The organism is Bifidobacterium sp. WCA-178-WT-4B, assembly GCF_009696495.1.
Lineage (GTDB): Bacteria > Actinomycetota > Actinomycetes > Actinomycetales > Bifidobacteriaceae > Bifidobacterium > Bifidobacterium infantis.
This window is the reverse complement of the sequence record NZ_VULV01000006.1, coordinates 1-57,671: the sequence shown is the minus strand read 5'-3', so window position 1 is coordinate 57,671 and position 57,671 is coordinate 1. Positions and strand designations below refer to the sequence as shown.

Below are 57,671 nucleotides of genomic sequence, written 5' to 3'. Positions count from 1 at the left end.
TTAAACGTGTTCTCGTCGGCATGCTCCGTCAGCGGGTATTCAGGGTCCTGCACGCGCGAAGTAGGCAAGGCAATACCTGCGTTCGCCAACCAATCGAACGCCGTCTGCATATGAGCGAACCTGATATTCTTGCCCAACTTGGAGAACTTGAATCGTTTGTTTTCCGCATTGAGCTGACTTGGAATCGCCTCGTAAATGCTCTTGATATGACGACGTTCCACCAAATCGGAGACATATTTGGTGATGTCGTATTCATAGGTATCGAATATGGCTTGCTGAGTATTGCGGACCTTGACAATATCGGCAAAATCCACGAATGACTGCACTGCGTCGGGCATGCCACCAATCAGCAGATACTTGTACCACAGGTCGGTGAGCCGTTCATGTAGATAATCGGGAACCTCCCGTCGATCCACATAACATTCACGCAGCGTATCGAGAGCGGACTGAGGCAGCCGGCATGCAGCGCAGAACTCATAGAAATTGAGCGGATACATACGCATCGTCTGCAGGAATCCCACCGGGATCGAGCGCACATTGAACACGTCAATGCCCAGCAGGGAGCCAGAAACAATGACATCCAATCCTTTGGTGCCAGACAGGAATTTGGTCCACGTGAGCATGTCCTCACACGCTTGTATCTCGTCAAGAAACAGCAGAGTCTTGCCCGGCGTAATTTCCGTGCCGGAAAGTACCGATAACCGCAGTATCAGGTCTTCGGTGTCCTTGGCCTTGCTTACCGTTTCGGCCGCCTGAGGCATTTCGATGAAATTCACCTTAGCCACATGCTCATAATGGTCTGCACCGAACTGCTCAATCAGCGTGGTCTTGCCCACCTGCCGGGCACCCGTGACCAGCAAGCCCTGCTTGGTTTTACGGTTCTTCCAATTCAGCAACTGGTCATATGCATGGCGCTTGAGCATATTCCCCTCCTCTTTTGTAGAGAATGACTGAAAACACGCAGGTCATCACACAATCACATACTGATATCATCTTAGCATTCACGTTTTTACATATGCAAAACGCACTTTGAGTCACAAAAAACACAAGAATAGTGAATGGTTCATTCACGTTTTACGTATTGTGCGACGGAATCGGCATCTCCCGCAACACGTGAGATATGCAAAAGTGCCGCACGCTGAATGGTGATCAGCGTACGGCACTGCGCGAAACGCGTGAAATCCGCAGAACGCACGAAACTCACGAAACAGATAAAACGTACAAAAACGCAAGCAAGGCGAAGACAACGAACAGACAGAGACAAACAGCCTACAGGTCAGAACGTCAGCGAACGCACGTAGGAACCAACTTGCGGGCGGACGGGAACCAGCGAGCCGTCAGGATTGTAGTCAAGCGGCGCGAATACCACTTCGCGATGACAGCCATCGCCTCCAGCCCAGCGACCGGCCGGATTGTAGGCGAACCGGTGATACGCGATAATCCATTCGTCGGTGCCGGGAATATTCACGATGTTATGGTGACCGGTGGCATACAGCTTGCGCGCCGGGTCTTGTTCGATCAGCACGCGCGGTTCACTCCAGGGCCCATGCAGCGATTCGGCCATCGCGTACTTGACGCAGTATTCCGGCTCTCGGGCGTCGTTCTCCGACCAGCTGGCGTAGTAGATGCCGTTGCGCTTGTGAATCCAGATGGCTTCACGGAAATCGCCCGGCACCCAGCTGAAAGCGCGCGATTCGTCGAACGACAGACAGTCCTCATTGAGCGGCGCGGCCCAAGCTATGCCGTTGCCCCACAGGAAGTACCGGGTGCCATCATCCTCCACGTATACGCCGGGGTCAATGGTGCGGCAATCGAACGTACCTTCGCGCACGATTGGTTCGGGCTCAGGCACGAACGGCCCGCACGGGGATTCACCCACAGCGGCGCCGATCTGGGAACCGGCCACGAAGTAGAACACGTATTTGCCGTCCGCGCGCTGTACCACGGAAGGCGCCCAAGCACCATCCGAGCCATCCCACCACGGCACATCGCGCAAGTCGAGCGCCGGATATCGCTCCCATGTGGCCAAGTCGTCGGACACATACACACTGAACGCGGTGGTGTCCCAATTATCCACACCGTCATCGGTGCAGTACAGGAAATATCGGCCATCGAAAATGGCAAGATTCGGGTCGGCGCAATACCTGCGCAGCGGATTAGTGGTCAGTACCGCGTTATTCACGCGATGAGGAAGGCCGTCACGAGGCACGGCTCTCGGTTTTGGCGATGTTTGTAACACAGTGCCAACAGTACCCATGGGAAATTCTTATCTGGTGAAGAACATGGCTCCCCACACGCCGCGGAAGGGGATGATATGAGCGTAGTGGGGAGCCGGAATTAATACCGTGATCAGCCAGCCGACTAGTCGATCAGCCGATCAGCCCTTGACCGAACCGGCGACGAGGCCGGAGACGATCCACTTCTGGCAGAAGATGAAGAACACGAACACGGGCAGCAGGGCGAGCACGGTGATGGTCATGAAGCTCGGCCAATCGGTCGAGAACTGGCCCACCGCGTTGTACACCTGCAGCACGATTGTGCGCAGTTCCGAGCTGGAGAGGAACACATTCGCGTTCATGAAGTCGTTCCACGTGCCCATCGTCTGGAACACGACCACGGTCGTCAGGATCGGGCGGATCAGCGGCATCACGATCGACCAGAAGATGCGCAGCGGGCCGGCGCCGTCGATGCGTGCCGCCTCGATCAGCTCGAACGGCAGGCTGCGCATGTACCCGACGATCAGGAAGTAGCAGAACACCGCTCCGCCCAGGTAGATAATCACCAGTCCGGCCAAGGTGTTGACCAGGTGCGCGTTCGCCTCCATGCGGTACAGGGGGATCAGCGTCGTCTGCGCCGGCACGACGAACGCGACCATCAGGATCGCGCCGACCGCGGCGGTGAACGTGGACTTGCGCAGGATCATGCCGTATGCGGCCAGGGCGCCGACGAGCACCTGGATCACGACCGCGAAGAACGTGACGATCAACGTGTTCAGCAGGGAGCGGAACACCGGGACCGTCTCGAACGCGTTGATGTAGTTCTTGATCGTCCATTCCTTCGGCAGGCCGAGCGGGTTGGCGGACATGTCCGGAATCGTCTTGAACGTGTTGATCAGGATGTACCACAGTGGAACCGCGCATACCAGCGCGATCAGGATCATCACCACGCTGGTGACCGCCGAACCGATCCTCTTGCGCGTCGTGAAGTTCATGCCCTTCGGCGCGGCCGTGACGGAAGAAGCCTTGTTGCCCATGATTTACTCGAACCTCCTCGAGATCAGGTTGGAAATGCCCATCTGAAGGAACACCACGACGCCCGTGGCGATGAAGAACAGGACCGCCAGCGCGGAACCGATGCCGTACTGCGACTGGCCGATGCCCTGCTGGATGATCGACTGCGTGACCGTGTACGTCGAATAGCCCGGGCCGCCCTTGGTCATCGTGAACGGCAGGTCGTACACCTTCAGGCCGCCCGACATGAGCAGGAACGTCGAGGTCACGATGCCCGGCATCAGCTGCGGCAGGGTGATATGCGCGAACTGCTGCCACTTGTTCGCACCGTCCACGGTCGCCTGCTCGTACAGGTCCGCGGGGATCGCCTGCAGGAACGCCAAGTAAAGGGTCGCATGCCAGCCGATCTGCGCCCAGATCGCGATGAAGATCACGCAGAACTTCGCCAGAGAGTTGTTCGACAGCCACGGCACCGGTCCCAAACCGAACGCCGCGAGCACGCTGTTGACCACGCCGGTCTTCATCGGGGAGAAGATGTACTTCCACACCATGCCCATGATGGCCAGCGACGGCACCGAGAAGAAGAAGAACACAGAGCGCACGAAATCACGGCCGACGAACTTGCGGTTGAGGATGACCGCCAGCGGAATGGCGATCACGGTCACCCCGACCATCACCACGATCGCGTACAGGATCGTGAAGCCCAGGCCCTGCAGGGTGGACGGATCCGTAAACACCTTCTTGTAATTGTCCAGACCGACCCAGTTCATGTCCATGCTGTAACCGTTGAAGTCGGTGAACGAGAAGTACGCGGTCTGTGCCAACGGCACCAGGAACAGAACCACGAACACCGCCAGGATCGGCAGCAGGAACCAGAACGACGTCACGTCCTCATGCAGGCCACGCGCACGACGACGCCGACGATACAGGTCTTCGTCCAACGGCGGCAGGTTGCCGACCGCCGAGCCTTGCATTGTTGCGCTCATATGCCATCCTCCTTTGACATTGGCTTATGACCGAAATCCGATTGCGGGCATGCGAAGGGCGACCAGCCGCAGCCGACAGGCCGCCCCATTACCATGCGCACGGTTCATGACGAACCGGAGACTGTAGTTATCTATGTGTGATTATGTGCGATCCGTTGCGGGTCACTGCGCGGCCGCGACCTTGGCGTCGATGTTCTTGGCATACTGGTCGGGCGTGATCTGCCCCTGCACCAGCTGCTGGTTCTGCGCCTTGAGTTCGCTCTTGAGAATGTCCGGCTTCGAATAGAAGTTGGTGTGCAGGTAGTACTTGCCGGTCTTGATGTCCTGATCGTAGACCTTCTGGTACTGCGTCATCACCGTAGCGTCGAACCCGTCGACAGTGACAGCGTCGCCGGCGTCGTTATGCTTCTGCAGCGCCCACTTGCTTGACAGGAAGGCGAGGAACTTCTCGGCGGCCTTGAGCTTGTCGCCGTCGAGCTTCGCGTAGATCGCCCACGCCGGGGAGGCGGAGCCCTGCGCGTACTGCGTGTAGTCGTCGCCGAGCTTGGGCATCGGGGCGAAGTCCCAGTTCATGCCGGCCTGTTCGAAGGTGGCAAAGTCCCACGCGCCGTCGACGATCATCGCGACCTGTCCGTTGGTGAACTGCGTCTTCATGTCGTCGCCGCTGATGCCGACCGTGTCACGGGTCACGCCACCCTCATCGTACAGGCGGATGTATTCCTTGACGGCCTCGAGCTCGTCGGTGCCCGGCGTCTGGTTGTCCTGCGTGGACAGCGTGGTCGGATCGACGCCCTTCTTCTCGAGGATGGATCCCTGGAAGGCGTCGATGAAGCGGCTCGGCTCGTCGGCGTTCGGCTCGAGGAACGGCTCGATGCCGGCGTTCTTGAGCTTCTTGCACAGCTTGAGGAAGTCGTCCCAGTTCGCCGGCGGCTCGTCGTAGCCGACCTGCTTGAGCAGATCTTTATTGTAGGCGATGCCGGAGACCCACGAGATGATCGACATGCCGTAGGTCTTGCCGTCGCGGCCGACGAAGTCCTTGTTGGCCTGGGAGATGTTCTTCATGAACGACTCGTCGGTCAGGTCCTTGGCGTAGCCGTTGTCGATGAGGTCGTCGCGATTCTCGGAGGTGATGATGAACACGTCCGGGGCCTGGTTGCCGACGAGGCGGGTCTGCAGCGTGGAGATGTACTCGCTGGTCGGCGGCGCGTAGCTGAAATCGATCTTGATGTCCGGGTTTTCCTTCTCGAACTCGTCGATGTACGGCTTGGACGTCTGCTCGTTGTCCCAGCTCAGGTAGCTGAGCCGGATCTTGCCGGCGTCGGCGTCCGAGCCGCAGGCGGCCAGCGGGACCAGCATCGCTCCCGCGCAGGCCAGAGCGAGCATTCGTTTGCCCCAGATCTTCATTGACATTGCAACTCTCCTTTGTGTCGGTGGCATACGCCATGTTGTATGCCGAAAAACCACATTGTCTTCCGTGCAAGAGCCCGGTTTTAAACCGATTTAATCTTGTAGTTGTATTTATAGCACTCCGTTCAAACGGTGTCAACTCGTTGCAAAACCTTTTAAACACAAGGGCTGTGGAACGCGCGGAATCGCACCAGATAACGAAAAATAATTAAACAAAAAACGCCGCGAGTTGTCCCACCGATCGGCGATCCACCGCGAACAACCACCGGACGACCGGTCAGCGCGTGCGGTTGGACGACTCGCGCACCAGCACCTCATAACCCACCGTGACATGCTTGGGCATGGCCGGCGCGCCGTAACACCCCTCCTCGATGCGCTCGCACAGGATGTCGACGGCCTCGCGGGCAAGCTTGTCGATGTCCACCGCGATCGTGCTCAGCGTCGGCGCGCTGTACGATCCCTCGCGCACGCCGTCGAAGCCGATCACCGCCACGTCGTCCGGCACGCCGATGCCATGCTCGCGCAACGCGCGCAACGCGCCGAAAGCGATCGCGTCGGTCATGCAGAACAGCCCGTCGAACGGGAAGCCCCCCTCCTCGATGCGCCGCGAAACCGCGCGGTACGCGTCGTCGGTGTCCCAGTCGAACAGCTGGATCGTGTCGGCCTTGGTCAGCGTGCGCTCATGCCGCTCGAACGCGCGATGGCAGCCGGTCAGACGTCGGTCGCCCACGTGCATCGACCGGCGCGCCTGGTCGGCCGGCATGAAGTCCGTACCGACCAGCCCGACGCGCTCGCACCCTATCTCGAACAGGTGCGTCACCGCGGCCTCGGCGCCGTTCTCGCACGGCGTGAACACCGAGTCGAACGGCCCTTGGTACGACTGGTCCTCGAGCAGCACCACCGGCTTGCCCCTGCTTAGCTCAATGATCTCGGCGTCGCTCAGGCCGCCCGCGCTCAGGATCACGCCGTCGCAGAACTTGTTGGCGACCTTCTCGAGGATGCTTTTCTCATGGCCGACCTTGCCGGTCGAGATCTGCTGCGCCACGGCCTGGATGCCGCGGTCGAACGCCGCATTCGACACGCCGGCGAGCAGCTGCGCGTAGAACGGCCGGTCAAGCTGGAAAACGGCGGCCTCGATCACGCCGGTTCGCCCCGAACGCAGGCTCTTGGCAGTGATGTTGACCGAATAGTTCATCCGATTGGCCACGTCGATGATGTGCCGTGCCGTTTCTTGTTTAATTCTGGGATCGCCGCGCAGGGCGAACGACACGGACGCAGGAGAGACACCCGCCGCCTTCGCGACATCACGCATCGTCACCGCCATGGCGTCCTCCTTAGGTATTTATGGGCTTTTCGGCATCTCACCGAGCAGCTGCCGACACCTTCAATCATCCATTTGACGAAGACAACCTCGACGTACATAATGGTCACCAGGAATTAAATCGGTTTAACACTGAAGGGGCAACGTCACCACACACGGGGACCGCCGCTCCCGACGGCGCGACGCCGAACCACCCCAACGCGAGTCCGCCGCACGCCGGCCACAACGCCGAGACCGGCCGCAGGCCGCATCATCGTCATCGCAAAGGAGTACGCATCATGACCGACACCATGGCACACACCCAACCCGCATCACCCGCATCACCCGCATCGCCTACACCGACCATCACCGCACCGGGCGGCCGCTTCGTCTTCGGCGGCGACTGGAACCCCGAGCAGTGGGACGAATCCACCTGGGCGGACGACATCGCCAAACTCGAACGCGCCGGCATCAACGAGGCCACCATCAACGTGTTCTCCTGGGCGCTGATCCAGCCGGACGAGAGCCGCTACGACTTCGCCATGCTCGACCGCATCGTCGACCTGCTGGTCGCGCACGACTTCGGCTTCGTCCTGGCCACGTCCACCGGCGCGCTACCCGCATGGATCGCGCAACGCTACCCCGACGCCACGCGCACCGACTACGAAGGCCGTCGCCACCGCTTCGGCGTGCGGCACAACGCCTGCCCGAATTCGCCGAACTTCCTGCGCCTGGCCGGCGCGCTGGCCGGCAAGCTCGCCGAACGCTACGGCGCCAACGACCATCTGATCGCCTGGCACATCTCCAACGAGCTCGGCGGCCGCTGCTACTGCGACAACTGCGCCGCCGCCTTCCGCGTCTGGCTCGAACGCAAGTACGGTTCGATCGAGGCGTTGAACCGCGCGTGGAACGCGAACTTCTGGAGCCATACCTACGCCGATTTCGCCCAGATCCTACCGCCGAACGCGATCAGCGACGGACTGGACGGCGAGCGCGCCACTCTGTCCGCCTGCAGCATCGACTACAAGCGGTTCCAGTCCGACTCGCTGCTGGGCACCTACGTCACCGAGCGCGACGCGATCCGCGCGTTCGACGCGATGCATCCGATCACCACGAACCTCATGGACACCTACGAGGGTGCCGATTATTTCCGTTGGGGGCGCGAGATGGACGTGATCAGCTGGGACGATTATCCGTTCCCGCACACCACGCCTTCCGACAATGCGTTCAAGCACGATCTGATGCGCGGCGTGGGCGACGGCAGGCCGTTCATGCTCATGGAGTCGACGCCGAACCAGACGAACTGGCAGGAGTGCAACGTACTGCGCGCGCCCGGGCGGATGCGTGCGGAAAGCTATCAGGCGGTCGCGCATGGCGCGGATACCGTGCAGTATTTCCAGCTCAAGCAGTCGCGCGGCGGGTTCGAGAAGTACCATGGCGCGGTGATCTCGCACGGCGGGCGCGAGGACGAGCGCGTGTACGGCGAGGTGCGTGCGCTCGGCGGCGAGCTGGCGGCGCACGGCGCGCGGTTCGTGGGCGGTCTGACCGAGGCGCCGGTCGCGCTGATGTTCGACTGGGATTCGTATTGGTCGACCGAGAACATCTCGTTGCTGCCGAAGGGCTTCGACTATCCGGATCAGGTGCGGCGCTGGTATGCGCCGTTCCACCACCGCAACATCGCGGTGGATGTGGTGCCGGAAGACATTGACGCCGGGCGGCTGGCGGGCTATCGCGTGCTGGTCGCGCCGGCGCTCATGATGGCCAAGCCGGGCGTTCGTGAGCTGGTCGAGGGGTTCGTGCGCGCCGGCGGCACGTTCCTGGCGACGGTGATGGCAGGCATGCACGACGAGCATGACAACGTGATCCTCGGCGGATACCCGGGCGCGTTCCGTGAGGTGTGCGGAATGCGCATGGAGGAGATGGACATGATCCCGGACGGCCGCGACGTGCGTGTCGTGTTCGGTTCGGGCGAGGGCGAGGACGCGGACACGGACGGGTCCCGGGTCTCGCTGGTTGCCGGGCTGATCAAGCTCGACGGCGGGGCGCGCCCGCTGGCGGCCTACGCCGGCGACGTGTTCTACCGGGGTACGCCGGCGGTGACGGTGAACGATTTCGGCGCGGGCACGGCGTATTTCGCCGGTGCGGTGCTGGACGAGGCCGGCATGGACGCCGTGGTCGGCGACGTGGTGCGCCGGGCCGGCGTTACCGGCATTGTCTCGCCGGAGCCGGTGGAGGTGGTTACGCGGCGGTACCCGTCACGCGGGGAGTCGTTGACGTTCGTGATCAACCATGCGGATACGGCCACGGCGTGGCAGGATACGCCGTTCGCCGGATGCGAGTCGGTGCTTGACGGCACGGTACTGGGCAGGGATCTGGTGCTGGAGCCGTACGGCGTGACGGTGGTGCGCACCGCGGCATGACGGATTCGACCGCCGGCCGGTCGCGGATCATATCCCAAGTCAGCAACCGGCCGAACCATATCTCGCGGCTTCAGTCATCCTTCATCATCAGTATTCGGTAGCGGCCCTAAATCAGCTCCGCCATCCGGCTCATAATCACTCGCCAACCACGGGCGGAAGTAGCTCCCGACTATCCACAGTGGGACATTGGTCAGCCAATCCTGCTCCTTGTAATTCCGCATCGACGTACGGTAACCGCAAATCCCGTATTTGTCGCACAGCCACTTCAAGCTACGCTTATGACGCTCGGTACCAGCTTTGGCCTCCAACGGAGTGATTGCGCCATTACCTGCAAAGACAAAATCAACTGCTCCCGTACTGTTCGCATTCGACCAGTACATCGGTGTGATGCCGGCGGCCACTAATTGCTGGCAAACATACTGTTCCGTTAACGCACCACGGAATTCGGTCAGCCCGTCATCACCAAGGACCACGCTTGCGGGAGTCAGATCCAGGGCCGCTGCCAGCAGCCCAACATCATGGAGATACAGTTTGAACGCGGAATCATCACGGTATGACGGCAATGGTGCCGCAGGTTTTTCGACGCGATACACCCGCAACGCAAGACCAGAATCGACAATCTGCTGAATCGCGGATTCATATTGCGCCGCCCGAGCGCCACGAGCGATGTGGCCAAAAATAAATTTATGATTCTCACGCGCCAGATGGGACGGAATCGAGGAAAACACCAAACGCATTTTCTCACTATCCACACCGGTTCTGGGATGTTTGGAAAAGTCCATGTCGTAATTGGATAACAATTCTTTCTGCACGGCACGCGCATGCCGATAGCCATCTTCTACAAATGTCTCAACGACTTCGGGCATGCCGCCAACAAAACAGTACTGACGAACCCTTCGCTCTAAACGTTCCGCAAATCCCCCAAGTGTCTCAATACGCTGGTTCCGGATGCGTTCGGCTATCACTCCATCACCGACCGCTTCCAAGAACTCCACAAACGTCATCGGATACATATCGATGGAGGTGACACTGCCAACCGGGAATGACAGGTCTTCGTGCTGAGCCATGCCCAGATAGGAGCCCGCTACAGCGACATGGAGATCCGGCATTTCCTCATGGAGCGCTTTCAACAGAGTCAGTAAATCAGGGATTTCCTGTATCTCGTCGATGCACAGCAGCGTCTTGCCGGGCCGAACGCGAACCCCATTAAACGCCTCCATGGAATCAAGCAACATGTGCACCGAATCCACACCTGTCAACGCAGCCTTTGCACCGCCATCGAACAAGTTGACATAAGAAAATGACTCGAACTTGTCCCGACCCAGCACCTTAAGCACATGAGTCTTGCCTACCTGTCTCGCGCCGCACAGCACTATCGGCTTGTGCTCCGTCGCTTCAGCCCATGCCGACAACCTGGTATATATATCTCGCCTGAACTCCGCCATGCCGCCCTCCCTATCGCATGGGACCGTACATCACAAATCACTGTCCTGTCGCTCCATCATACCGCAATACACACTTTTCCTAGGGTTGCAATTCGCGTATTCTACATTTTTCCTAGGGTTGCGATTGTCCAAAATTACATTTTTCCTAGGGTTAATAATGCAGAATACTGCACTTTTCCCAGGGTTAGTACCCTGACCTTCCCTAATCACACGGTGTTGTAAAGGCGTCGCGGTATTGGCCGGAAGTGAGTCCGGTGTGGCGCTTAAAGACGAGCATAATAGAATATCTCAAGCATCGATGAATACGAGGAGAGGATCACAATGGCTGATTCCATCGGAACAGTCAACAACCAATCTTCAACACAGCCCAACGGTCACAATTCACATAGCAACACCACCGAGTCGCTATGGCGCGGCACGGATTATGGCAAATGGTTCGTAGCGGATTCATGCACGTCGCTGTCATCAAGTATCCAAGGTTTCGCAATGCCACTCATCGCGCAGACCGTCACGGGCTCACCGGCACAGGCGACGCTGCTGGATTCAATCATGACCATGATATCGTCGGTATTGCGGCTGCCAGGTGGCGTGGTACAAGATAAGTACGACCGCAAAAAACTTATGATTGCGTTCGGCCTGATTGGTTTCGCACTGTTCGGCATATGCGCGGCCCTAGGATGGGCGGGATTACTCATATACCCGGTGCTGATGGTACTTGCGATATGCCTCGGCATACGCTCAGGCCTCCTAGGAACCACGAGCAACACGATGCTACGAGGCATCGTTCCCGATCAATTGCTGCCCAAGGCGTCAAGCCTCAATGATGGCCGCGATGCCGCCCTCGAACTCGCCGGCGCACCAGTAGGTGGCGTATTGATCGGCGGCGGTCTATGGCTGCCATTCGCAGTCAGCGCGCTGCTGAATCTATTGGAAACCGCGGCGGCGATGCGGATCACAAAATACTGGCATCGTGGCGGGCGGACCAATGCGGAGGGCCGCGCCCTTGCCGACGATGAGGCCGATGAGAATGGCGATGCGGCCAACATCACTCAGGCCGCTGACGAGCAGGCAACGACCACGACACCATCCGCGTCACAGTATTGGCGTGAGATGTTTTCCGGATTCCGCTGGCTTCTTAGCGAGCGATTCGAACGTCGTCTGATTTTGTCGAGCGCGCTGGCGTTCGCGTGCTTCAACTCGTTCCTGCTGATTACGGTGCTCTCGATCGGCTCCGACCCATCACATGTGGTGTCAGCCAGTTTCATGAACGTTTCTGTGTCTGTGGGCGTCATCGTTGGCTCGCTCATCTCTTCCGTGCTGGTTCAGCATGTGCGCGGCGGCATAGTCGCCGTATCGTTCTACGTGCTGATGAGCATCGGCGCGCTCGGCGCAGCGCTGGCTCCGTGGATTCTTGCGCGTATGGCGTTTCTGGCAATTTCGCTGCTGGCCCTACCGGCCGGCAATGCGGTAATCAACGGATTCCAATCATTGCTCATCAACAAGGAGCATATGGGCCGCGTATTCGCCGGCATGGGCATGATTGAGACGATTGCTGCCCCGGTGATCACATTTCTGTCCGGCATCGCCATGCAACACTGGGGTTACTCAGTCACGTCCGTGGCTTTGGGCTTGTGCATCGTGGCGGCCGCGATCCCTGCCGTGACAATGAGGGAACTGGTCACACTGCCTAAGCCGGATGGCTGGGAGGACCATATCCGCAAATCCGGGCTCACCAAGTTCTGACAACAAGTAAGGGCGACTATCTCCCGGATTTGTGACGCTCGGCAACCGTCAGCGTCACAAATCCGGGAAGAGGAAGGTGGATACGGTTTCAGCCGCGCGGGCAGCAAGGTGGACAAATCGTTGCCGGGGTGGAATCGCGGCAAGTATGCAAAAGCCTCCCGTTCGCGCGCGACGCATAAGCGCGCAAACGGGAGGCTTCCCAACCGCAGCATCATATGCAGAAATAAGGAGAGTAAGGCATATGCTGCCGCGGTCACACCCCGCCGGGAACCTGCCGCAGGCCGCGTCCGGCATCGAAAGCCCTGCAGTCGATGCGTGCGGCCGGCCGTTCCCGGCGCGGTGGCCATGTCAGACGTCAGTCAGACGTCATCACTTCTGCCAGCCGATGTCCTGCGGCAGGTTGCCGGCGAAGCCGGACGGGCCGTAGTTGGCCAGGCCCTTCTTCGCACCGAGGTACGAAGCCGGGTTGGAGACCGGGATGGTGCCGTACAGCTTGAGGGCTTCCTTCTCGGCGGCGTTGACGGCCTTGGTCTGCTCGTCGTAGTCGGAGAGGCCACCGGCCACCTTGACGAGCTTGTCGATCTTTTCGTTGCCCACGTAGGTGAAGTTGGACGGACCGTCGGAGGTGTACAGCTGCGGGGCGGACACCACGAAGGTCATGGCGCTCGGAGCCTGCCAAGCCATCGGCAGCACCTGGTAGTTGCCGGAAGACACGGTGTCGGAGAACTTGGACTCGGCCACGTTCACGACCTTGACCTTGATGCCGGCCTTCTTCATCATCGCCTGGTAGGCGTTGGCGAGGGCCTGCTGGGTGGCGTCGTCACCGAAGAAGGTGAAGGAGATCTCAAGGGTCTTGCCGCCCTTGGCGTAGTAGCCGTCCTTGCCCATCTTGTAGCCGTCGGCCTCAAGGGTCTTCTTGGCGTTGTCCACGTTGTACTTGGCTTCGGCGGGCAGGTTGTTCTCGTAACCCTTCTGGAACGGCAGCAGCAGCTCGGAGCCCGGCTGCTCGGCCTTCCAGTTCAGGCCTTGGAACTGCACGTTGTTGTAGGTGTTCACGTCGAAGGCCTGGGTGATGGCCTTGCGCACCTGCAGGTCGTCGAGCGGCTTGGACTTGCCGTTGTACTGGAGCACGCGGGTCTTGGTGCTGTAGCCGATGCGCAGCTGGGCGTCCTTGACGGAGCGGATGGCCTTGATGTCGTCCTTGGTGGAGGCGCTCACGGCGTCGATCTCGCCGTTCTGGAAGGCGTTGAGGGAGGCGGTGTCGGCCATCTGCTTGTAGACGATCTTGTCCAGCTTCGGCTTGTTGCCCCACCACTTCTCGTTCGGCACGAAGGTGACCTGGGAGTCGGAGAAGGAGTCGACCTTGTACGGACCGGCGGCCCACTCGTTGTGCGGGTTCTTCACCCAGCCCTGGGTGAAGGTCTTCGCGTCGGCGGCCTTCGGGTTCACCAGAGTGCCGAAGACTTCCTGCCACGGGTAGTACGGGGTCTTGTAGGTCACCTTGACCTGCTTCGGGCTGTCGCCCTGCTCAACGCTGGCGATACGGTCGAAGCCGTCGGTGCTCGGCGGGTTGTAGTCCGGGTTGGAGCCGTTTTGGGCTTCCCACGTGGCCTTGAAGGCGGTCCAGTCGATGTCGGAGCCGTCGTTCCACTTGGCCTTCGGGTTGATGTCGTACTGCACGACCATCGGGTCCTTGCTCACGAGCTTCATGTCGGTCAGGAAGTCCGGGTTCACCTTAATCGGGGAGCCATTGACCTGGTCGGTCATGAGCAGGCTGGGCTGGTACCAGCTCCACAGCTCGGACATGTAGCCGGTGTTGCCGTCGGAAGACAGGTAGTTCCAGTTCGGGCCGATTTCGACGATGGACAGGGTCAGCGTGCCGCCGTCCTTGACGTTGTCACGGCTCTGGTGGTTGTCGTAACGCTCGGTGACCTTCGGCATGGGCAGGTCGCCGGTGTACGACGAATCGATGCCGGCCGGCGGTTCGGTGGCGCTCGAGGCGTTGCTGGAACCGTTGCCATTGCCCGCGCCGCAGCCGGCAAGCAGCATGGCAAGCGCCGCAGTGGCCGCGGCGAGCGCGGTCAGCTTACGTGTCTTGTTCATTGTTATTTCCTCCTCTATATGGTTCCGACCGTCATGCGAAATGGCATGCAACCTGATGGCCGCTCGGTCGGGAAGTGTCATACGGCCGCAGCGCCGGGCGTTCGCCGCGGCAGCGGGCCTGTTGTTCGGCGCTCAGCTTGGGCATGAGCGGGCAGCGGCCCATGAACGGGCAGCCTTCGAACGTCTCGGTGGGGCTGGGCACCTCGCCCTGCAGCACGATGCGCTGACGGGTGCGTTCCGCCTTCGGGTCCGGCACCGGCACGGCGCTGATGAGCGCCTGGGTGTACGGGTGCAACGGGTGCTCGAACACGTCTTCGGTGTCGCCGGATTCCACGATGCGGCCCAGGTACATCACCGCCACGCGGCTGGAGATATGGCGCACCACCGACAGGTTATGGGCCACGAACAGGTAGGCCACGCCCAGCTTGTTCTGCAGGTCCTCAAGCAGGTTGATCACGCCGGCCTGGATGGACACGTCCAGTGCGGAGACCGGCTCGTCGAGCAGCACGAGCTTCGGGTTGACCGACAGCGCACGCGCGATGGCGATGCGCTGGCGCTGACCGCCGGAGAACTGCGTGGGGAAGCGGTCCACCTGGTCGGGGTTCAGCTCCACCAGACGCATGAGTTCACCGATGCGTTCGCGGATCTGCTCTTTGGAGTAGTGCTGGACCTTCATCGGCTCGGCCAGGATGTCGTAGATCGGCAGGCGCGGGTCGAGCGAACTCATCGGGTCCTGGAAGACATACTGCACGGCCGAACGCAGCTCGCGGCGCTTCTCGCGCGGAATCTTGTGTTCGAGCTTGGTGCCGAACATCTCGATCTCGCCGTCCTGCGGCTGCTTGAACTCCATGATCTCCATGAGCGTGGTGGACTTGCCCGAGCCGGACTCGCCCACGAGCGCCACGGTCTCGCCTTCGCGCACGTCCAGCGTCACGTCGTCCACGGCCTTGACCTCGCCGATCTTGCGACGCAGGAAGCCGCCGGCGGTCAGCGGGAAGGTCTTGCGCATGTGCTTGACGTCGAGCACCATCTTGCGTTCGTCGCGCGGGATGCCGGCGAACTTCGACTTGGCGGCCTCGGCCACCGTGTACACGTCGTGGAAGGTCAGGCCCTTGTCCACGATCTCCTGGGTGCGGTGGCAGGCCACGAACTGGCCCGGGCGGCCCGGCACCGGCTCCATGGCCGGCTCGGTGGTGTGGCATATGTCGGTGGCCAGCGGGCAGCGCGGCGCGAACGGGCAGCCCTTGGGCATGTTGACCAGGTTCATCGGGGAGCCCGGAATCGGCACCAGACGGCTGTTGCGTTCGCGGTCGGAACGCGGCACGGCACCCAGCAGGCCCATGGTGTACGGCATGGCCGGGTGGTCGAAGATGGAGTCGACGTCCGCCTTCTCGACCGGGCGGCCGGCGTACATGACGACGATGTCGTCGGCCACGCCGGCGATCACGCCCAGATCGTGGGTGATGAAGATGACGGCCGCGCCGGTTTCACGCTGGGCCTTGCGCAGCACTTCGAGCACCTGGGCCTGGATCGTCACGTCCAGTGCGGTGGTCGGTTCGTCGGCGATGATCACGTCCGGGTCGTTGGCAATGGCCATGGCGATCATCACGCGCTGGCGCATGCCGCCGGAGAACTCGTGCGGGAAGGACTTCAGGCGGTCCTCCGGGTCCGGGATGCCGACCAGGTTCATGAGCTCGATGGAGCGGTCGTGAATCTGCTGTTCGGTCATCTTCGGATTGTGGGTGACCAGCGCTTCCTTGATCTGGTCGCCGATGGAGAACACCGGGGTCAGAGCGGAGAGCGGGTCCTGGAAGACCATGGCGATGCCCTTGCCACGAATCTCGCTCATCTCAAGATCGGACTTGCTGAGCAATTCCTCGCCGTGGTAGGTGATGGAGCCCTTGACGCTGGCGTTCTTGTCCAGCAGGCCCATGATGGCCATGGAGGTCACGGACTTGCCGGAGCCGGACTCGCCCACGATGCCGAGGGTCTTGCCGGGGTACAGGTCGAAGTTCATGCCGCGCACCGCGCGCACGGTGCCGGCTTCGGAAGCGAAGCTGACGGTGAGGTCGCGTACTGAAATCACCGGTTCGGATGCCATGCCTTGCGCTCCTGTGGTGTCGGGGTTGGTGTTGGTTGTTACGTTGCTTGCGTTGCGTTCGTCACTCATGATGCCCGTCTCCCCTTTCACTCGGCCTTGCCGCCGGAGCGGGAGTACGGGTCGATGGCGTCGCGCAGGCCGTCGCCGATCAGCTGCACGGAGAAGGTCAGGACGATCAGCACCACGGACGGGAAGACCAGCACCCACGGCGAGGTCTGCACCACGGACTGGCCGGCGTTGAGCAGCGTACCGAGCGAGGTGTCGGGCGCCTTGATGCCCAGGCCCAGGAAGCTCAGCGAGGTCTCGCTGTTGACCGCGCCGATCACGCCGAGCACGGTGTTGATGACCAGCACCGAACCCAGGTTCGGCACCAGGTGGCGCACGATGATGGTGAAGGACGGCACGCCCATGAACTTCGCCGCGCGGATGTATTCGCGGTCGCGCAGGCTCAGGGTCAGCGTGCGCAGCGTACGCGCATAGCCAACCCAGCCGAACGCGGTCAGGCCGATGGCCAGCCACAACCAGTCGCTGCCGCCGGCCGCCATGCCGACGATCAGGGCGATGAGCAGGAAGGACGGCACGACGAGCAGCATATCCAGCAGCCACATGCCGACCTTCTCGAACCAGCCTTCGAAGAACGCCACGGCCGTGCCCACCAGGGCGGCGATGATCGTGGTGCCGATGGAGCTGAAGATACCGATGGTCAGCGAGCGGCCGAGGCCACGGATAATCATCGCGTACATATCCGAGCCACCGACCGTGGTGCCCAGCCAGTGCTGGGCGGACGGCGGCGAGGCGAGGGCGGCGAAATCGGGCTCGTCGTAGCTCCACTGGGAGAATTTCGAGCCGAAAATCGCCAAGAGAATCAGCAGGATCAGCACCACCAGACCTACCACGGCCGAGGGGCGGCGCATGAAGCGGCGCACGTACAGCTGCATGCGGCCGGTGCGGTGGAAGTCGTCGTTGCTGGAAGCCTCCTGGGCGTTCTTGGCGTCGGCGGACTGCGGTTCGCTGCCCTGCGGATCGGTGAGTTCCATATCCTGGGCGACGGCGTCGGAGACCATGTTCTCGTTGTCGTTCATCATGTTTGATCGTCCTTTGCGCGGGGCTCAGCTCAGTCGGATGCGCGGGTCAAGCCAGGCGGAGAAGATATCCGCCAGCAGCGCGCCGGTCAGCGTGCACACGCCACCGAACGCGGCCACGGCCACGGCACCGTTGATGTCGTTGTTGGCGATGGTCTGGGTGAAGTACATGCCCAAGCCGTTGATAGCGAACACGTTTTCGGTGATCACCGCGCCGGTGAACACACCGGCGATGGAGAAGGCCACGTCCACGGCGGTCGGAATCAGCGAGGTGCGCAGCGCGTGGCGGCGGATGGCCGCGTTGAGCGTCAGGCCCTTGGCGCGGGCGGTGCGCACGTAGTCGGCGTTCATGGTGTCGAGCAGGTACGTGCGCTGGGTGAGGTGGTAGCCCACCATGCCCGGAATCGTCATCACGATGGTGGGCAGGATCAGGTGCTGCAGGTAGTCAAACACCCAGAGCACCGGGTTGGAACCTTGGTAGGAGTGCAGGCCGGTCACGAAGAACACGCGGTTGCCCACGATATTGTTGAAGTTGATGGCCAGCAGCACCACCATCAGGCCCATGACGGCGGCCGGAACCACCAGGAAGAACGTTGCGGTGGTGTTGAGCACGCGGTCCTGCCACTTGTACTGGCGGATGGCCGTGTACACGCCGATGCTCACGCCGAAGAGGATGGAGAGCACGGTGGCGAGCGTCACCAGCTGCAGCGAAGCGGAGATACGGGAGGCGATGGCCGGCGCCACCGGCGACTGATCCGGGCTCAGGCCCCAGTTCCACTGGGTGAGGATGCCCTTGAGCCAGCGGAAGTAACGGATGACGACCGGCGTCTGATCGTTGATGTTGGCCAGATCGAGCGACCGGTTAATCGACGCGATCGGCGGATGCGGATTGCGCGACATGTAGTTCGAACGCGGATCCATGAATGCGCTGGCCAGGAAATACGTCATCGATACTGCCACGAACAGCATGATCACGTAGTTCACAATGCGTTTGATGATGTACTTGAACACCCAATCACCTCCCAGATAACTGGAAAAGTGATACCCCCCCCCGCTCAAATACCCAAATCAAGTTCATTATGTGGAATCTGGGTATTGACTTCTTTGACCTTTTTCTGTAATGGAAATCGTTAAGAAACCTTACTGGATATTGGGTAAACGCTGGATAAACATCCGTTTGTTAATTTTGTATTTCCCGAGCTTTTGCTGGACATGCTTTATACTTCCGTGTCAGTAGTCCGCCGACTCGGATGGTGACAGTCCCCGCCGCCGGCAGCAGAATATCCATCAGCATCATCAGCATCAGACAGGGGCATCATGACGACAGACGCCAGCGCACGGGCCATCAAACCCGAACTTCTGCGTACGTACACCGAAGACTTCAACAAGGACCGCGCCAACCTGATCGCGGCGGACGCGGCGGTTTCGGCCGGCGTGCTCAAGGCGGCCACCGACTATCGCGGCGTACGTGCGCTGCCGCGCGACTTCTCCATCGAACTCAAGCAGGGTTCGATCACCAATCAGGAGCGTTCCGGCCGTTGCTGGATGTTCGCCTCCCTGAACACGCTGCGTTACGAACTCATGCATCGCTGGAATCTTGAGGATTTCGAGTTCTCCGAGACCTACCTGTTCTTCTGGGACGCGATGGAGAAGTCGAACACTTATCTGGAGAACGTGCTGCGCACGCTCGACGAGGCGACCGATTCGCGTCTGTTCGAAGCCATCAACTGGGGCCCGTCCGACGACGGCGGCTGGTGGCAAATGTTCGCCGCGCTGGTGAACAAGTACGGTCTGGTGCCCAAGAGCGCCTACCCGGAGTCCGAGAACTCCCGTAATTCCGATGATTTCAAGCAGTACCTCAACTCCAAGCTGCGCGAGTTCGCGGCCGAGCTGCGCCGCCGTTCGGTTGCGGGGGCGTCTGAGGACGAGTTGCGCGCGTTGAAGGACGAGTACATGGGCACCGTGTACCGCATCTGCGCCGTGGCGCTCGGCGAGCCGCCGGAGAAGTTCGACTTCTTCGCGCGCACCAAGGATGACGCCGAGGCCGACGCAGACGGCAAGGCCGAATCCTGTAAATGCGAGGGCAAATCCGACGCCAAGGCCTGCAAGTGCGATAAGGACAAGTCCGACAAGCCGAAAACCGGCAAGGACGAGCGCCCGCAGATTCGCGAGATCGGTATCACCCCGCTTGAGTTCTACAAGAAGTACGTGCCGGTGGACGTCAACGATTTCGTGACGCTGGCCAACGCCCCGCTCAAGAACCGCCCGTTCAACCAGCGCTACCGCATCCGCTTCAGCGCGAACGTGGCCGAGGCTGGCGATATGGAATTCGTCAACGTGCCGCTGGACGTGTTCAAGAAGGCCGCGCTTGACCAGCTCACCGCCGGCCACCCGATCTGGTTCGCCTGCGACTGCACGCAGTTCGCCCTGCGCAAGGACGGTTTCTTCGACCAGTCCGTGGTGCGCGTCGACCAGCTGTTCGGCACCGAATTCACCGGCGACAAGGCCCACGGCCTCGAATACGGCGACAGCCCGAGCAACCACGCGATGACCTTCACCGGCGTGAACCTCGGCGAGGACGGCAAGCCGAACCGCTGGAAGGTGGAGAACAGCTGGGGCAAGGACGCCGGCAAGGACGGCTACTACGTCATGTCCGACGCCTGGTTCGACCGCTACGTTACCGAGCTCATCATCCGCAAGGAATACCTCGATGACGCCACCCGCGCCCTGCTCGCCGCCGAACCGGTCGAAATCGACCCCTGGCAGCCCCTCACCCGCCGCTGCCGCTGACGTTCCGCTGGCGGGAGCATATATTCGAATGCCCCTTCTCTCTGTTCAGAGAGAAGGGGCATTACGTTATGCGAGTACGCCCGGCCGCACCTATTCGAGACTATCGCGGCTGAGCTGAGCAAAAGTGCCGTCATCATCGGCCAATTGCCGGTAGGTTCCGGCCTCGCTAATTGTTCCGAACTAGTTATCCACAGAGTTATCCACATCTCCCGCAAGCTAGAGCCACATACCCCGGTTTTCATAGCGAGCACGTGACCGCTGCGCTACGGTGGCGTCATGAACGACATATTGCCCACTCCACCGCCCGGCGTATTCGACGACGAACCGTCCGGCTGGACCCGGCCCCACACACCGGGCGTTGCGTCTGCGCGCACCATCAATCCTGAGCTACGTTCATCACCACGTATGGTGAGTTCCGCGCCAACTGTGATTACAGGCCCTGTGTCGCCAGCAATGAGCGAAACCCTCACCCAACGTAAGCGGGAAATGCTTAAACGATGCACGGACGCCGCGCTACAGCTCAGGCAACCGGTGCTCTTCGGCATGACCACATCGCTGATACTGCAATCCGTGCCGCTTCCCAAGGATTGCGATATCAACCCCGCCGAGCTCCATACCGTCTCCGACTCACACCGCACACGAATACGTGCCATCGTGCCGCCAACGACACCACACATCTGGAAGCCGCTGAGCGATGCGCACAATGTGCGTATCAACAAACATGTGTACGCACTGGATCTGATACACACTTGGGCACAACTCGCCACTCATATATCGCTCGAATCACTGGTCATACTTGGCGACGCAATCCTTACGGCAATCGCCCGCAAGCCGGGTCTGGCGAACGGCCGCACTGCTGACGGCATTTATCAGGACTTCGTGCGGCAAGTCACCGAACTCCCGAAATTCAACGCAAAATCCAAGTGCATGATCACTCTTGCATTCATTACGCCCCGCGTGGACTCTCCAATGGAATCAAAGACCCGCATCGCAACGACGAAATACGGGCTTCCGCCAGCCGTGACAAATTACACGGTGCCCGGCGCGACATTCAGCAACGGTGCGCCGATAACGCTCGATCTCGCTTGGCCCGAATTTCGCGTCGCCATCGAATATGACGGCGATCATCATCGCACCGACAAAAACCAGTGGCGGCGGGACAACGACAAGCGCGAACTGCTGCGACATCATCATTGGATCGTCATCATCGCCACTGCCGCGAACATGGCCGATGAGCCATCCCAAGCCGAACTCGCCTACCGGGTCGGGCGGCAGTTGGCATTGCGAGGTGCCGTATTCGATTTCACTTTGACGGCAACGCCACTCGATGAGATCGCCCGGAGGAGGCGACGAAGAGTATAACGTTTATCGCGAAAGTCGTACAGTATCCATGTTGCGCCGACGCTGCGCGACTCGGTGTCCGTGTCCGATGTCCCGGTAGCGATGTCAATCGATTTATGTGTGGACCGGGCCAGATTTCGCTGTCCCGGTTCTCCATTTCGCCCCTTTTTGAGCAACCAAGACAAAATTTCATTCACCTATCACCCCACCGTGCAATATTCGCCATCGTACATCGGTGGAATTCCGGGGTTTTGGGATTACGGATAATGGGCGTTTACAAGGGGGCTGTCCCGGTTCCCAAAAAGAAGCCGAAATCACGAACCGGGACAGCGAAATCTGTCCCGGTAATCGCGTCAATCGGTTGCCGTCATCACCGGAACATCAACAGCGCATAGATCGAACGCTTCAATGCTCAACAGGCATGCGACCATACCGCGATAGCGATATTCCGACGGAAGTATGGGACTCACCACGCGACCAATATTATTTGCCGAGCTTTGGAGCCTCGTGCTTGGCGTGGCGGATCACGGCATCGGGGAAACCGGCGTGGATGTAGTCGGACAGCATCCGCAATAGCCTCTCGTCAAAGGTGTGCCGCTCATCGCTGCTGGCATCGACCAGGATGAAATCCCATGAGTATTCGGTGTCACCGTCGTTGATGATGAGCCCGCGGCCAGTGATTTTTGCGGCCAGCAACGCGGCGATCTGCATGGAGCCCCGCTTGATAAGGGCCGATTCCGCTTGAGTCAGGTTGCCCGGAAATGTGACGGTATACACCATTAGTTCACCCCTTCTTTGTTATTTTCTAGAACAGCAATGCCTTATTGTAAACAGAAAACACTCTGTTATAATCCCTTTTTCAATATGCGGCCCATGGCATTCCCAGCATTAAAAAAAAAGAAACCCGGCGGAGGGGGCCGCCGGGTGAGAGAGAAGAGAGAAGAAGAGTTCAGTTATGGGGTTCGGAAGAACCTCGCCACCGGCATGAACTTCATTCCGTTGACATCTTCTATGTAACCGCCCCATGCTTGGCGAATTGATGTGCTTGTCTGGGAAAAGTCTTGGCGGAGTGTGACGAATTTGTGACGCCCGCCGACAACCGGCCTCGCATTGTCGGGGCTTGGCCGCACATACGGCAACGGGCCACCTCGCAACACTTCATGTGCGAGGTGGCCCGTCAGCTACGAGCTAGCAATGCCGAATCATTCGGCGGCGAGCTTGGCCTTCTCGGCGGCCAGACGCTCGGCTTCGGCGGCACGGCGAGCAGCCAACGCTTCATCGAAGCGAGCCAGCTCCTCTTCCACGGCCTCGGTCGGAATCTTGGCGAAGATCGGCGCGGGCTTAGGCACCACGGCGCCGACCTCGATTGCCTCGCTCTTCCACGGGTGCACGTTCACACCGAGCTCGTAATCGCCGGTGATAATCGGATACGTGAAGCCGGGCTTGTCGAGATCCTCGACTTCCTTGAGCTCAGGCAGCGGCGAGAAGGTGCCGGTGCCGCCGAGCGCCTCCCACACCTTCTGTGCGGAGTGCGGCAGGAACGGCGCGAGCAGGTGGTTCGCGTCAGACACGGCCTGAGCGGCCACGTGCAGCACGGTGCCGAGACGAGCCTGGTCGTCCTTGATCTTCCACGGTTCGGTGGCGGAGATGTACTTGTTGATATCGCCCACCACGCGCATCGCCTCGGCCAGCGCGTGCTTCTGATGGTGGGTCTCGATGGAGGAGCCGACCACGTCGAACGCGGCGGAAGCCTCTTCCAGAAGGCCACGGTCTTCGTTGGTCATCGAATCCTCGTCCAGCGGCGGAATCTCGCCGAAGTTCTTGTTGATGAGGTTGGCCACGCGGTTCACCAGATTGCCCCACGAGGAGGCGAGCTCCTCGTTGTTGTGGCGCACGAACTCGGCCCAGGTGAAGTCGGAATCCGAGGATTCGGGGCCAGCCACGGAAATGTAGTAGCGCACGGCGTCCACGGGGTAGCGGGCGAGGATGTCCTTGACGTAGATCACGATGCCGCGGGAGGAACTGAACTTCTTGCCTTCCATGGTCATGAACTCGCTGGCCACCACCTGCTCAGGCAGGTTGAGCGGACCCATCGGGCCGGTTTCGCCGCCCTTGGAGCCCTTGCCGTTGTACGCCAGCATTTCGGACGGCCAGATCTGGGAGTGGAAGGTGATGTTGTCCTTTCCCATGAAGTAGTAGGCCGGGCACTTCGGGTCGTTCCACCATTCGCGCCACTTCTCCGGGTCGCCCTGGCGGCGGGCCCATTCGATGGAGGCCGACAGGTAGCCGATCACGGCGTCGAACCACACGTACAGCTTCTTGTTCGGGTTGTCGATCCAGCCCTTCACCGGCACCGGGATGCCCCAGTCGATGTCGCGGGTGATGGCGCGCGGCTTGACTTCCTTGAACAGGCCGAGCGAGAAGTTGATGACGTTGGTGCGCCAGCCCTTGCGGGTTTCCAGCCACGCCTTGTTCGCTTCGGCGAGCGCCGGCAGGTCGAGGAAATAATGCTCGGTCTGTTCAAAACGTGGGGTCTCGCCGTTGATCTTGGAGACGGGGTTGATGAGCTCGTCCGGGTCGAGCTCGTTGCCGCAGGCGTCGCACTGGTCGCCGCGCGCGCCCTCGGCGTGGCAAATCGGGCATTCGCCCTCGATGTAACGGTCGGGCAGGGTGCGGCCGGTGGACGGGCTAATCGCCACCTGCTGGGTGCCCTTGTAGATGTAGCCGTTCTCCAGGCACTGCTTGAACATCTCCTGCACCACGTGCTCGTGGTTACCGGTGGTGGTGCGGGTGAACAGGTCGTAGCTCAAGCCGAGGTCGCACAGATCCTTGGCGATCACGCGGTTGTAACGGTTGGCCAGCTCCTGGGCGGTGAGCCCTTCCTTCTCCGCCTCGACGAGGATCGGGGTGCCATGCTCATCGGTGCCGGACACCATGAGCACGTCATTGCCCTTCATGCGCTCGTAGCGCGCGTAGACGTCGGAGGGCACGCCGAATCCCGCGACGTGGCCGATATGACGGGGGCCGTTTGCATACGGCCAAGCAACATTCACCAAAACATGACTCATAAGGCTTGATTATCCGGCGCGGCGGGGACACGCCCGGATAGCTGCCACGCCGCCATCCTCATCCCACTCACCTATTCGCCCGCAACTCCCCCACATACTTATCCGTACACCTCTTGCGCGCTTATCCACATACGCATTCGCACACGTATCCGTACGCACATCCGCACGCACTTCCGCGCACATCCGCACACACTTCCGCCTGTCGATATCCACCGAGTTATCCACATCATTCGCGCACCTAGTGAAGTTATGCACTTATCCACCGTTTTCGCCTATCCGGTGGCGCGCAAGCCGCATTTCTGCATATTGTTCGGTCATGGATATCACAGCAGGTCCGATGACGGACATCACAACAGTCGCCTCGCCGGCAACCGCGCAGCCCGCGGTGCCGCCGATACTGTTTACCAAGGATCTGCCGGGACCGCTCAGCCTTAACCGTCTGGCCGCCTTCGGCGCGTTACGTAAGCTCGACGATTCCGCCGGCTACTGGATCGAGCATTCGGGCACACTGTATGGTCGCGCAAAAATCGTCGCGGAGGTCGCCCCGTTTGGCACTGTGGTGTGTTCGATGACCGCCGCTTGGGTATGGCTGGGAGGCCCCGACTTTCCGAGCACCATAGACGTGATCTCCACATCGCACTTCCGCTCGGCATCCGTCAGCCGCCGCATCCGCGTATTCAAAAGATTGACGTTGCCGGAGCAAATCATCAAGCTCGGCGGGCTGCCTGTCACCACGCCAGCCCGTACGGCTTGCGACCTGGTGATGAGTCCTGAAGACATCCCCGATCCTTCCACCGTCAACGCACTGGTGTGTCAGCTGATGTCCGCGTACCAGTTTCGGCCAAACGACTGTCTGCAAATCGTCAAGGAGCATCGGCATCACAAGTATGCCGGACGCGCACGCATGTTTTTTGAATCGGTGCAGAAGGAGATTGACGAACCGGCTTTGGAGCAATGCGCATGACGAGGGGATTCATTGCCAGAGGCCATCGCAGAGGCCGCCATGCCGCTCACCGTTTACGGCATTTGCGGCAGGCGCAACGGTTGCCTCGCCACGCGGCGGCGGCACACTCATCCGAATCCGCATCTCGCGCAATCTCGGATATGACCGCGCCGCCTGAACCACCCATCAGACTTACGCCCGCGGTGGCATGTTCGCCCGATACGGATGTTGCCGTGCTCTGGCACATCGCATATCACGTGCCCGAACTGCGTAAATGGCTGGTTGCCAATCCCCAAGCCGACGCGCCTTTGCTGGAATTGGTCTCGCAGCGTGGTGGGCCTGGGGTCCGGCAGGCGTTGGAAATATTGTTCGAGTCGATGGAAGCGTAACGGGGAGATAATCGCCGGCTGCTGCGCTATCCCTTGATTTTCAGCACAGCCGCATACACCTGCTTGCGATTGGCCAACGATCCGTCAGCCAGTGGATGCTCCTGCACCACTTGCGCGATGGCGTCCTTGATACGCAGGCCGTCCTCCAAAGCACGGTCGATGGCCAGCACGGCCATGTCCTCCACGCTCAGCGTGCTGGGCGCGGCCGCTTCGGCCTCCTCGTTGGACGCGCCGCCGATGACCAGCACCATCTCGCCACGGGGCGGATCATCAATCACACTTTGGCGAATCTCGCCAATCGGGCCGCGACGAATCTGCTCATAATCCTTGGTGAGTTCGCGGCACAGGGCCATCGGGCGATTCGGGCCGAACGCGTCCAGCAGATCGTCCATCGAATCGGCAATGCGATGAGGCGTCTCGTAGAACACGATGGTGCGGCGTTCGGGCAACAGCGTGCGCAGATACTGCACGCGCTCGGAATGCTTCCGCGGTAGGAAGCCTTCGTAGCAGAAGCGGTCGGTGGGCAGGCCGGAGAGGGCGAGCGCGTCGAGCACAGCGGAGGGGCCGGGCGCGCAGGTGACGGGCAGGCCGCGTTCGATGGCACGGCGCACGATGGCCAAGCCGGGGTCGTTGATGGTGGGCATGCCGGCATCGGACACGACGAGCACGGTGGCGCCGGTTTCGACCTGGTCGAGCAGGCCGTCGGCCTTGTCGCGCTCGTTGTGGTCGTGATAGGCGATGACGCGACCGTTCACATAGACGCCGAGGCGACGGGCGAGATCGTAGAGGCGGCGCGTGTCTTCGGCGGCCACGATATCGGCCCGTTCCAAGAGGACCACCAGACGGGCTGAAGCGTCGCCGACATTGCCGATCGGGGTGGCGGCGAGCACCACGGTGCCGGCGGGGATGGTCACGGCCGATTCGCGGGATTGGGCGACGGCGGATTCGCCGGCATGAACTTCATCATTGCGTTCAGGCACCTGCGTCACGCTACCGTCAGCGTCATACTGCTCATTCAACTCATCTGCGCTTGTCATATTCCCAGTATTGCCCATGCCACAGAGCAATCCACGACAATCCATGGCGAAATCGAGGTATTCTCCCTTTGCAGGGGCTGATTTCACATGTTCCGGAGGTCTACTTCCGTTTCAAGGGGCTCCTCATCCGGTGAAGCACCAGCACAAACGGCTTTGGCGCAACGCTATTCCGCCATTTTGGCGGCATATCTACTTGACCATCAGCCCCTCGAAACGCAAGTAGACCTCCGGCAAACCCCAAATCAGCCCCTTGAAACGCGAGATGGCACAATACCAACGAAGACAAATGAAAAGACCCTCTGCGGTGGAATGAATGCAGAGGGTCTCGTGGAGCTGACGGTAGTCGAAACCGCGACCTCTTCGATGCGAACGAAGCGCTCTACCAACTGAGCTACAGCCCCTTGGATGTTACTTTGCTCCGCAAAGCAACTCGCAACAATATAGTACGGAGTGCGGTCAAACGCAATTTGACGCCGAAGTGTCGCACACATGTCGGCACGGTAACGTTTCGGTGCGGGCGCCCGGCCCGAGCGCCGACGCGCCGCACGCACTACGATGGTGGCATGACTGGCCCGACACAACGACCGCACGACCGACCGCCGCACGACCGACCGCACGTGCGGCTGACCGACCGTCTGCCGTACATCGCCGCGTTCCCCGATGCGCTGGGCACCGGCCTGCTGCTGCACACCGACGCCCCGCTGGCGGACGGGCTTCACGACCGGCTCGGCGCGTTCATCGACACGTATGAGCGGACGCTGTCCCGATTCAGGGACGATTCGACCGTGAGCCGGATGCGCACGGCCGCGCGCGGCGGCGTCTTCGACTTTCCCGACTGGGCATCGGGCCTGTTCGACCTGTACGACGCCCTGTACTCGGGCACCGACGGGGCCATCGACCCATGCGTGGGCGAGGATCTGATCCGACTCGGCTACGACGCCGTCTATTCGTTCACCGTCGAGCCCGACGCCCGCGGCGGGCGTCTGGGCGCCATCCACGGCCGGCCCACCTGGGGCGGCGACGTGGAGCGACATGGCGCCACACTGGTCACCCGGCGTCCCGTCGCACTGGATTTCGGCGCGTGCGGCAAAGGATATCTGCTGGACCTGCTCGCGGGGATGCTGCGCGGCGACCGGAGGCGAACGCGCCAGTCGGCGCACGATGACCGCCAATACGTCATCGACGCCGGGGGTGATTTGCTAGTGCACACGGACGAACCAATCACCATCGCCCTTGAAGATCCTGCCGATCCGGCCAACGCCGTAGGTGCGGTCGAAATCAGCCAAGGTGCATTCTGCGCGAGCTCCCCCAGCCGCCGCCACTGGTCCGACGCCGCAGGCCACCAGCTCCACCATCTGCTCAACGCCATCGACGGTCTGCCGGTTGACGATGTAGCCGCCACATGGGTGGCCGTCATGCCGCACGCAGCATCTTTGAGCACCGCACTGGCCGACGGACTCGCCACAGCCCTGTTCACTACCTCGGCCGTCCAGTTACGTGCTCACTTCGATTTCGAATGCGCCATCCTCAACGCCAATCGTGCCGCCGCCCAATCCCCCAATTTTCCGGGCGGTTTTTTCACACACTAATGTACGAAATCATCAGTATCACATCCAGTGGAGCATTCCCTCGGGCGGACCGATGGGTTGCTCCCTTCAGTCAGCTACGTTGACAGCTCCCCTCGGAGAGGGGAGCCGAGTATAGCTAATCCGCTAATCCGCTAACGCAGGAAACAATCCGTCAGTCAGCGAGTGCGAACTGGCTGTTGTACAGGTCGGCGTAGAAGCCGCCCGCAGCCAGCAGCTCGTCATGGGTGCCGCGTTCGATCACATCGCCGTGGTTCATGACGAGGATCATGTCGGCGTCACGGATCGTGGAGAGGCGATGGGCGATCACAAAGCTCGTACGGCCCACGGTCAGCGCGTCCATGGCCTTCTGGATCAGCTCTTCAGTACGGGTGTCGACCGAGGACGTGGCCTCGTCGAGAATCAGAATCGGCGCGTCCTGCACCATCGCGCGGGCGATGGTCAGCAGCTGCTTCTGGCCCTGGGACAACGACGACTTGTCATCGAGCACGGTGTCGTAGCCGTCCGGCAGCGAACGGATGAAGTGGTCAAGACCCACGGCCTTGCACGCATCCTCGATCTGCTTGTCGGTCACGCCGGGCTTGGAGTAGGCGATGTTCTCGCGCACGGTTCCGCGGAACACCCACGTATCCTGCAGCACCATGGAGAACTGGTCGTGCACGTTCCAGCGCGGCACGGACTTGGTGTCCACGCCGTCAATCGCAATCGAGCCGCCGGAAATCTCATAGAAGCGCATGAGCAGGTTGACCATGGTGGTCTTGCCGGCACCGGTCGGGCCGACGATGGCGACCTTCTGCCCGGCCTTGACGGAGGCGGAGAAGTCGTGGATGATCGGCTTGCCCGGTTCGTAACCGAACTGTACGTGGCTGAATTCCACGTCGCCCTTCACTTCGTGGCCGCCCGCATGGTCCGTGCCGAGCAGGGCCTGCTTGCCGGATTCGTCCTCCATCTCCGGCTCCTCAAGGAAGCCGAACACGCGTTCGGCGGCCGCCGCGCAACGCTGCAGGTTCTGGAAGGCTTGGGCGAACTGCGCCAACGGCTGGGTGAACAGGCGGACATACATCATGAACGCCACGATCACGCCGAACTCGATCTGGCCGTTGAGTGCGAGCGCCGCGCCCACCACACACACCACCACGTAGCCGAAGTTGCCCACGAAGTTCATGAGCGGCATCATCAGGCCGGAGAGGAACTGTGACTTCCAACCCGACTCGTAGAGGTCCGCGTTGTACCGTTCGAAGCGACGGATGGAATCCGCCTCGCCGTTGTACGCCTTGACGATGAGGTGACCGGCGTACATCTCCTCGACGTGGCCGTTGACGTCGCCCAGAGCCGTCTGCTGCCGGGCGAAGTACTTCTGGGAGGCCTTCATGATGACCATCATGATGATCAGGCCGATGAGGCTGGCACCGATGGCGCACAGGGTCATGATCACGTTGTTGTAGAACATCATCACCAGCGCGCCCACGAACAACGTCGCCGAGGTGATCAGCGAGCCGAGCGACTGGCCCAGCGTCTGGCCGATGGCGTCCACATCGTTGGTGATGCGGGACAGCACGTCGCCGTAGCTGACCTTGTCGAAGTATTTGAGCGGCAACCGGTTGATCTTGACCGAGATCGATTCGCGCAGCCGCTGGGCGGTGCGTTGGGTGACGTTGGCCATCATCCAGCTCTGCACATAGCCGAGCACGGCGTATCCCGCGTACAGGGCCACCAGCGTCCAGGCGATGTGGCCCACCGCGCCGAGATCGACCGAGCGCATCACCGGTCTGCCGTTGACGATGGCGGGCAGACCTTTGACGATCTCGTTGGTCATGTCCTTGAGCTTGTCCGGGCCGACGATCTGGCAGACGGTGCCGATCGCGCCCAGGATGAGTGCGACGATGATGACGGGAAGATAGTTGCGGCAGTAGTTCACGAGTTTGCCCATGACTTTGCCGAAATCATGGGGCTTTTCGACGGCGCGCCTGCCGCCCATTGGTCCTCTTGGCATGGTGTTCAGTCCTTTTCGTTGTGCCTTGCCCCTCCGGTGAGGGGATGTCCGCGTGGGGGAAAAATGCCTTACGCCGTAAGCTCCGACTGGCTGAGCTGGGATTCGGCGATCTGGCGGTATACGTCGCAGTTGTCGAGCAGTTCCTTGTGCGTGCCCTGACCCACGACCTTGCCGTCGTCGAGCACGACGATGCGGTCGGCGTTCATGATGGTGCCGATGCGCTGGGCCACGATGAGCTTGGTGGAATCCTTGGCCTCGCGGGCGAGCGCGTCGCGCACCTCGCGGTCGGTCTTGAAGTCGAGCGCGGAGAACGAGTCGTCGAAAATCAGGATTTCTGGGTGACGGTACACCGCGCGCGCAATCGACAGGCGCTGCTTCTGGCCGCCGGACACGTTCGAGCCGCCCTGTGCGATCGCGGCGGCGTATCCGCCGTCCATGCGCGCCACGAATTCGCTGGCCTGCGCCACGTCGGCGGCGGCCTTGACGCGCTCCATCCGCTCGGCCGGCAGGCCGGCGTCCTGCGTGGCCTTGTCCGCGGCGAGCAGTGCGGTCTCGCGCTTGCGGCCGGAGGCGGTGGAGCTGTCCGTCATCTCGACCTCCGCCGGGTCGCCCGGCTGATCGCCGTAGCTCACGTTGGAGGCCACGGTGCCCTTGAACAGCACGGACTGCTGCGGCACGTAGCCGATCTTGTCGCGCAGGGTCTTCAGGTCGTAGTCGCGCACGTCCACGCCGTCGACCAGCACCTGGCCTTCGCTGACGTCATAGAAGCGCGGCACGAGGTTGATCAGCGACGATTTGCCGGAGCCGGTGGAGCCGATGAACGCCACGGTCTGGCCTTGCGTGGCGGTGAAGCTGATGCCTTCGAGCATCGCTTCGCGTGAGTCCGGGTAGGTGAAGCCGACGTTGCGGAATTCCACAGTGCCGCGCTGGCCGGTCTTGGCCACGTCGGCGGCGGTCTTGGTGCCGTTGCCGACGATCGGCTCGGTGTCGAGCACTTCCATGATGCGCTGCGCCGAAACGTCGGCGCGCGGCCAGAGCACGAACACCATGCTCATGAGCAGGAAGCTCATGATGACCTGCACGGAGTAGTTGGAGAACACGACCATGTTGGAGAACACGGTGAGCTTGTCCTTGAGCCCGGCGGCGTCGATCAGGTAGGCGCCGATCCAGTAGACGGCGAGCATCAGACCATTCAGGACGGTGTTCATCAGCGGCATCATGAACGCCATGACGCGGTTGGTGAACAGCTGGGTTTCGGTGAGGTCCTTGTTGGCCTTGGTGAACTTGGACTCCTGGTAGTCCTCGGCATTGTAGGCGCGCACCACGCGCAGGCCGGTGAGGTTTTCGCGGGCCACGAGGTTGATGTTGTCGGTCAGGGCCTGCATCGCCTTGAACTTCGGCATGACCATGGCCATCATGATGGTGATGGACACCAGCAGGACCGCCACGGCGATGCCGGTGGCGAGCGTCCATTCGAAGCCTTCGCCGGCGATCTTGCATACGGCCCATACGGCCATGATCGGCGACTTGACGATGAGCTGCAGACCCATGGTGATGAACATCTGCACCTGCGTGATGTCGTTGGTGGAGCGGGTGATGAGGCTGGCCGTGGAGAACTTGCTCATCTCGGCCGGTCCGAAGGATTCGACCTTGCGGAATTCGAGCGAGCGCAGACGCTGGGTGAACGAGGCGGCCACGCGCGCGGCTATGTAGCCGGTGATGACGGCGCACGCCACGGAGCCGAGCGAGATGAGCAGCATCTTGCCGCCCGCGATCCAGATGTCCTTCATGTCGCTGCCCGGCGTCTCGACCAAGGTGGTGATGTCTGACATGTAGTCGGGCAGTTTCAGGTCGAAGTAGACCTGCCCGACGATGGTCAGCAGGGCGACGAGCATCTGACCGATCTCCGATTTGGAGAGGTATTTCATGATGCGGAACATTGATTTCCCCTTGTATTGGTGTGGTTGACGTGAATGTGGTGTGGTGTTCGGTTGGTTGGATTAGTGGTGTTGATCGGTTTCCGTTGTCTGAATAGTTTCCACGGTTTGGTTACTTACACTGTGAGATATTACGCATGACTCTGGGCATTCGCTGTGAGCCCCCGGGATTACGCTCTGCGCTCAATCGAGGGGCGAACGGGGCCGCCCGTGCCCGGCGCGGGGCAGACGGAGCCTTGACGGAATACGATGTGACCGGATTCGAGGTTATGAACTGGGAGAGCGCGCGGAAGCGGAATCGAGAGTCGTTGTTTCCTAAGGTTGTGGGATATGCGGAGATTGCCCGCATGGCTGGAGTCAGCCGTCAGAGGGCGTACTGTTTCAGTATCTGCGCCAGTTTGCCGACTGGCTCATATACCGCTTGGGGGCTGTTGTCCGGCTGGCATGAAGGCATGTACGTCTAGACAGCCACGTCACCGGCACAGCCGCTAGGAATGCAAAGGGCCGGTGCCCAAAGGCACCGGCCCGACGCTTAGTCAGGGGATGGGAATGAAACCACCCCACCGGTCTTGGCCATCTTCCCGAAGAAGTCGTTGCGCACCGCCTTGAAAGTGGGAAGAAGTTGCAGTGCTTCAACCGGCACTTCCATGTTAGCCGATACCATCGTTCATGTCGAGAAAGCCTTTTGCAGGGGCTGGAACGACCGCCCGGCAATAACCGGGCGACGTTGCCGCGCCAGTCGCGGCGCGGCTTGGTCAGAAAGGCGCAGATCATGCGCATGAATGATGAGGGGCCGCGCAACGGCCCTATGGTCTGGTTGATGGCGGTGCTTGTCATCGCCCTCGCGGCCAAGGTGGACACCACCGCAGCCGACATCACGGTACTCGCCATAGGCGCGTATGCGATGGCCAGCCATAGGAGCAGCTAACGGCCTCAGCTTGCGACGGGTTTATCCCCGCCGCAAGCATTTTCCTTCGATTCGCCGGAAGCTTCTGCAGGACAGTTGACGACAGTCCCGATAGCGCAGATCACGACAGCAAGGAAAATCCCTGTTTTAATGATTATTCCAAGAATCCCCTTTGCGGTGAACAAAGTTGAGCTGCCGTACATTATGAATTCGGTGAGAGTAAGAAGCATCGCGAACACCAGCGTCGCTACACCCGTGCGAAACCAAGGAGCGTGCAATGTTTTCATGTCTACTTCCCTGGCGTAGTTTCGGATGCCATAGCAGCTGATGGAGCCAAGGCATATCCGCCTAAGCACAATGCCAGCGCAAGTCCTAAAGCGGCCATCTTCTCGGAATGTGTGACGGGAACGTCAGCATTCCCTTTGTTCTCTCGAACCATAATTACCTTCTTGGTAATCCCGGAAACTAGTTTTAGTCTCCTGCCATGAACTATAGGCTTGCGCAGCTTGCGAGACTCGATGTCCGTGCTGATTTTTTCTGTGGGGATAACTTGCTCTTTGACGAAAAAACCAATGCCGACGGATGGAACATTCCTGTTCCTGCGTGGAACACCGCTGACGGCAGAAAAGAATGCCTACAGCATCAATTACCAGGTAACTGGCGGGTTCTGTTTCCTTTCCAGCAGTGTTAGGCGCATGTCGAGAAACTGCTGGAAAGAAACCAGTCCAATCATGACCTGTTCAAACATTTCATCCGGCTTCATATCACCGGACTTGTAACTTCCTATGAGGCTTAGAAGTTCGTCAATGTATGAGTGCGCATAGGGTGAATCTTCGGAGTTCCCGGATTGCATGACCTGCAAAGCCTGACAGAGCGCATCTACATGCTTTTGTGAATATGACATAAGTTGCTTTCTGGAATTGATAGCTCAGTCACTTGCGAACGCCGATCAAAATCGCGACTCCCACTGGAACCGTTACGCAAACCCCTACCGTTCGTCGCCCCGCGCCCGTCCGTCCGACATATGCTCGGCCACGCGCCGGTCCCGCTCGGCGAACGCCTCGCTCACCTGCTCCGCGGTCGGCCTCGGCTGGCCCGGATGGCAGATCGACATGTACGTGGTGAATTCCGAGAGCAGTTCGACGAACGCGCGCGTGCGCCGCTCCCCCATCTGCGAGAAGATCCAGCAAATCGCCGAACGCATCTCATCCATCATCCGGCGGGACTGCTCGCGGCCGGAATCGGTAAGGTTCACGCGGATGATGCGGCGATCCTCGGGGTCGATGTCGCGCGTGACCCAGCCTTTCTTCTCCAACGCCGACAACACCGTGGAGATGCGGCCGGAACTGGTCTGGAGCGCGGCGGCCAGCTGCGATGGCGACTGGGTTCCCTTGATGGACAGCTCCCGGAGCACGAACTGCTCGCCGTGGGCCCCACGGGTGAATTCCCTCTGCATCTTCGAACGATTGCCGCATACGCTGGCATACAGTTCGCTGACCGCCTCCTGTTCGAATCCCATACGGGCACCATCCGTTTCCGTTCATTGTGCGGCGCAGCGCCGCGGACGCCCCCAGAATAGCTCACACCGTAAACAATTCAACACCGCAAGCCAATTATCGGCGCCACGGCGCGGGGCGGTCCGCCGGCGCCCGCCGGCGCCCGTCACCGTCCGCGGCTCAGCGCGGCCTTGAGATCACGGCTGCGGTAATGCTCGCGCAGCATCGAGAACCCGCCGAACCCGATCAGCCACACCAGACCGGCGATGGCCGAACTGCGGGTGTCGTCCGCCAGGAACAGCGTCAGGTAAATGAACACGAAGAACACGATCGCCACCGTGTTGAGCACCTTCCACGCGGGCATGACGAACCCGTCCGCGATGAAATCGGCGGAACGGCGATACCTGCGATGCGCCAGCAGCGTCAGGATGTAGATGAACAGGAACACCGCGGAACTGGCGGACGAGAACAGCACGAACGCCCCCGAGATACCGGGGATGGCGTTGACGATCGGCGACAGCAGTATCAGCGCCGCGGACACCAGGATGGCGCGGGCCGGCACCTTGCGATCGGACACCTTGCCGAGCTTGTTCAGCATCGGGTTCGGCGACACCTCGGACAGCTGGTACAGGTGGCGGCCGGCGGAATACAACAGCGAATTGAGCGACGAGGACGCGGCGGTGATCACCACGAAGAACACCAGGGCGGACGCCCAGTTCAACCCGGCATACTGGAACACCATGATGAACGGGGAGGCGAAGGAGCCGTCCTCGTTCGGCTTGAACGAGGTCCACGGCACGATGCACATGATGGCCACGAGCGCGCCCACGTAGAAGATGAGCACGCGCACGATGATCTCGTTGACGGCTTTGGGCAGCACCTCACGAGGATTCTTGGTCTCGGAGACGGTGACGCCCACGAACTCGAGCAGCTCATAGGCGAAGAACACCATCTGGAAGCTCATGAGGAAGGCCATCCAGCCGTTCGGGGCGAACGAGAAACCGGCGAACAGGTTGTCGAGTCCGGCGTGGCCCGCCGGACTCACATGATCCACGCCATGAATCCGCGCGGCCGGATAATGGTAGCCGATCACGATCATGACCACGGCGGTGACGATCATCGCGCCGATCAGCGTGATCTTGATCATCGAGAACCAGAATTCCACCTCGCCGAACACCTTGACGGCGATCAGGTTGACGGACACCAGCGACACCAGGAAACACAGTTCGATCAGCCACTTCCAATGGGTCAGGTCGATGCCGAACGTGTCGAAGAAGGTGATGAAGTACGTGGAGACGGCCGTGATCTCGGTCATGCCCAACAGCACGAGCGCGGCCCAATACGTCCAGCCGGCGAAATGCCCCCACCCGTTGCCCAGGTAGCGGGTGATGAAATTGATGAAGGTGTGCTGGCTGGGGTCGCGGTACATCATCTCGCCGATGGCGCGCATCAGGAAGAACATGATGACGCCGACCAGGATATACACGAAGACGATCGAGGGGCCGGTCAGCGCCAGCGACTTGCCGGACCCCAGGAACAATCCGGTGCCGATGGTGCCGCCGATGGCGATGAACTGCACGTGGCGGTTGTTCAGACCGCGCTCCATCTCGTTGGTCCGGTCCAGGCTTTCGACAGACTTGAGTCTGCCCGTAGCCTGCTGTGTACCACCATTCACATTCGTATCGGCCATACTGATTTCATTTCTCTTCTCCGCCGCCCGATTGTTACGCACCGGACGCGATACTCGTTCAAAACAAGTTCAGACTGTATCACCGAAATATGTCACGAAAACGCTCAGCTCAAGAATACATGCGATGATGCTGTAAGTATTCCGCCAAAAAGTTCAATTCACCAACACCAAATTGAACTTCTGTCTCTATTCCACGGACTTGAGCGAGCTGACCGGGTCTACACGATCGAGCACTGGGTTGGTGAACAGCTGCACCAGCAGCGCGAACGCCAGCGTCGCCACCACGGCAATCGCATAGCTGTACCAGTGCACTTCCACTTCGAAATACAGCGACGGCATATTCAACGCAGCAGTCAGTAATCCGCCTATCCACCTGCCAAGCGGCAGACCAACCACCACACCCATACCGGTCAATATCATCATCTCGCGGTTCACGTAGTTGTGCACCTCGCGGTCATAGAAGCCCAGCACCTTCAGTGTGGCCATCTCGCGGATGCGTTCGGACACGTTCGTATTGGCCAACGTAAACAGCACCACCAGCGCCAGACCGCCGGCGAGCCCCACAATCAGCGCCACCACGGCACCCATCAGATCGAACTTAAACGTGGCGGCCAGATGCGCACAGCTCACGGCCTTGAGCACCGACGATTCCTCGCCCAACCGATCCGCATATTCGGCCTGTTCGGTCTCGGAACCTTTCAGCTTGACGAGCATCGCGTTCCACGTCAAGGTCGAGGCAGTGCCATCCCCCGAAGCCGAAGACGTCACACCGTCGGCCGCAAACTTCTGGTCGTACAGTCGCTCACTGATGTACACATCAGAGCCAACAAGATTGCGCGTCACGGCCGCGACCTGCACCTTGGCCCGGCTGCTGCCGCCATTGCCCAGCGTGACGGTGTCGCCGGCATGAATATTCAGCGAGTTGGCGGCGGACTGCGACACAATCACGCCACTATCATCCAACGCTACAGTGCCACCACCCGCTTTGCCGAAGATATTGGGCAGTCCGAACCATTCATCATCGCCGGCTTGTTCCAACGTGACCATATCGTTCAAGATATTCAGCGAATCGTTGGGCACGGTCATCAGCTGCACGGTTTCGCTTTCCTGCTCCGCATTGCTCATTTCGCCGCTATCCACGCGCAGATTCAGCGTTTCGGCGGCCTGGCCATCTTCTGCCACCTGCTTGCGCATCGCGGCGGCGTTATCGTCATTGGCCACCACCATCAAGTCATACTGGTAGATCTGCTCATATTGCTTGACGCCAATCGTGTCGACGGTGTCGTTAATCGCAAATCCGCAGATAATCAGCGCTGTGCAACCGGCCACGCCGCCCACGGTCATAATCAAACGTGACTTGAATCGGAAGATATTGCGCGCAGTGACTTTGCCGAGGAAGTTCAGCCGGCTCCATACCGGGCGAATTCGCTCCAACAATATGCGAGCGCCCGTCTTCGGCGCCTTCGGCCGCATCAGCGCGGCGGGCGTGTGCCGTATATCCTCGCGGCAGACGAGCGCGGTGACCACTCCCACACCGACCACGAACAGCACGATGCCGGCCGAGCCGTACAGCCAGTCGTATTCAAGTCGCACACCGGGCAATATATACAGTCCCTCAATCACCACCAGCAGGAATGCCGGGATGCCGAGGAATCCGACCAGCAGACCGATGCCGCCGCCGACCAGGCAGGCGAGCAACGCGAACAGCAGATACCGGCTGGACACGGCGAGTCCGCCATAGCCGAGGCCAAGGTAGGTGCCGATGAGTCCGCGATCTTCCTCGACCATGCGGGTCATGGTGGTCAGGCTCATGAGCACGGCGACCAACAGGAACACAATCGGGAATGCGCGGCCGATGGATTCGATGGAACTGACATCTGATTTGAGCGAGCTGAATCCGTCGATCGAGGCGCGCGTCTGCACATACCAACGTGCGTTGGCCACATCGTCGATGCGCCGTTGCTGCTTGGCGAACTCGCTTTCCGCTTCGCTTCGCTTCGCATCGAGTGCAGACTGCGCATCATCCAGTTTCGCCTTGCCGTCCGCGAGCTGTTGTTCGCCTTCTTTCAGCTGCCGCTCGCCTTCTTCGAGCTGCTGCTTGCCGCTGGCCAGTTGGGCGGCCTGCGCTTCAAGTTGCGCCGACTGGGTTTCGAGGGTTGCGGCATTCGCTTCGAGTTCCGCGGATTTGGTATTGAGCTGTGCCTCTCCTGCAGCCGCTTCCTGTTCCTTGGCGGTCAGTTGCGCGTTCTGCTGGTCCAAGGTGGATTGTGCGGGGGCAATGGTTTCGTTTAATGTGCGCTGCAAATCGGCTTTCTGCTGGGTCAGACTGTCTCGCTGCGTTTGCAGTTCCGTTTGCTTGGCGGCCAGCTGTTGCCGCAGCTCACTGATTGACGGCACTTCAGGCAGGGTAATGCCAAGGCGCGCGAGCAGTTGCTTGATGGCCTGCCATGTGGGTGAGTTGAAGTCGATATTCGGGTCAAGTTGCGCCAGTAGATTGTCGGCCTGTTGAATCATGGACAGCATCTGATCAATTTGCGCCACGCCTTGGTCGATTTGGGTAATGCCCTGTTCGATTTTCGTGCGATTGGCGGTCAGTTCCGTTTGCGCCGCATCGAGCTGTTTGCGAGCCGAGGTGAGCTGCGTTTTGCCTGATTCGAGCTGGGTGCGCGCTTCGGCTATCTGCTGGCGACCTTGCGCGATCTGTTGACGGGCCGATGCAATCTGCGCACGTCCATCGGCGAGCTGCCGTTCGCCATCGGTAATGGTTGTCCTGTTGTTCTCCAATTCGGTACGGCTATCTTGCAATGTCGTTTCGTTGGCTTCCAGCTCGGCCCAGTTGTCGTCGATCTGCTTCTGGGCTTCGTCCAGCTGCTCGTTGGCCTCGTCTTTGGCATCGTCCAGTCTGCGCTGCGCGCTGGAGACGATCTGTTGACGACGGGCTTTCTGGCGTGTGGCCTGTATCTGATGCTCGATACGGTCGGCCACGGTTTTGACGGCTTCATCGTAGGCATCGGAAAACGTGTCAAAATCGGACGCACCAGTGACGGCAACCGATATCGCAGTGTATATATTGCCGGTCACGCCGTCGCTGGGTGCAAAGAACGTATAGTCCTCGGATGAGGTGGACCGGAAGGAGGTCATGCCCGAATAGCCGTCTGGATTGTTGAGGTCGCGCGGGTCGAGTACGACGCCGGTGATGGTGAGTTTCGTGGGGAACTGCGGGGATTGCTCGGCGTCGGCGTCCGTATTGGCGTCGGACTTCGCATCGGATGCCCAGGCATTGGCGGCGACACCTACCGTATCGGCATTCTTGGAATCGTCATTGGAATCATTATTGGCATCGTCAGTCTCCGTGGCCGCTACCGATATGACGGATGAAGAGGTGTCTTGTGGCGTCACAGTAATGGTGCCGCCAATCTTGAGTCCGCTATCGTTCAGGAATTGCTGCGTAACCGCCACTTCGCCGGCCTTGTTCGGCAGTTTGCCCTGCCGTATGTACGGCTGATCAAGCCCTTCGGTACCGATTTCCTGCATGGTCACGGTTTTCTTGGTGCCGTCCACCAACGTGGTCACCGTCTGAGAACGTTCGGGCTGCACGGTTTGCACACCGTCGATTCGGCGCAGTGCCGCTGCATCATCACCGGTCAGGCCGTATGTGGATAGCACCTGCAGGTCATGCAGTCCCTGCTGATCGTAAAAACGACCGGCCGCCAGAAAAGCATCGCGGCATCCGGCGTAGATGCCGGTCAGCACGGCCACGCCAAGCAGCGTAATGACGGCGATCGAGACGAACCTCTTCCAGCTGCGCAGCCAGCAACGCAACGTATCTTTGGCAAATACCGCAGAAACGCCCACTCCTCGACCGCCGCTATCGTCGAGGTTCCGCCGTTTCACAGAATGTTTCACAGGTTGTTTCACGAATCGCCTCGCTTGTTTCACGGGGCGTTTCACAGAGTGTCTTGCAGTGAGCATCGCCAATCACCTACCATTCGATATCGGCGATGGGCTGCGGCGTTGCGTTGACCTCCTCGCTGGTCACCTTGCCGGAGCGGAAGCGAATCACTTTATGAGCCATCGGTGCAAGCGCGGAATTATGCGTGATGATCATCACGGTCATGCCTTGCGTTTGGCAAATATCCTGCAGCAGCTGCAGTACTTCCTTACCGGTCTCGTAATCGAGCGCACCGGTCGGCTCGTCACACAACAGCAGCTTCGGCTTTTTGGCAATCGCGCGGGCGATGGATACACGCTGTTGTTCGCCGCCGGACAGTTGCGCTGGGAAGTTCCCCATGCGCTCCCCCAACCCGACCTTGCACAAGGTTTCCACCGGGTCGAAATGGTCGGGACAAATCTGTGAGGCAAGCTCCACGTTTTCCAGCGCGGTAAGGTTCGGCACAAGATTGTAGAACTGGAAAACGAAGCCGATGTCGTTGCGCCGATAGGTCACCAAATCGCGCTTGCGCAATCCGGTGATATCGCGATCGCCCACAATAACACGGCCGGAAGTCGCGGTATCCATGCCGCCCAGAATGTTCAACGCCGTGGTCTTGCCTGCGCCCGACTGGCCGAGGATGACGCTTAGCTCACCTTGATCGGCGGTGAAACTCGCCTCGTCGAGCGCTCGAATCACACTGCTGCCGGAGGGGTATTCCTTGACCACATGATCGAATTCGATATACGCCATCACGCACCTCCGACAGTTCCCACCACGGCGCGTCACATCGGCGAAGCCGTCTGCGTTCCCTTGTTCCCTTCCAGTAAAACAACACCATGACGGTTGCGCAACCAGCATACGGATCGTGAGTCGCCGGTCTCGCCCAGTGGCGGTGGGCGTTGCCATCACGCCATACGGCGTTTTACAATGGCGGGCATCGCGCATGGCGGGGTCGCCATCCATGCCGATAGTCAGAGGAACCTGGGGAAGGGCATCATGAGCACTAACGATACGTCCGAACAACCGCGCGAAACCGACGATGTGCCGGTGCCGGCCACGCTGCGCAAGTCACTGAAGAACCGTCATATCCAGCTGATTGCACTGGGCGGCGCCATCGGAACCGGCCTGTTCTATGGTTCCAGCGAAGCCATCGCGCTGGCCGGCCCCTCGATTCTGCTCGCCTACTTGGTCGGCGGCTTCGCAATCTTCATGATCGTGCGCGCGCTGAGCGAAATGTCCGTTGAGGATCCGGAGGCGGGCGCGTTCAGCTACTACGCCACTCGCTACTGGTCCAAGCGCGCCGGCTTCATCTCCGGTTGGAACTACTGGTTCAATTACATCCTCGTCTCGATGGTGGAGCTGTCAGTGGTGGGTTCGTTTGTGAACTACTGGTTCCCGGCGATTCCGACATGGGTGTCGGCGGCCGTGTTCTTGGTGATTATCTGCGCCGCCAACCTGCTGGGCGTCTCCAAGTTCGGCGAGTTCGAGTTCTGGTTCGCCATTATCAAGATTGTGGCCGTGATCGCCATGATTATCGGCGGCCTGGCCGTCATCATCTTCGCTCTGCCCACCACATCCGGTATCAAAGCGAGCTTTGCCAACTGGTTCACCTTGGAAGGGGGCTTCTGCCCGAACGGTCTCATGGAGCAGACTAAGGACGGCACCTGGACCGGTCTGTTGATGGCGCTTGTCGTGGTGATGTTCAGCTTCGGCGGCACCGAGCTCATCGGCATCACCGCCGGCGAAACCGAGGACCCTCGTCGTACGATTCCCCGCGCCACCAATGACATTATCTGGCGAATTCTCGTATTCTACATTGGCGCGCTCGGCGTAATCATGGCCGTAATACCGTGGAACACCACCGGCGGAGACGCTGCTCCCAGCCCGTTCGTGCAAATCTTCGATTCCGTGGGCATCCACGCGGCCGCCGGCATCCTCAACTTCGTGTGCCTGACCGCCGTGATGAGCGTCTACAACTCCGGCCTGTACGCCAACTCCCGCATGCTGTATTCGCTGGCCAAGCAAGGCAATGCGCCCGCGTATCTGGGCAAGCTCAACGCTAAGGGCGTGCCGGTGGCCGGCGTGCTGACGTCCGCCGTGATCACCGCCATCGCCGTGGTCGTGGTGTTCGTGTGGCCCGAGTTCGCGTTCAACTATCTGATGTCGATTGCCACCATCGCCGGCATCATCAACTGGACGATGATCATGTTCACCGAAATGAAGTTCCGTAAGGTGGTCGCCGCGGGCGGCGCTCCCGAGGATTCCGAGCTGGCCGGCAAGTCCGGCAAGGAAGCGCTCGACGCGATTCACTTCAAGCTGCCGTTCGCTAAGGTGACCCCGTGGGTGGTGTTGGCGTTCTTGGCACTGGTGGTGGTGCTCATGTGCTTCTCCGCCAGCTACCGCGTCGCCGTCATCGCCGGCGTGATTTGGCTCGCCATTCTCTTTGCGGCCTACCAGCTCACTCAGGCGAAGAAGTAGAGCCTCATTTGCGAATAGCTCTCAGAATACGCCGCTTGACATTTGCATCTATGGTCTCATTTGGGTCAAATTCCTCTAGGTAACGCGGGATACCGCCCAGTATCGCGTAGGCCAGCGCCTTATCCTCGTTGACTGTCCGCTAGCTGCTTAGCGTTGCATACTATCGGGAGAATCCACAGGATCGGCGAGATATGGCTTGAAGACGCGCTCGGTGACGGGGATATGGAGCATCAGCATGGTGCCGTAGCCAAGGATCACCAGCAGGAACAGTCCACCGGGCATGTAGAACCAGCTGGCCACCAGCAGCGCCACGAACACGGCATCCACGATGATCAGGGCCACGGTCATCGCGATGTGGGAGATGCCGAAGATGAAGGCGTTCTTCAAGGTGCCGGCCGCGGTGTTCTCGAAGCGTGCCTGAAGCGCGAACACCCATTCGAAGCCGATAAGCCAGAGGATGGTCAGCGCGAATTTGATGATGAGCAGCGGCGTGATCTGCAGGACGATCCATGACCAGACCAGTGCAATCAGCACCACCAAGAACGGCAGCCACAGCAGCGTGGCTTTGATGAAGTTGGTTTTGAATGACTTGAAGTAGTTGGCGGTTACGCCTTTGCCCTCGCCCTCGATGGAGCGGCGGCAAGCATCATGGCCGGCAGTCAGGGCCGCACCGATGGTGATGAGCGGAATCGAAGTGACCAGCATCAGAATGTTGATCCATACGCCGTCAACAAGATTGCTCCACGCGCGCATGAATTTCGAGTCCGGTGCCAGCCAGTTCATCAACTACTCCTTGTGCTGCTCTTGGCTCCCCGCCAGATTGTCGGGCTCAACCCTTGACCGCGCCCGCCCTGCAATTACGGACTCGCCTACGGCGAGGCTCATCATTAGCTTCGCCGCTGTCGCGGCTCAGCCTGGAGCCTGCTGGAAGCCCACTGGGCTTCCAGCCATGGGCTGACGACGCGAGTCGTCAGCCCTTGACGGCTCCCGCCATGACACCAGAGACTATATACTTCTGGCATACCAAGTAGAAGACGATGATGGGGATGATGGCCAGCACCAGGCAGGCCATCATGGCGCCCATATCCACGGAACCGTAGCCGCCCTTGAGGTATTGCACGGCGACCGAGATGGTCTTGTACTTGCCGAGGTCGAGCGTCAGGTACGGCAGCAGGTAATCGTTCCAGATCCACATGGCTTCGAGGATGGCCACCGAGACGATCGACGGCTTCATGATTGGCACCACGATCTGGAAGAAGATGCGTGGCACTGACGCGCCGTCGATCATGGCGGACTCCTCAAGCTCCTGCGGGATGCCCTTGATCACGCCGGTGAAGATGAACACGGCCAGACCGGCCCCGAAACCGAGGTACACGATGCACAGGCCCCACGGGGTATTGAGCTTCAGCATGTCGGCGATCTTGGAGAGGGTGAACATCACCATCTGGAACGGCACGATCATGTTGAACAGGAACAGGGTGTAGAGCAGCTTCGCAGCCCAGTTGTTCACGCGCACGATCCACCATGCGCACATCGAGGTGCACACCAGAATCAGCACCACCGAGCCGACGGTGATCAGCAGCGTCCAGCCGAAGGAGGCGAAGAACTGCGTGGTCTCGATGCCACGCACATAGTTCTCAAGTCCTACAAACGCCTTGCCGGTCGGCAGGGAGAAGGCGTTCTTGGAGATGTACGCCTTCTGCTTGAAGGAGTTGATCAGCACCAGGACGATCGGGAAAACCCAGAACAGGGAGACGACGGCAAACAGCACGGTCCATAATGCGCCATGCTTCACAGGCTTGTTCTCGTTCATCAGGCTGCCACCTCCTTGCTCGTGGTGAGCTTGTTCTGAATCAGGGCGATGACCGCAACCAGGATGAAGAACAGCACGGCCTTCGCCTGGCCGACGCCTTCCCAGCCCATACGGCCGTAGAAGGTGCGGGTGATATTCAGCGCCAGACCTTCAGACATGTTGCTCGGCGCACCGTTGGTCAATGCGAGGTTCTGGTCGTAGAGCTTGAAACCGTTGGTCACGGTCAGGAAGGAGCACACGGTGATGGACGGCATCATCAGCGGGATGATGATGCGGAACATGGTCTGCCGTCCGTTGGCGCCGTCCACGGCCGCGGCCTCCAGCACGTCGGTGGGCAGGGCCTGCAGGCCGGCGATGTAGATGATCATCATGTAGCCGATCTGCTGCCAGCACACCAGGATGACCAAACCCCAGAACCCGTAGGACGCCTTATAGGTCAGGGCGCGGCCCCAGTGGGCCAGTACGCCGTTCAGGAGCAGCAGCCAGATGTAGCCCAGGATGATGCCGCCGATAAGGTTCGGCATGAAAAATACCGAGCGGAACAGCGTGGATCCCTTGATCGCCTTGGTCAGCATGTAGGCGATGGCGAAGGCGATCACGTTGATCACGATGGTGGTCACGATGGTAAACGCGGTGGAGAAGCCGAGCGCGTGCAGGAATTCCTTGTCTTTCAACGCTTTGCCATAGTTCTTAAGCCCCACCCATTCACCGTCGGTAACGGTGGTGAATTCGCAAAAGCTTAAGTAGACGCCCATGATGAAGGGCACCAGGAACCCGATGATGAATGCGGCGAATGTGGGGAGCGCGAACAGCGCCCACCATCTGCGTATCGCCTTGCCAGCCATGCTGATCATGACTTTTCCTCCTCCTTGAGTCCGCTGCGTTGCGACACTGCATCGTGCGCCGGCTGCGGAGTTCAACTCAATGCGAGCCTGCCGATCGAGAACCGCATGCACGGCCTGTTCTCGTTCAAGCCTATGTTCATAGTAAACGTCGAATCATTATATGTCAAACGTTGTCATTTTAGGCGTTTCAAGTTCGAGCACACTCCGGCTCCAGCAATCTTCTTTCAACTAAGATAACGGCTATATAAAGCCAATCTGACGCCGTCATAGACACTGTGCAAACGTTTGTAATACAATCGTTGTCATCGCCGCAAATCAATCAATCAGCATGTACACTGGAGTCAGTTGCGCATGTGTATTGCGATTTTCCATTCAACGCAAAGGGGCTGCAATGGCTACGAGCATTCAGGATGTCGCCCGCGAGGCCGGCGTCTCCATCTCCACCGTCTCACGTTCCTTCACCAGACCGGATCTGGTGTCGGCCAAGACCCGCGAGCGCGTGCTCGCCATCGCCGACAAACTCAATTTCTCACTCTCCCGCTCGGCTGCGGCCCTGAAATCCGGCCGTGCCCTGCGCATCGCAGTACTGATGAGCGGCCATATCCGCCTGTGGTTCACCGCCTCGGTCATCGAGGGGCTCAACGAGGTGCTGCACACGCAGGGCTACGATATTTCGGTATTCCAGATTTCCAGCATCGAGGAGCGCAAGGAATTCTTCGAGATGTTGCCGGTACGCCGTAACGCCGATGCCGTGATTGTGGCGTCTTTCGATATCGACAACAACGAAATCGCGCAACTGGCTTCGGTCGGCGTGCCGATCGTCGGCATCAATTCGGTCGAGCCCGAAGCCCGCGGCTTTACCGCCGCCGTCAATATCGACGACGTGCAGGGCTCCACGCTGGCCGCCCGCCATCTTATCAATCTCGGACATCGCCGCATCACCTATATCAGCACCAATCGCGAGGTGTCGCTGAGCTTCTCCGTGCAAAGCCGATTCGACTCATTCACCGCCTGCTGCCGCAGGGAAGGCATCGAGCCGCAGGTCATCGTCTGCAAGGTCGATGACGATGGACGTTATGAAATCAGCGACGTGGTCGACCAACTCATGAGCCAAGACGAGATGCCCACCGCCATCGCATGCCAGGAGGATGGCATCGCTTTGCCGCTTATGTTCCAGCTGGAGCGCAATGGATTCTCCGTGCCCGGCGACGTCTCGCTGGTCGGCTACGACGATAGTTTCTACACCGGCGATATCGGCCTGACCACCATCCGCCAGGATCCGGCGGAGATGGCCCGCGTGGCAGCCCGCATGACGCTCGACCTCATTGACGAGAAGCCGATTGAGCAACCCTATATCGTGTTCCCGGCCCAGCTGAAGGTCCGCTCCTCCACCTCCCGCGTTAAGTAGGCTCACACAACAAAGCCCACCATAGAAAAAGCGTGAGGCAACCGCACAATAACGCTCAATCGCACATTGTGGGAAATGGCGGAAATCGCCAATCCATGGACCCACAGTGTGCGATTGGCCGGGTGTGTGCCTCACACTTTTTCCGAGGCGGCCGATTTTGTGCGAGACTCAGCAATACAAAGCGGCGCCCCTGGAGAAGGAAAGGCAGGGGCGCCGCGGATTGTTACTTATCGGCTATGGGACTCCATGAGACTCAGTGCGAGGCCTCGTATTCGGAAGCCCAACCGTCCACGAAGGCAGTCTTGACGGCATCCCACTTGCCGGTGCCCTGCGCGTACTCGAGCAGCGCCTGGCCGACCTTGTTCTTCCATTCCTCGGACGGCATCATGGTGAAGTTCCAAGAAACCTGGGTCTTGCCGGACTCCTGGTCTTCCACGGCGGCCTCGGTCAGCGGGTTGTCGCTTTTGACGTCATCGAAGGTCTTGAACGGGGTGGTGAAGCCCATGTCCTGAGAGAGGGCCTTCTTGCCGGTATCCGAGGTGATCACCCACTTGAGGAAGTCCTCGGTGGCCTTCTTGTCGGCGTCGGAGGCCTTGTCATTGATACACCAGTAGTTCTCGGAACCGGTGGTCAGACCCTGCTTCTCCTCGCCCTTGACACCGATGTAAATCGGCATCATACCCACGGATTCGGCCTTCATGCCGGCCTTCTGCAGGTCGGTCCAGGCCCAGGTGCCGTTCTGGTAGAAGGCGGCCTCGCCGAGCGCGAACTCGGAGTTCGCATCATCTCCGGTCTTGGCGCTCAGCTGGGTGGGTTCGGTGGTGGAGTCGGTGATGTACAGGTCGAAGATCTTCTTGTAGTTCGGCAGGTAGGTGCCCTTGATCTTGGCCGGCTGCTCGGTGACGTTGTCGTCCTTGAACTCGTAGTAAAGCGGCAGATTGGCCAGGTGGGTCTTGAAGCGCCAGTCGGAGCTGGAGTCGAAGCCGGCGGAGGTGAACGCGCCCTTGATGCCGAGCTCGTCCTTGCGGGCCTGCATGTCGTCGGCCACGGCCTTCAGGGTGTCGAAGTTGTCGATTTCGTCCATGGACGTGGCCTTGGCGCCATCCAGCGCGAAGTACTTGTTGAGGATGTCCTTGTTGTAGATCAGGCCGTAGGTTTCCATCACATACGGCACGCCGACCACCTTGTCGCCATCCTTCAGGGCCACATCCTGGTTGGCAAGCTCCTTGTACACATCCGTATTGGACATGTCGGCGGTGTACTTCTTCCAGTTCTGGTAGCCGACCGGGCCGTTGACCTGGAACAGGGTCGGGGCTTCGGACTTGGCGATTTCGGACTTCAGGGTCTGCTCGTAGGTACCGGAGGCCGCGGTCTGCACCTTGACCTCAACGCCCTTTTCCTTGGTGTATTCCTTGGCCAGAGCAGTCCACTGATCAGCCGCTTCCGGCTTGAAGTTCAGGTAGTAGACCTTGCCCTTGGCGTCATCGCCGGAGGTCGAGCTTCCGCAGGCCGCCAAAGTGCCGAGGGACATCGCAGCGATAGCCGCCATCGCGACTGCTGACTTGACTGTACGATTCATCATCGAACCTTTCTCTTTCATCGTCGATCCCGGCCATCCCCGGTCGGGACAGGTACGCTAGCACGCACCTTTACGACTATCGACATGCACTATTATGCAACGGTTTGCTTCTTTTTGCAAACGATAGCAATAGCGGCGCGTCATAGATCATCATTTTCAGGCCATTGTCAATAGATATCCTATTACTTCAGCCTTTTTGCCTCATTATCGTAATGCAAGCGTTCGCAATCATGAGAGCGCTAACATATCTTTCATGGCGATCGATTGCCACTTATACCCATCAAAAACAACACGCCGACGCTATCGTTTGCAAATCATTTATCGACATACCGCAATTCCCACCACAAACAATAAAGGCCCGCCCGCAGTAGCGGGCAGGCCAGCGTAATCACAGCGCAACCGGGGCTAGGCGTTCCACCGTTCGATGACGTTATCTCCCTTATAGACGCTGAGCACCGAGTAGTGCGCCGTATCCAAACGCAGCAACCGCGCGAAATGCGGGTCCACGCCCAGCCATTGCGAGGTGAGGATGCGCAGGATGTGCGCATGAGCCACCAACAGCACATTATGGCCGTCTTTCAGAAGCGGCGTAATCTCATCGATGGCGCTCTTGGCGCGTGCCGCTGCTTCTTCCAGCGTCTCGCCAGGCCCGGCATGAACCGGCACCTGCTCGCCCGAAGGCAAGGTCTCGACCCAATCGCCCTCCAGCGTGGGCGTCAGCGAGCGCGGCCCATCACGCCACACATCCCATTCAAAACCGCTGGCCTCACTCACCTGCTGGCGCGTACGCCCCTCGGCTCGGCCGTAATCCCATTCAGCGATGCCGTCCAACACACCATGGTCCGCAAAACCAGCCAATTCAGCGGTTTGGCACGCCCGCTTCAGCGGACTGGAAAACACACAGCCCTGGCTGAATCCTTCGGGGAAAGCTTCGCGCAGGCGCCTTCCGGCATCCGCTGCCTGCTGCTCGCCGACCGCGGTCAACGGGATGTTCGTGCGCCCGGTATGCTGCCCGGATTCGCTCCACACGGTCTGGCCGTGGCGCAGCAACACCAAAAATCCGTTGCCGCCACGAGAGTTCTCGACGGCAACGGTGCCGTTCACGTTCTGTTCGCTCATGCCTCCACTCTAGTCTGCGCTCGTTCATGACTCCACCATTAACGCCCATCTTTTGCGCTGAGATGATTGAGATGCTATTAGACTGAGAGTCATGAGCGACGAAACGAACACCGACTTCCCCTCCAGCGCCGACCGCGCGGTCGACAGCCTGCACCGCATCGACGAGAAGGTCAATAAGCTGCGCGAGGACCGACTCAACGACCCTGATTCTCTGGGCGACAAGCTCATCAAGTCGGCAGCCCCAGCGCTGGCAGGCTTGGTTGCCGGCAAAGTATTCCAGATGATATGGGACAAGGGCACGAGCAAACGCAATCTGCGCAAGGGACTGGCGGCAGACGCGCCGCAAGGTCTGGCAATGAGTCTGGCATTCGCCGCCGTTTCGGCCGCACTCGGCGCAGTGGTTTCGCAACTGTCGGATCGGGGCTCCAAGGCGTTCGTCGACCACCGCCATCGCAAGCCCAGCCGCTAATCCCCCGGTTGGATGATGGTTTCTGTTGGTTGACTGATGGCTCATCGCTGGAATTTCGTCAAGGACCCATCAGCCAATCGACAGGAACCATCAGTCCAGCACAGTTCCGCCACACAATATCGGCATTTCACTGTGAGGTAATTCACCGTGGCGTCCGGCGTCTGCCGTGCGACAATAAAGCCATGGTTACCAACGCAACAATCGAGGCTCTTCTGGGCCGCCGCTCCATCCGTAAGTTCAAGGACGAGGCCATCGACGACGATACCCGCGCCACGCTCGAAACCGTCGCCCAGCATGCCGCGTCCAGCCAGTTCCTTAACGACTGGTCCGCCATCCGCATCACCGATCCGGCCATCAAAGCCAAGCTCGCCGAATTCGGCCATCAGCCGTATATTGCCACTGCGCCGCTGCTGTACGTGTTCGTCATCGACGAGCACCGCAACGCGCGCATCGCCGAACGCAAGGGCATCGATCCCGCTTCCGACGAATTCCATCTCAAGTACAGTTATCGCTTTACCCAAGCTCAGAACGACGCAGTGCTGGCCCTGCACGCCATGGAGACCGCCGCCTATTCGCTGGGACTGGGCTGCGTGATTCTCGGCTCTCTACTCAACAACATCCCCGGCCTTATCGACGTGCTGAATCTGCCGGAATACACGTATCCGGTGCTGGGTCTGGCCATCGGCAAGCCTGATCAGAACCCGACCGTCAAGCCGCGCATGCCGCGCACGATGCAGTTCTTCGAGAACACCTACCCGGCTGACGCCGATGGAGTACTCGACCAGCTGCCCGCCTTCGACGAAGAAGTTCACCGGTACTACGATCTTCGCCAAGCCGACCGTCCGGTGGACGCCTTCAGCGATCAGGTCGTCACAATCAGTCGGCAGGATGTCAGCCATCAGACGCTGCTCGACAAGGCCGCCGCTCAGGGCTTCCGTCTGGATTAGTGAGACCAGGACCAACGAGATAGGCTCGGATGGGCTCGTCACTGAGTCGTCTCAGTCTCAGCACTGCGACGACTCAGTCCCAACACCTCAACATCTCATCACCGGATACCGGCAAAATTGCACAACCATCACGCCGGTGTCGCACTATCAATGAGCGCCCACATATCAGTCCCATTATGCGGACAATCAAGGGGCAGTTTTGCAAGAAAACCCGCCAAACCAGCAGTATCCGCACCAGTGGTGGGAATAGACTGCATGTGGCTGCAATGACTACGAACCGGAAAAGAGGGACTGGATGCGGACAGTTTGGCAAGTCTTTCTGCGCGATTGCAGACGTATCTTACGCAATCCCGTTGCCGTTGTGGTGACGCTCGGCGTAGCAATACTGCCCTCGCTGTACGCATGGTTCAATATTCTCGCCAACTGGGATCCCTATTCAGCCACCGGCAATCTGCAAGTGGCCGTAGCCAATGAAGACCAAGGCACCACCAACGATCTGGTCGGCCATCTCGATGCGGGCCGGCAGGTCGTCAAGAAACTCAAGCAGAACGACGAACTCGGCTGGCGCTTCGTAGACAATGAGGAACAGGCCGTACACGGCGTGGAGACCGGCGAATACTATGCAGCCATCGTGCTGCCCAAGGATTTCAGCGCCAGCTTGGTCGAATCGGTGACCGGAACCTCCAAACAGCCGAAAATCAAGTATTACGTCAATGAGAAGAAGAACGCGATCGCGCCGAAAATCACCGACACCGGTGCCACCACCATCGATGAGCAGATCAACTCCGCCTTCGTCACCACGGTAGCCACCACCGTTGCCTCGGTCGTTTCCGAAGCGGGAGACGATCTCGACCAAGTCACCGGCAAAGCCCAGCACGATACGATCGATGATCTCAATACGGTGATGTCCACGCTGAACACCGTTCAGGATTCACTCACCGACTTACAGGACACGCTAGCCCAGTCAGACACGATTCTCGCCGACGCCAAACAGACCACCGCCTCACTCAAGCAGACCGTCGCGGCCGCGCAGAAGGCCTCCCGCCAGTCCGGCACACTGTTGGCGGAAACACAGGCCGGGTCACAAGCCTTCTCCACCACACTGGTCGGCGCGCTCGACACCAGTTCAGCACAACTCTCCGGACTGGCCGTTCACGTCAACAACGCCGCCGGCAGCATCACCGGCTCCTTCAACAGCGCGCAGAACTCCGTCGACACCATCACCAACACACTTTCGGCTCCACTGAACGCCACCCAAACGTCAATCAGCGATCTGAAAAACGCGCTGACCAAAGCCGGCATCGGCAAAGACACCACCGACCCGGTCGGCCAGAACATCTGGAAACAAATCGATGCGCTCGACTCATTGATCAGCAAACAGCAGACACAGCTCAACACCTTCCATACCGACACCACACAGTTCATCAACTCCGGCAAAGACGCCACCACGAATCTTTCCGGAGCCATGACCAACACCACCACCGGCGGCATCGCGGCGCTGAATACCGCGCGCGGCTCGCTGACCGGCACCGTGATGCCATCGCTCACCTCATCATTGAACAGTTTCGCCGCCCTGAACGGCACGCTGGATGGCACGTTGACTTCGTTGTCCGGCACCTTGGATCAGGCCGACGGGCTGTTCGACCAGCTTGTCGATACCCTGAACCAAACGAAAACCACCATCAGCAGCACGCAGGATTCGCTGCGCCAGGTGGCCAGCGATGTCGCCACCGTACGCACCGATATCGCCACGCTCGATAGTTCCGCCGCTTACCAGAAAATCCGGGATACGCTGCATCTGGATGACAAGGGATTCGGCGAGTTCATGGGCAATCCCGTCGCTCTGACCACGAAAGTCGTGTATGCCACCGACAATTACGGGTCCGCAGTCACCCCGTTCTACACGAATCTGGCACTGTGGGTAGGCGGTTTCGTGCTGATTGCCATCTACAAGCTTGAGGTCGACCGCAAGGGCATTCGCCGTATCACCGCTACGCAAGCATATCTTGGCCGCTGGCTGCTGCTGGTCACCATCGGATTCCTGCAAGCCGTCATCGCCACCATCGGCGATCTGGTGCTCGGCATCCAATGCGAGCATCCGCTGCTGTTCATCTTGGCCGGAATCTTCTGTTCGTTCGTCTACATCAACATTATTTATGCACTGGCCGTGGCATTCCGCCATATCGGCAAAGCCATCGCCGTAATTCTGGTCATTGTGCAGATACCCGGTGCCTCCGGCCTGTATCCGATTGAAATGATGCCGAACTTCTTCCGCGAACTGCACCCGTGGCTGCCCTTTACCTACGGCATCAACGCGATGCGCGGCCCGATCGCCGGCCTGTACGCGAACCATTACTGGCTCGACATGCTGCACCTGTTCTGGTATCTGCCGGCGGCGCTTTTCGTGGGACTTGTCGTACGCCGGTATGCGATGAACCTGAACGCGCTGTTCGACCGTCGTTTGGGAGATACCGACCTGATGATCACCGAGCACAACAGCATGGTGAACGAACAGGTGAGCTTGAACTCCGTATTCCGCACGGTGTCCGACAGCAAGGAACTGCGCGATATCATCGCCCATCGCGCGCACCGGTTCTTCGCACGGTACCCAAAGATGATCGTTGCCGGCCTGGCATTGCTGACCGTACTCCCGTTCGTATTCCTGGTGCTGCTGTTTGTCACCCAAGAGAAAATCGCCATGCTGACCTCCTGGATTCTGTCGATTATTCTTATCGACGCCTATCTCATTGTGGTTGAATACGCACGCGAAACCTACGCCGTGCAGCTTGGCGTCAGCGCCATGAGTGCCGACGAGTTCCGCAATGTGATGCTCAACGGATATGTGTGGCGGCGTTTCCACGGCCACGGACGTCACGAAGCGGCGATGGACAGCGATCCGGATATCGGCGAAACCACTGAACGACTCACACTGTTCGGCGATCAGGCCGCCGAGCCGACTGCGCACACCGCACAGTCCGAGCAGTCCGGTCAATCCGGGCAGTCTGAGCAACCCGGTCAGTCCGGGCAGTCTGGGCAAGGAGACGCACGATGAAGCTTATCTGGAAAATATTCGTACGTGACGTGCGCCAAGCCACCCGCAATGTGATCGCCGTAATCGTGGCTATGGGATTGGTGATTGTGCCGGCACTGTACGCCTGGTACAACATCGCCGCCAGCTGGGACCCGTACGGCAACACCAAGGCCTTGAAGGTCGCCGTGGCAAACGTGGATAAGGGCTATAAGTCCGATCTGATGCCGATCACCATCAACGTCGGCGAAACCGTGACCAATACGCTCAGGGCCAATCATGACCTTGACTGGCAGTTTGTGGATCGTGCTAAGGCCATCGATGGCGTGAACTCAGGCGAATACTATGCCGCGCTGATTATTCCAAAGAGCTTCAGCTCCGATATGATGACGCTGTTTTCACCGAAGATCAAGCACGCCAAGCTCGAATACTATCTCAATGAGAAAATCAATCCAATCGCTCCGCATATCACCGACCAGGGTGCTACCACCGTGGCCACGACCATCGACCAGACATTCGTGAAGACCTTGGCGAGCGTGGCGCTGGATTTGGTTTCCAACGTGGCCGATTACGCGCAAAGCCCGCAAATGGAGCAGTACGTCAACAACGCCACCAGTCATATTGCTACCATGTCGTCTCGTTCGACCGGCACTGCGTCGCAGATGGATTCCTATGCCAATCTGCTCGGGGCCGCCAACAGCATCATTGATTCCACCGATAAGCTGCTGGGGTCAACAGGCTCAGCTGCGGCCACAACCAAAAAGGCGTTGAAACAGACCCGCAACGGCGTCTCCAGCCTCGACAAGGCATTGTCCGGAGCCACCGATGGCGTCGGTACGGCATTGCAGCAGGCCGGTTCATCCTACGACACCATTGCCAAGCAGATCGATGCCGCTTTTGCCGATGTGGGCTCACAATCCTCGCAGATATCAAACAAGCTGACCGATATGCAATCCAAAGTGGAGGCTCAGGCCGACAGCTTTGGAAAGTATGCCGCCGCTTTACGAGATCTCGCCAAACAAGCGGCTTCACTGCCCGTGGGCGGAGATACCGTTGCCGCTCAACTGAACGCGGCTGCAGACCAAGCCACAAAGGCGCAGCAGAGCATGCAGCAAGCCGCCACCGCGTTGGGCGATGCGGCCACGCACATAGCAAACGGCACTGCCGATGCCGATACAGCGCGTCGAGATCTGAAATCACAAATCGCCGCCGCCAAACAATCGATTACTCAGGCTTCAGACACGTACAAGAGCACGCTGAAACCGCAACTGAACAATCTGACCTCGTCCATGGGCGAAGTGGCCACGCAGGCAAGTTCCGTAATCGACGGGCTTGCGTCGACCGTCAGCAGCGTGTCAGGTCTTTCTGGCGGCGTTTCAGACAGCCTGACGGATATCCAGTCGGCCTTGACTGACGCAGCTAGCGCTTTGACCCGTTCGGCGAAGAAACTCGACAACTTGTCTTCCCAACTCGCCTCTATCACCAGTGGCGGCACCAACGACCTGTCTGTGATTTCCTCTGCGAAGCCCGATGCCATTGCTTCCATGCTGGCGGCACCCGTAGCGGTCGACCGCATCGCGCTCTATCCCGTTGCCAACTATGGTTCCGCGATGGCTCCGTTCTACACGATTTTGTCTATTTGGGTCGGTGCGATCATTCTGGTCGCCATGTTGAAAGTATCGATTTCCGACCATGAGAAGGCTCGTATCTTAGGGTTGGGCAATGATCTGCCGCTCGGTTCGGGAGTGGGTCTTCGCGAGGCCATGATTGCCGGGCGGATTGCCGGACCGGCCGCCGCGTTGGATGTGCTGAAGAAGCCGCGTGCCGAGTCTTCCGGCAATGCGCGGCAGTTCGGTTTACGCTTGCACCACGAATATTTCGGCCGATACATGATTTTCGGTTTCCTTGCTTTGCTGCAAGGCACGCTGGTGTGCCTCGGCGATATGTTCTATCTCGGCGTGCAGTGTGAGCACCCGATCCGGTTCATGATGGTCGGCTGGCTGACCGCGCTGGTGTTCTCGAACATCGTGTACACGTTGGCCCTGTCGTTCGGCGATATCGGCAAAGCCATCGCCGTGGTGCTGCTGGTGATGCAGGTGGCCGGCTCCGGTGGCACGTTCCCCATCGAGACGTTGCCCCCGTTCTTCCAGGCCGTTTCCAAATGGCTGCTGTTCCCCTATGCGGTGGACGCGATGCACTCGGCCATGGCCGGCTCGTTCGGCATGGAGTATTGGGTTTCCATGGGCAAACTCGCGTTGTTCCTTGTTCCTTCGCTGCTTCTGGGGCTTATGCTGCGCAAGCCGGTGATCCGCCTGAACGATTGGATCATCCGCAATCTGGAAAGCACCAAGGTGATGTAAGTGTTGGACGGAGTGTGTCCGAGCGCCCTGAACGCTTAGCAGCCTACGACCTGGCGTGTTTGGACCGTAACCTGTCTCAGACACGGCGTTGGCGAGGCCTGTGGAGCTTCTGACGCTAACGTCTACGTGGCTTGTAGCCCTTTTTACGACTGTGTGGCTTGAGTTGCTGGTTCAGCGGCACATGCCGGTAACTGGATTGTGGATCGCGATGCGTGAGGTGCCAGCATCCGCAGTATTCGCAACGGTACACCCAGAGTTCGGCGCCGCGCTCGATCAGGCTTTGATCAGCGGCACGCTGAGCCTGCGCCTTATCGTGATACATGATTTTATTCGACGTAGCGCAACGTTTAGGGGTGAAGTAATGCATAGCAGAAGCCAGTGTAGAGCGACCCCATAACCAAGCCAGTTTCTGGCTTTCCTCTTTGAGGGGAGTCGTCCGCGCGGCGGACCGGGGGGAGGCCCAAGACGCTGAGGCCCAAGAACGCGAGACACCCCCCCCCCACACGCAAGTGTCCCGATATGCGGGAAGCCCCGGTACCTTCAAGGTATCGGGGCTTCCTGTACGTGTGATGCGGCGGCGTGCTACTCTCCCACACCCTGTCGGGTGCAGTACCATCGCCGTGCCAGGCCTTAGCTTCCGGGTTCGGAATGGGACCGGGCGTCTCACCTGGGCCATGGCCGCCGCAAATCTTCTCTT

The 57,671-nt window shown here is 59.9% G+C and carries 41 protein-coding genes, 1 tRNA gene and 1 rRNA gene (1 of these 43 running past the window's edge); 14 read left to right on the top strand and 29 right to left on the bottom strand.

Annotated features, from left to right (window positions below):
• The 6 genes from FYJ31_RS05775 to FYJ31_RS05745 form a co-directional block, all read right to left on the bottom strand.
• A protein-coding gene (locus tag FYJ31_RS05775; protein WP_077425690.1) for an ATP-binding protein crosses the window boundary here: on the bottom strand, nucleotides 1–923 show its 5' portion. 394 nt of this gene lie to the left of the window's left edge; 923 of the gene's 1,317 nt are visible here — the first part of the coding sequence; its start codon is at nucleotides 921–923; its stop codon lies beyond the left edge, outside the window.
• A 353-nt stretch (nucleotides 924–1,276) separates the two neighbouring features.
• Nucleotides 1,277–2,257 carry a family 43 glycosylhydrolase gene (locus tag FYJ31_RS05765; protein ID WP_154536232.1) on the bottom strand — a complete coding sequence of 327 codons (981 nt, stop codon included), beginning with the start codon at nucleotides 2,255–2,257 and terminating at the stop codon, nucleotides 1,277–1,279.
• 120 nt (nucleotides 2,258–2,377) lie between these two features.
• The gene (locus FYJ31_RS05760) at nucleotides 2,378–3,253 is read right to left on the bottom strand and encodes a carbohydrate ABC transporter permease (RefSeq protein WP_012578633.1); all 876 of its coding nucleotides are present in this window, start codon (nucleotides 3,251–3,253) and stop codon (nucleotides 2,378–2,380) included.
• A gap of 3 nt (nucleotides 3,254–3,256) precedes the next feature.
• The gene (locus tag FYJ31_RS05755; protein WP_013141440.1) at nucleotides 3,257–4,216 is read right to left on the bottom strand and encodes a carbohydrate ABC transporter permease; all 960 of its coding nucleotides are present in this window, start codon (nucleotides 4,214–4,216) and stop codon (nucleotides 3,257–3,259) included.
• Between the two features lie 162 nt (nucleotides 4,217–4,378).
• Nucleotides 4,379–5,626 (bottom strand): ABC transporter substrate-binding protein, encoded by a 1,248-nt coding sequence (locus tag FYJ31_RS05750; protein ID WP_154536231.1) that lies wholly within the window; start codon nucleotides 5,624–5,626, stop codon nucleotides 4,379–4,381.
• Nucleotides 5,627–5,900: 274 nt separating this feature from the next.
• Nucleotides 5,901–6,947 carry a LacI family DNA-binding transcriptional regulator gene (locus tag FYJ31_RS05745; RefSeq protein ID WP_154536230.1) on the bottom strand — a complete coding sequence of 349 codons (1,047 nt, stop codon included), beginning with the start codon at nucleotides 6,945–6,947 and terminating at the stop codon, nucleotides 5,901–5,903.
• Between the two features lie 287 nt (nucleotides 6,948–7,234).
• Here FYJ31_RS05745 and FYJ31_RS05740 point away from each other — a divergent pair, with 287 nt between their 5' ends.
• Nucleotides 7,235–9,343 (top strand): beta-galactosidase, encoded by a 2,109-nt coding sequence (locus tag FYJ31_RS05740; RefSeq protein ID WP_229773869.1) that lies wholly within the window; start codon nucleotides 7,235–7,237, stop codon nucleotides 9,341–9,343.
• A gap of 74 nt (nucleotides 9,344–9,417) precedes the next feature.
• Here FYJ31_RS05740 and FYJ31_RS05735 read toward each other — a convergent pair whose 3' ends face one another.
• Nucleotides 9,418–10,788 carry an ATP-binding protein gene (locus FYJ31_RS05735; RefSeq protein WP_154536229.1) on the bottom strand — a complete coding sequence of 457 codons (1,371 nt, stop codon included), beginning with the start codon at nucleotides 10,786–10,788 and terminating at the stop codon, nucleotides 9,418–9,420.
• 321 nt (nucleotides 10,789–11,109) lie between these two features.
• Between FYJ31_RS05735 and FYJ31_RS05730 the strand changes: the two genes are divergently transcribed.
• Complete coding sequence (locus FYJ31_RS05730) at nucleotides 11,110–12,531, top strand: MFS transporter (RefSeq protein ID WP_143882676.1); 1,422 nt, start codon at nucleotides 11,110–11,112, stop codon at nucleotides 12,529–12,531.
• A 369-nt stretch (nucleotides 12,532–12,900) separates the two neighbouring features.
• On the opposite strand, the gene FYJ31_RS05725 is transcribed toward FYJ31_RS05730, so the two are convergent.
• From FYJ31_RS05725 to FYJ31_RS05710, 4 genes are all read right to left on the bottom strand, one after another.
• Nucleotides 12,901–14,634, bottom strand: coding sequence for an ABC transporter family substrate-binding protein (locus tag FYJ31_RS05725; protein ID WP_154536228.1), 1,734 nt, complete (start codon nucleotides 14,632–14,634; stop codon nucleotides 12,901–12,903).
• Nucleotides 14,635–14,665: 31 nt separating this feature from the next.
• Nucleotides 14,666–16,735: a dipeptide ABC transporter ATP-binding protein gene (locus FYJ31_RS05720; protein ID WP_167315863.1), complete on the bottom strand. Its 2,070-nt coding sequence runs from the start codon at nucleotides 16,733–16,735 to the stop codon at nucleotides 14,666–14,668.
• A gap of 86 nt (nucleotides 16,736–16,821) precedes the next feature.
• Complete coding sequence (locus tag FYJ31_RS05715) at nucleotides 16,822–17,772, bottom strand: ABC transporter permease (protein WP_032743855.1); 951 nt, start codon at nucleotides 17,770–17,772, stop codon at nucleotides 16,822–16,824.
• Between the two features lie 72 nt (nucleotides 17,773–17,844).
• Nucleotides 17,845–18,828: an ABC transporter permease gene (locus FYJ31_RS05710; protein WP_012578643.1), complete on the bottom strand. Its 984-nt coding sequence runs from the start codon at nucleotides 18,826–18,828 to the stop codon at nucleotides 17,845–17,847.
• A 306-nt stretch (nucleotides 18,829–19,134) separates the two neighbouring features.
• Between FYJ31_RS05710 and FYJ31_RS05705 the strand changes: the two genes are divergently transcribed.
• Both FYJ31_RS05705 and FYJ31_RS05700 read left to right on the top strand, forming a co-directional pair.
• Nucleotides 19,135–20,607: a C1 family peptidase gene (locus FYJ31_RS05705; protein WP_154536227.1), complete on the top strand. Its 1,473-nt coding sequence runs from the start codon at nucleotides 19,135–19,137 to the stop codon at nucleotides 20,605–20,607.
• 276 nt (nucleotides 20,608–20,883) lie between these two features.
• A complete protein-coding gene (locus tag FYJ31_RS05700; protein ID WP_154536226.1) occupies nucleotides 20,884–21,969 on the top strand; it encodes a hypothetical protein in 1,086 nt (361 codons plus the stop codon).
• Between the two features lie 462 nt (nucleotides 21,970–22,431).
• On the opposite strand, the gene FYJ31_RS05695 is transcribed toward FYJ31_RS05700, so the two are convergent.
• Together FYJ31_RS05695 and metG are read right to left on the bottom strand one after the other, a co-directional pair.
• Nucleotides 22,432–22,728: a hypothetical protein gene (locus tag FYJ31_RS05695; protein ID WP_154536225.1), complete on the bottom strand. Its 297-nt coding sequence runs from the start codon at nucleotides 22,726–22,728 to the stop codon at nucleotides 22,432–22,434.
• Nucleotides 22,729–23,150: 422 nt separating this feature from the next.
• A complete protein-coding gene (gene metG, locus FYJ31_RS05690; protein ID WP_065435649.1) occupies nucleotides 23,151–25,016 on the bottom strand; it encodes a methionine--tRNA ligase in 1,866 nt (621 codons plus the stop codon).
• A 316-nt stretch (nucleotides 25,017–25,332) separates the two neighbouring features.
• Between metG and FYJ31_RS05680 the strand changes: the two genes are divergently transcribed.
• Both FYJ31_RS05680 and FYJ31_RS12770 read left to right on the top strand, forming a co-directional pair.
• The gene (locus FYJ31_RS05680; protein WP_012578649.1) at nucleotides 25,333–25,980 is read left to right on the top strand and encodes a hypothetical protein; all 648 of its coding nucleotides are present in this window, start codon (nucleotides 25,333–25,335) and stop codon (nucleotides 25,978–25,980) included.
• Nucleotides 25,971–26,348: a variant leucine-rich repeat-containing protein gene (locus FYJ31_RS12770; protein ID WP_229773868.1), complete on the top strand. Its 378-nt coding sequence runs from the start codon at nucleotides 25,971–25,973 to the stop codon at nucleotides 26,346–26,348. The genes FYJ31_RS05680 and FYJ31_RS12770 overlap by 10 nt, the downstream gene beginning before the upstream one ends.
• A 26-nt stretch (nucleotides 26,349–26,374) precedes the next feature.
• Here the strand turns inward: FYJ31_RS12770 and rsmI are convergent, their stop codons facing one another.
• A complete protein-coding gene (gene rsmI / locus FYJ31_RS05670) occupies nucleotides 26,375–27,385 on the bottom strand; it encodes a 16S rRNA (cytidine(1402)-2'-O)-methyltransferase (RefSeq protein ID WP_065474716.1) in 1,011 nt (336 codons plus the stop codon).
• Nucleotides 27,386–27,713: 328 nt separating this feature from the next.
• Nucleotides 27,714–27,786: transfer RNA gene (locus FYJ31_RS05665), tRNA-Ala, on the bottom strand.
• 162 nt (nucleotides 27,787–27,948) lie between these two features.
• On the opposite strand from FYJ31_RS05665, the gene FYJ31_RS05660 reads away from it, so the two are divergent.
• Nucleotides 27,949–28,974, top strand: a complete 1,026-nt coding sequence (locus tag FYJ31_RS05660) for an FAD:protein FMN transferase (protein WP_154536224.1) — start codon at nucleotides 27,949–27,951, stop codon at nucleotides 28,972–28,974.
• 151 nt (nucleotides 28,975–29,125) lie between these two features.
• Here FYJ31_RS05660 and FYJ31_RS05655 read toward each other — a convergent pair whose 3' ends face one another.
• Nucleotides 29,126–30,964, bottom strand: a complete 1,839-nt coding sequence (locus FYJ31_RS05655) for an ABC transporter ATP-binding protein (RefSeq protein WP_154536223.1) — start codon at nucleotides 30,962–30,964, stop codon at nucleotides 29,126–29,128.
• 68 nt (nucleotides 30,965–31,032) lie between these two features.
• Nucleotides 31,033–32,904, bottom strand: coding sequence for an ABC transporter ATP-binding protein (locus tag FYJ31_RS05650; RefSeq protein WP_154536222.1), 1,872 nt, complete (start codon nucleotides 32,902–32,904; stop codon nucleotides 31,033–31,035).
• Between the two features lie 769 nt (nucleotides 32,905–33,673).
• Between FYJ31_RS05650 and FYJ31_RS12445 the strand changes: the two genes are divergently transcribed.
• Nucleotides 33,674–33,829, top strand: a complete 156-nt coding sequence (locus FYJ31_RS12445) for a hypothetical protein (RefSeq protein WP_174773374.1) — start codon at nucleotides 33,674–33,676, stop codon at nucleotides 33,827–33,829.
• A gap of 5 nt (nucleotides 33,830–33,834) precedes the next feature.
• On the opposite strand, the gene FYJ31_RS05645 is transcribed toward FYJ31_RS12445, so the two are convergent.
• From FYJ31_RS05645 to FYJ31_RS05625, 5 genes are all read right to left on the bottom strand, one after another.
• Nucleotides 33,835–34,095, bottom strand: coding sequence for a hypothetical protein (locus tag FYJ31_RS05645; protein ID WP_154536221.1), 261 nt, complete (start codon nucleotides 34,093–34,095; stop codon nucleotides 33,835–33,837).
• 701 nt (nucleotides 34,096–34,796) lie between these two features.
• The gene (locus FYJ31_RS05640) at nucleotides 34,797–35,327 is read right to left on the bottom strand and encodes a MarR family winged helix-turn-helix transcriptional regulator (protein WP_154536220.1); all 531 of its coding nucleotides are present in this window, start codon (nucleotides 35,325–35,327) and stop codon (nucleotides 34,797–34,799) included.
• 143 nt (nucleotides 35,328–35,470) lie between these two features.
• Nucleotides 35,471–36,994 carry an amino acid permease gene (locus tag FYJ31_RS05635; protein WP_154536219.1) on the bottom strand — a complete coding sequence of 508 codons (1,524 nt, stop codon included), beginning with the start codon at nucleotides 36,992–36,994 and terminating at the stop codon, nucleotides 35,471–35,473.
• A 186-nt stretch (nucleotides 36,995–37,180) separates the two neighbouring features.
• A complete protein-coding gene (locus FYJ31_RS05630; RefSeq protein ID WP_326831188.1) occupies nucleotides 37,181–40,888 on the bottom strand; it encodes an FtsX-like permease family protein in 3,708 nt (1,235 codons plus the stop codon).
• An 88-nt stretch (nucleotides 40,889–40,976) separates the two neighbouring features.
• Entirely contained in the window at nucleotides 40,977–41,678 is a 702-nt protein-coding gene (locus FYJ31_RS05625; RefSeq protein ID WP_012578658.1) for an ABC transporter ATP-binding protein, read from the bottom strand.
• Nucleotides 41,679–41,924: 246 nt separating this feature from the next.
• Between FYJ31_RS05625 and FYJ31_RS05620 the strand changes: the two genes are divergently transcribed.
• Complete coding sequence (locus tag FYJ31_RS05620) at nucleotides 41,925–43,406, top strand: amino acid permease (RefSeq protein ID WP_154536217.1); 1,482 nt, start codon at nucleotides 41,925–41,927, stop codon at nucleotides 43,404–43,406.
• 147 nt (nucleotides 43,407–43,553) lie between these two features.
• Here the strand turns inward: FYJ31_RS05620 and FYJ31_RS05615 are convergent, their stop codons facing one another.
• The 3 genes from FYJ31_RS05615 to FYJ31_RS05605 form a co-directional block, all read right to left on the bottom strand.
• Nucleotides 43,554–44,189: a YesL family protein gene (locus tag FYJ31_RS05615; RefSeq protein ID WP_154536216.1), complete on the bottom strand. Its 636-nt coding sequence runs from the start codon at nucleotides 44,187–44,189 to the stop codon at nucleotides 43,554–43,556.
• Between the two features lie 187 nt (nucleotides 44,190–44,376).
• Complete coding sequence (locus FYJ31_RS05610; protein WP_012578661.1) at nucleotides 44,377–45,219, bottom strand: carbohydrate ABC transporter permease; 843 nt, start codon at nucleotides 45,217–45,219, stop codon at nucleotides 44,377–44,379.
• Nucleotides 45,219–46,073 (bottom strand): carbohydrate ABC transporter permease, encoded by an 855-nt coding sequence (locus FYJ31_RS05605; RefSeq protein ID WP_007052964.1) that lies wholly within the window; start codon nucleotides 46,071–46,073, stop codon nucleotides 45,219–45,221. Before FYJ31_RS05605 ends, FYJ31_RS05610 begins: the two co-directional genes overlap by 1 nt.
• Nucleotides 46,074–46,455: 382 nt before the next feature.
• Between FYJ31_RS05605 and FYJ31_RS05600 the strand changes: the two genes are divergently transcribed.
• Nucleotides 46,456–47,472 (top strand): LacI family DNA-binding transcriptional regulator, encoded by a 1,017-nt coding sequence (locus FYJ31_RS05600; protein WP_012578663.1) that lies wholly within the window; start codon nucleotides 46,456–46,458, stop codon nucleotides 47,470–47,472.
• Nucleotides 47,473–47,725: 253 nt separating this feature from the next.
• Here the strand turns inward: FYJ31_RS05600 and FYJ31_RS05595 are convergent, their stop codons facing one another.
• Both FYJ31_RS05595 and FYJ31_RS05590 read right to left on the bottom strand, forming a co-directional pair.
• Nucleotides 47,726–49,072, bottom strand: coding sequence for an ABC transporter substrate-binding protein (locus FYJ31_RS05595; RefSeq protein WP_195839451.1), 1,347 nt, complete (start codon nucleotides 49,070–49,072; stop codon nucleotides 47,726–47,728).
• A 384-nt stretch (nucleotides 49,073–49,456) separates the two neighbouring features.
• The gene (locus FYJ31_RS05590; protein WP_010081321.1) at nucleotides 49,457–50,170 is read right to left on the bottom strand and encodes a histidine phosphatase family protein; all 714 of its coding nucleotides are present in this window, start codon (nucleotides 50,168–50,170) and stop codon (nucleotides 49,457–49,459) included.
• Nucleotides 50,171–50,261: 91 nt separating this feature from the next.
• On the opposite strand from FYJ31_RS05590, the gene FYJ31_RS05585 reads away from it, so the two are divergent.
• From FYJ31_RS05585 to FYJ31_RS05570, 4 genes are all read left to right on the top strand, one after another.
• Complete coding sequence (locus FYJ31_RS05585) at nucleotides 50,262–50,639, top strand: DUF4235 domain-containing protein (protein ID WP_032743812.1); 378 nt, start codon at nucleotides 50,262–50,264, stop codon at nucleotides 50,637–50,639.
• Nucleotides 50,640–50,821: 182 nt separating this feature from the next.
• Nucleotides 50,822–51,586, top strand: coding sequence for a nitroreductase family protein (locus tag FYJ31_RS05580; RefSeq protein WP_012578666.1), 765 nt, complete (start codon nucleotides 50,822–50,824; stop codon nucleotides 51,584–51,586).
• 295 nt (nucleotides 51,587–51,881) lie between these two features.
• Nucleotides 51,882–54,638, top strand: a complete 2,757-nt coding sequence (locus FYJ31_RS05575; RefSeq protein WP_154536214.1) for a YhgE/Pip domain-containing protein — start codon at nucleotides 51,882–51,884, stop codon at nucleotides 54,636–54,638.
• Nucleotides 54,635–56,974: a YhgE/Pip domain-containing protein gene (locus tag FYJ31_RS05570; RefSeq protein WP_154536213.1), complete on the top strand. Its 2,340-nt coding sequence runs from the start codon at nucleotides 54,635–54,637 to the stop codon at nucleotides 56,972–56,974. Before FYJ31_RS05575 ends, FYJ31_RS05570 begins: the two co-directional genes overlap by 4 nt.
• A gap of 115 nt (nucleotides 56,975–57,089) precedes the next feature.
• On the opposite strand, the gene FYJ31_RS05565 is transcribed toward FYJ31_RS05570, so the two are convergent.
• Together FYJ31_RS05565 and rrf are read right to left on the bottom strand one after the other, a co-directional pair.
• Nucleotides 57,090–57,341, bottom strand: coding sequence for a hypothetical protein (locus FYJ31_RS05565; RefSeq protein ID WP_032684148.1), 252 nt, complete (start codon nucleotides 57,339–57,341; stop codon nucleotides 57,090–57,092).
• A 202-nt stretch (nucleotides 57,342–57,543) separates the two neighbouring features.
• Nucleotides 57,544–57,660, bottom strand: a 5S ribosomal RNA gene (gene rrf, locus FYJ31_RS05560).
• Between the last annotated feature and the right edge of the window lie 11 nt (nucleotides 57,661–57,671).

What these genes read in the sequence shown, in the direction of transcription:
- FYJ31_RS05575 (WP_154536214.1), top strand. Translation starts at nt 51,882, where the DNA reads ATGCGGACAGTTTGGCAAGTCTTTCTGCGCGATTGCAGACGTATCTTA.
- FYJ31_RS05590 (WP_010081321.1), bottom strand. Translation starts at nt 50,170, where the DNA reads ATGAGCGAACAGAACGTGAACGGCACCGTTGCCGTCGAGAACTCTCGT.
- FYJ31_RS05725 (WP_154536228.1), bottom strand. Translation starts at nt 14,634, where the DNA reads ATGAACAAGACACGTAAGCTGACCGCGCTCGCCGCGGCCACTGCGGCG.
- FYJ31_RS05640 (WP_154536220.1), bottom strand. Translation starts at nt 35,327, where the DNA reads ATGGGATTCGAACAGGAGGCGGTCAGCGAACTGTATGCCAGCGTATGC.
- FYJ31_RS05705 (WP_154536227.1), top strand. Translation starts at nt 19,135, where the DNA reads ATGACGACAGACGCCAGCGCACGGGCCATCAAACCCGAACTTCTGCGT.
- FYJ31_RS05620 (WP_154536217.1), top strand. Translation starts at nt 41,925, where the DNA reads ATGAGCACTAACGATACGTCCGAACAACCGCGCGAAACCGACGATGTG.
- FYJ31_RS05655 (WP_154536223.1), bottom strand. Translation starts at nt 30,964, where the DNA reads ATGCCAAGAGGACCAATGGGCGGCAGGCGCGCCGTCGAAAAGCCCCAT.
- FYJ31_RS05760 (WP_012578633.1), bottom strand. Translation starts at nt 3,253, where the DNA reads ATGGGCAACAAGGCTTCTTCCGTCACGGCCGCGCCGAAGGGCATGAAC.
- FYJ31_RS05570 (WP_154536213.1), top strand. Translation starts at nt 54,635, where the DNA reads ATGAAGCTTATCTGGAAAATATTCGTACGTGACGTGCGCCAAGCCACC.
- FYJ31_RS05765 (WP_154536232.1), bottom strand. Translation starts at nt 2,257, where the DNA reads ATGGGTACTGTTGGCACTGTGTTACAAACATCGCCAAAACCGAGAGCC.
- FYJ31_RS05740 (WP_229773869.1), top strand. Translation starts at nt 7,235, where the DNA reads ATGGCACACACCCAACCCGCATCACCCGCATCACCCGCATCGCCTACA.
- FYJ31_RS05720 (WP_167315863.1), bottom strand. Translation starts at nt 16,735, where the DNA reads ATGGCATCCGAACCGGTGATTTCAGTACGCGACCTCACCGTCAGCTTC.
- FYJ31_RS05585 (WP_032743812.1), top strand. Translation starts at nt 50,262, where the DNA reads ATGAGCGACGAAACGAACACCGACTTCCCCTCCAGCGCCGACCGCGCG.
- FYJ31_RS12770 (WP_229773868.1), top strand. Translation starts at nt 25,971, where the DNA reads ATGCGCATGACGAGGGGATTCATTGCCAGAGGCCATCGCAGAGGCCGC.
- FYJ31_RS05660 (WP_154536224.1), top strand. Translation starts at nt 27,949, where the DNA reads ATGACTGGCCCGACACAACGACCGCACGACCGACCGCCGCACGACCGA.
- FYJ31_RS05600 (WP_012578663.1), top strand. Translation starts at nt 46,456, where the DNA reads ATGGCTACGAGCATTCAGGATGTCGCCCGCGAGGCCGGCGTCTCCATC.
- FYJ31_RS05680 (WP_012578649.1), top strand. Translation starts at nt 25,333, where the DNA reads ATGGATATCACAGCAGGTCCGATGACGGACATCACAACAGTCGCCTCG.
- FYJ31_RS05605 (WP_007052964.1), bottom strand. Translation starts at nt 46,073, where the DNA reads ATGATCAGCATGGCTGGCAAGGCGATACGCAGATGGTGGGCGCTGTTC.
- metG (WP_065435649.1), bottom strand. Translation starts at nt 25,016, where the DNA reads ATGAGTCATGTTTTGGTGAATGTTGCTTGGCCGTATGCAAACGGCCCC.
- FYJ31_RS05595 (WP_195839451.1), bottom strand. Translation starts at nt 49,072, where the DNA reads ATGAAAGAGAAAGGTTCGATGATGAATCGTACAGTCAAGTCAGCAGTC.
- FYJ31_RS05730 (WP_143882676.1), top strand. Translation starts at nt 11,110, where the DNA reads ATGGCTGATTCCATCGGAACAGTCAACAACCAATCTTCAACACAGCCC.
- FYJ31_RS05610 (WP_012578661.1), bottom strand. Translation starts at nt 45,219, where the DNA reads ATGAACGAGAACAAGCCTGTGAAGCATGGCGCATTATGGACCGTGCTG.
- FYJ31_RS05580 (WP_012578666.1), top strand. Translation starts at nt 50,822, where the DNA reads ATGGTTACCAACGCAACAATCGAGGCTCTTCTGGGCCGCCGCTCCATC.
- FYJ31_RS05565 (WP_032684148.1), bottom strand. Translation starts at nt 57,341, where the DNA reads ATGCATTACTTCACCCCTAAACGTTGCGCTACGTCGAATAAAATCATG.
- rsmI (WP_065474716.1), bottom strand. Translation starts at nt 27,385, where the DNA reads ATGACAAGCGCAGATGAGTTGAATGAGCAGTATGACGCTGACGGTAGC.
- FYJ31_RS05650 (WP_154536222.1), bottom strand. Translation starts at nt 32,904, where the DNA reads ATGTTCCGCATCATGAAATACCTCTCCAAATCGGAGATCGGTCAGATG.
- FYJ31_RS05700 (WP_154536226.1), top strand. Translation starts at nt 20,884, where the DNA reads ATGAACGACATATTGCCCACTCCACCGCCCGGCGTATTCGACGACGAA.
- FYJ31_RS05635 (WP_154536219.1), bottom strand. Translation starts at nt 36,994, where the DNA reads ATGGCCGATACGAATGTGAATGGTGGTACACAGCAGGCTACGGGCAGA.
- FYJ31_RS05695 (WP_154536225.1), bottom strand. Translation starts at nt 22,728, where the DNA reads ATGGTGTATACCGTCACATTTCCGGGCAACCTGACTCAAGCGGAATCG.
- FYJ31_RS12445 (WP_174773374.1), top strand. Translation starts at nt 33,674, where the DNA reads ATGCGCATGAATGATGAGGGGCCGCGCAACGGCCCTATGGTCTGGTTG.
- FYJ31_RS05715 (WP_032743855.1), bottom strand. Translation starts at nt 17,772, where the DNA reads ATGGAACTCACCGATCCGCAGGGCAGCGAACCGCAGTCCGCCGACGCC.
- FYJ31_RS05615 (WP_154536216.1), bottom strand. Translation starts at nt 44,189, where the DNA reads ATGAACTGGCTGGCACCGGACTCGAAATTCATGCGCGCGTGGAGCAAT.
- FYJ31_RS05755 (WP_013141440.1), bottom strand. Translation starts at nt 4,216, where the DNA reads ATGAGCGCAACAATGCAAGGCTCGGCGGTCGGCAACCTGCCGCCGTTG.
- FYJ31_RS05750 (WP_154536231.1), bottom strand. Translation starts at nt 5,626, where the DNA reads ATGTCAATGAAGATCTGGGGCAAACGAATGCTCGCTCTGGCCTGCGCG.
- FYJ31_RS05645 (WP_154536221.1), bottom strand. Translation starts at nt 34,095, where the DNA reads ATGAAAACATTGCACGCTCCTTGGTTTCGCACGGGTGTAGCGACGCTG.
- FYJ31_RS05735 (WP_154536229.1), bottom strand. Translation starts at nt 10,788, where the DNA reads ATGGCGGAGTTCAGGCGAGATATATATACCAGGTTGTCGGCATGGGCT.
- FYJ31_RS05745 (WP_154536230.1), bottom strand. Translation starts at nt 6,947, where the DNA reads ATGGCGGTGACGATGCGTGATGTCGCGAAGGCGGCGGGTGTCTCTCCT.
- FYJ31_RS05625 (WP_012578658.1), bottom strand. Translation starts at nt 41,678, where the DNA reads ATGGCGTATATCGAATTCGATCATGTGGTCAAGGAATACCCCTCCGGC.